Below are 57,671 nucleotides of genomic sequence, written 5' to 3' on the forward strand. Positions count from 1 at the left end.
CGTGGACTACCAGGGTATCTAATCCTGTTCGCTCCCCACGCTTTCGCGCCTCAGCGTCAGTTACAGACCAGAGAGTCGCCTTCGCCACTGGTGTTCCTCCACATCTCTACGCATTTCACCGCTACACGTGGAATTCCACTCTCCTCTTCTGCACTCAAGTTCCCCAGTTTCCAATGACCCTCCACGGTTGAGCCGTGGGCAGCCGTGGCTTTCTGGTTAGGTACCGTCAAGGTACCGCCCTATTCGAACGGTACTTGTTCTTCCCTAACAACAGAGCTTTACGACCCGAAGGCCTTCTTCGCTCACGCGGCGTTGCTCCGTCAGACTTTCGTCCATTGCGGAAGATTCCCTACTGCTGCCTCCCGTAGGAGTCTGGGCCGTGTCTCAGTCCCAGTGTGGCCGATCACCCTCTCAGGTCGGCTACGCATCGTTGCCTTGGTGAGCCGTTACCTCACCAACTAGCTAATGCGCCGCGGGTCCATCTGTAAGTGGTAGCAAAAGCCACCTTTCAACTTCGAACCATGCGGTTCGAAATATTATCCGGTATTAGCTCCGGTTTCCCGGAGTTATCCCAATCTTACAGGCAGGTTACCCACGTGTTACTCACCCGTCCGCCGCTAATCTTCAGGAGCAAGCTCCCTCAGATTCGCTCGACTTGCATGTATTAGGCACGCCGCCAGCGTTCGTCCTGAGCCAGGATCAAACTCTCCAATAAAGAGTTGATATAGCTCATAAAATGTACTAGTTTAGTACGTTGTTTTGTTAATCAAAATTAACGTTGGCACGCTTGGTTTTGTTTAGTTTTCAAAGATCATTTAGTTTGTCGTTTCGTCTAGAAGCGACTTTCTTAATATATCATTACCACTTCTTCGTGTCAACAACTTTTTCCAAAAACTTTTTGATGAAAATTGAGACAGAAGCCGCTGTGTACATTATTCTGTAACAGCGACGTTTAATAATATATCACCTCAAATAAACTAAGTCAACACTTTTTCTCAACAAAATATGCACGATGAAAAACATCCTTGCCTTTTGTCTCAACTCGTTTAATGGAAACATAATTTTTTTCAACTAAATACTCTAATAGAACACTAAGATCTACAGAATAATACGTTAATTCTGGATGATGGTGCAACTCATTATAAAACCAATATTCTTTTTCTGACATAACCGCGAGTATATGAGCTGCTCCAACCTCAGTTTTCGAATGAATCAGGAAGTCGCTTGCTAGAAATAATAGTTCCAGCCTTTTTTCTAATGACTCATCACTTTCAACTAATTCCTTATATAGCTTATAGATTTGCGGTTCAATTTTTTTTACCTGGTTCCAAACAGTTACCTCAGGGTAAAAGCCTTGATCAATTACTTCAAGTCTTGCCAAATGATGAAGTGCATGAACAATATGGTTATAGGCATCCAATAGCTGCCTTGATTCAAAGAAAACCTTTCCTTCCAGATATCTTCGTATCAGCTTGCCGTATTCAATGCCAATTTTTAATTTGCGTTCTGAAAATGGAAATGTGCGCAAACGTTCAATGAGCCCAATTATGTATTCATTACGATCAAAAAGAATTTTCCCGTTTAACACCCAATCAACAATTCTCCTATTTGTTCCTAACAGAATCGCTTCATTTAATTCGTCCTCTGACATAACCGTTAATGATGCTCTTTTGTTTTCATATTCATAATGCTTCACAAATAATGAATGGTCTGAATCTTTTATGATAACTAATAAAGCAACATCTAAATTATCTGTTAATGGTGAAGTTTCATTTCGTTTTTCAATCATTATGATTGCTAATGTATTTGAGTGACTAGCCCTTTCTTGATAGATCGGACGGAGAATATTTTCCATCATTATTCCTCCAATATATGGACTTTATTAATGTTTTCTACATATAAAAGCAAAATCCCTTTTCAAAATCGAACGATAAGGGTAAGTTTTGAGGGATTACTAAACTCAAAAATGAACCTCTGATAGTATAAAGGACGATCAGCCTTTAAAACAAACATTAATTTCTGATGAACATGATAAAAGTTAGATGAGTAAACGATTTATCTGCTGTACAAGCTGTGCTATAGTAAACAAAGGAGGTTTAATTATGGCTCGTAAATATTCTAGTAAAATAAATAAAATAAGAACTTTTGCTCTTAGCTTAATTTTTGTAGGCTTCATTATTATGTATGTTGGCGTTTTCTTTAGAACAAACATGTGGGTCATGACGATTTTTATGATGCTGGGAATGCTTTCGATCATCGCAAGCACCGTTGTTTACTTTTGGATTGGAATGCTCTCTACCAAAGCTGTGCAGGTTATTTGTCCATCCTGTGAGAAACCGACGAAAATCCTTGGCCGAGTGGATATGTGCATGTATTGTAAAGAACCATTAACATTGGATAAGGATTTAGAAGGTAAAGAGTTTAATGAGGATTATAATCGTAAAAAAATGAAGACTGAATAAGAGCAGCGCATCACTTAAGAGTACTGCTAAACATAAGAACGGCTGAATTTCAGCCGTTCTTTTTCTTTATAAGCTTCTTAATCGCTTTAAAATTCATCAAAAGAATGCTGAAGATAAAGGGATAAGCAATGGCGGAATACCAGATCTTCCACCCGGTATATTGAAAAAGGGCTGTTTCTTTAGCCAGACATTCAAAACCAACTGAAAAAACTGTCTACACCTAAAATGTAAAGGCATTTGAATGCTATGCTTTTGTGTAGGGGATAGAAATTTAAAAACAATAAGTTAATAGGGATAAAATAAAAATATTGTCTAAGAAACGCCTTAAGCTCAAGGCCTTCTCCAAAATAACCATAAAGGGAGTAGTATTTTCCTAGAAGCAAATCAATATTTGTTCCAAAAAACAACGCGAACAACGTCGTCGAATACATTTCTATACCGCTTAGCCTTTTCGGCATAAACACGACGATCACATTGAGGATAATAAAGAAAAGATAGAAAAACATCCACATAAAAGGTATCTCCCTCATTCTTTTCATTCTCAAGATTCATTATCTCTTATGAATGAAAAAATTATCACACGAGAGAGAATTTAGCCTTATCGGATTAGTAATAACCTATATATATCCTTCTTAAGCTTGAATCTTTAAGCAGAGGGTATTAATGCCGTTAAGTTGGCATAAAAAAACAAGCTCAGCATTTAAACCGAGCTTGCATTAATGAGTTTCTTTCTTTTCACAATCCTTGCAAACACCATATATCTCCATACGATGATGGCTAACATTAAATCCTGTTACATGTGCTGCAAGCGCCTCAACCTCATCAAGTCCTGGGTAATGGAAATCGACAATTTTACCACAGCTTTCACAAATACAGTGATAGTGATCAGACGTTACAAAATCAAATCGACTTGATGCATCGCCATACGTTAATTCCTTTACAAGTCCAACTTCACGAAATACCCTTAAGTTGTTGTAGACTGTCGCAACACTCATATTAGGGAATTTTCCTTCTAACGCTTTATATATATCATCTGCAGTCGGGTGTGTCATGGAATCGACTAAGAATTCTAGTATAGCATGACGTTGAGGTGTTATTCGAACTCCAGTTTGCTTTAATGTTTCTAACGCATCTTTTAATTGATGTTCTGACATCCGCCATGCACCTCACTTTAATAAATATTCTTACTTTATAATGTTTATAATTAGTGTACATTGTGACTAAGACTTTTGTCAATTATTCTTTATATATGCAATATAATCTGAAATCATATCCTTCTTCAAGCCTAAACTTCCCGTACCAAAAGGTAAATATATCCTTTCAATTTACAGATGCTATCCCTATTGTTTACTTTCAAAAAGGAATCATACGATTAATATCGTTTTTGTAAAGAAATGATGTTTTCCATACTTGAAATTTGACCATCTAAATAATCTCTTAGATTTTTTTCAAATATTTGCATCGCTCTAGGTAAATAATTTTTCGTAATACCAGATAAGTGCGGAGTAACTGTTACATTTTCCATATCCCAAAATGGGTGATCTTCATTCAGTGGTTCTTTTTCAAATACGTCAAGAACGACGTGTTTAATTTCTTTTTCATTTAATGCTTGGATAAGATCTTTTTCAATGACAGCGTCACCTCTGCCGATATTAATAAAGACCGCATCCTCCTTCATTCGCTTAAATGCCTCATATGTTAAAAGGCCTTTTGTTTGCTCAGTGCTAGGCAGAACGGAAATAATAAAGTCAGCCTTCTCCATTGGAAGAAGCATATCTTTAAATGAATATGTTTTATGAAAGGAATCGACCTCTCTTCCATCTCGGTTCATACCAAGAACCTGCATTCCGAAAGCATCTGACAGTTTAGCTATTGCTGTACCGATCGCCCCCGCTCCTAAAATATAGACGGTGTTCCCGTAGAGCTCCTCCATTCGTACACGACGGTCCCATTTATGCTCTTTTTGGTTTTCCAAAAGCGTGCTGGCCTGGCGGGAAATCTGCAGCATCATCGCGATACAATACTCTGCCATCGGAATGGCATGAACTCCTTTAGAATTTGTAACATGGACCTTTTGCTTTTCAAGCTGTTCAAATGGCATTTTCTCAATACCCGCCGAGGCAACCATGATCTATTTTAAGTTTGTTGCAGCCTTTATATGCTCGTCCGTTAAATCCTCACCATAGGTTAAGATAATTTCCGCCTTAGGTAAGATGTCTTTTGCTTCATTTATTTTTTGATCATGATAAAACGTTATATTTTTAAAATTGCTTTCTAACTGCTCTTTCATGTGATTAGGCAGTTTTACTGTTGATAGGACAATCACGTGAAAAATTCCCTTCTCTATGTATTCAAAATAAAAGCGCAAGCCCTTCTTCTGCATAAGGCAAAAGACGTTTTGGAATAGAATACGTTCTTTTCTTCATTCCGACGATGTCTGACCTGCGGGACCAGGCGCTGGCATTACAATAACGCGACGTCAATATCCATGCCTCCACTTGCATATCCTGTGCTTCGGAACCGGATGGCGAAACGCTTTCCATATCCCGAATTTCATCGTTAAGACACAAAAAAGAGTGCGGATCATTGTCCGCACTTAGTCCGGCGCTAACATTTGAGGAGGTAATGCCTTCTGTATAGAATACGCATTTTCCTGCAAATTGGCTGGACGTTTGCCTTATCTGTGAAAAAATAGGCATTATTATTTTAGTATCCTTCTTACTTAGGATTGCTGTTCTTTTATGTACTCTAAGGCTTCCTGAACATGATCTTTCACTTTTACCTTTCTCCATTCCTTGATCAAATTTCCCTCTGGATCAATAATAAAAGTGGAACGTTCAATTCCCATATATTCTTTTCCAAAATTCTTTTTCAGCTTCCAGACTCCGTAAGCCTCAGCAAGTTTATGTTCATCATCGACCAATAGCTTAAACGGAAGATCGTACTTATCCTTAAACTTTTGGTGTTTTTCTTGAGGGTCTGGGCTAACACCGATAATGACTGCATTTACATCAGCAAAGCTTTGATGCTGATCCCTAAAATCACATGCTTCTGTTGTACATCCAGGTGTCATATCCTTTGGATAAAAATATAAAACAATATATTTCCCTCTGTAATCAGCAAGCTTCGTTTGTTCACCATTATCAGCGACTAATTCCACATCCGGAGCAATGCTGCCAATTTCAACTGTCATATCTATCCCTCCAATAAATCGTTCTACTTTAAGCGTAACCAACTTTTGCTTTTCGTACAACTATTTACTATTATCAATGCCTATTACAGTACGAGCAAGGAAAACTGCTGGAAGGATATAGCCAATTAATGCTTCAATAACAGCTAGCAACCTGCCAATGCCGATTGGCACAATATCGCCATAGCCTACTGAAAACAACGTAACTGCACTAAAATAAAGCGAAGTGAAGAGCTTGTCAAAATAATCCCCGGTTAAAGAATTGCCTGCTTCACTTAAAACGTCCAAGTTACTTTCCATGCAAATAAGATAAATCATCCCAAAACCAATTAACAGCGACAAATAAAGATAGGTAATGATAATGATAGTATCAAAGGACAGAAAATTTTTCTGAAAGCAAGCAACGACCACATTCTTAAAATTCATGAAAATACAGACGGCAATAAACACGCAAAATAAAAGCTCCACATAGACCACACCCTAATCATCTTGCGCTTTTTACACTATATGACAAGCATAGGGGTGGTTATTCAACTGAGTTCGTTTTTAGGATTATAAAAAGCGGATTTAAGTCTACAGGCTTCTCTGCTTTATAAAGGACATTCCCTTTTGCCTTCTTAATCTAGCTTTGCCAAACCTATTGGCCTATTCTTTGTTTGTCTAGGTTTCATTTACTTTGATGCCTTCTACGGGACTTTCTTTCGCTCTCTTTCTTGGTTTTGTCCCTTTGATGCTTTCTACAGGACTTTTCTTTCGCTTTCTGTCTTGGTTTTGTCCCTTTGATGCCCTCTACGAGACTTTTCATTGGCTCTTTGTCTTCAATTTGTCCCTTTAATACCTTCTTCGAGACTTTTCTTTCGCTCTTTGACCTCGATTTGTCCCTTTGATGCCTTCTCTACTAGACTTTTCTTTCACTCTCTGTCTTCAATTGGTCCCTTTGATGCTTTCTACAGGACTTTTCATCCTCTGAATGTATAAATTTTGTCCCATAACTCCCTTATGAAAAATATTTCTTTTGCCTCAACTTCTAACTTTGTTCCTTATCCCCATTAAGATGAACATTAAGAAGGCGTGAATCCCTATAAGAATTCACGCCTAAACATCATGTGTTTTACCTTTTTGACACCTTATCAAAACCTGCCCGGTATTAATTCTTCTCCTTGGGATAATACAGAGTCAAATCTAATTCCCCGCACCGCGATATCTTTTTACACCTGCATTCCATAAAAACACAGAGATTGCAAAAAATCCGACTCCCATTACTGGAGTTAAGTACGAGTACATATACCATTCTTCTTTTTCCAGAAAAAATGCTGCTGGATAAACACCAACAAAAGCAAATGGCAGGATCCATGTCAGAACAAAGCGGATTACTGAATTATAAATATCAACCGGATATCGTCCATAGTTCCCGATATTGTACATCATTGGCATAAGCGATGTCCGCGCATCAGACCAAAAGCCAATGCTTGCCAAGGAAACGAAAATTCCGGCATAGACAAGCGCCCCGCTAATAACAAAGACAAGAAAGAAAAGAACATCATACCATTGAAAGCTTAAGCCCAGCTGAACGGAGGCGTACCCCATGATCACAATGCCGGTAATCGCGCCGAATAAGGATTCGAGCTCCATCCGCTCCAAAATAACCTGAAACAGACTATGGATTGGTCTTGTTAAAATCCGGTCCATTTCTCCTTTTACAATATAGCGCTCATTAAAATCCCAGATATTAAAGAATGCGCCAAAAACAGCATATGGAACAAGGAAAAAGCCATAAATAAAAATAATTTCATCACGTGTCCAGCCGCTTAAAAACTGAGTATGTCCAAAGACGACAAGGATAAAAACGAGGTTTGTCGCTTGAAACAGCATATCAGATAATAGTTCGACCACCATGTCCGCCCGATACTGCATTCTTGTTTTCATATACTGACCGATATACTGTGTAAGCATGGATAAATAAAACATGGCCTCACCCCCCTTGGATAATCATTCGTTTTTTCGCTAGTGACCAAAGCAGCTGAATGGGAATGATTAATACCAATGCCCAAAAAGCCTGCAACAGTATGGCTTGAAGAACTTCATTTCCAGTTATCCCCTCTGTAAAAATCATACTTGGGATATAGCTTATCGCCTGGAACGGAAAATACGTCATAACCTCTTGTGCCCATAAAGGATAAAAGCTGATTGGCAAAAGCAAACCGGAAAATAAATCGATAATTACTCGTTTGGCTCTCATTAGACCATCATTATTAAATAAGAAAAAGGTGAGCATCCCGGTAACTAGATTAATTTGAGTATTAATAATAAAACTAAATAATAGCGAACTTGCAAAAAGCAGCCATGTTTCTCCATTAGATGAGAAATTCATCGGAAACACCAGCCCGACAATGACCATACCTGGCACCGAGAAAAAGACTAAACGAAAGATGCCTTCTCCAAATGCCTGCATCGTCTTCATTCCCAAATAGTTATATGGCCTGATCAATTCAACAGCCACTTTTCCTTCTTTTATTTCCAATGCTATTTCTCGATCAATATTATTAAAATAAAAGGCCCTTGCCATCCATGAAACGGCCACATATGTCGTCATTTGCACAGCGGATAAGCCCTCAATTGATTCCTTGCCGCCATAAATGGCAGTCCATAAAAAGTAGTAAGCTCCTATGTTAATACTGTATATCAGGATTCCGCTATAATAGTTCGTTCGGTATGCAAGCATCATTAAAAAGCGGATCCTGATCATTTCAATATATTTATCCATCATCCACCTCAGCTTGTTAATGCCTCTCCCTTTTCATAGATTTTTCGAATAACCTCTTCCGTAGAAATTTCCATCACACTTAAATCTTTAATTTGATGGGCACCCACTATCCGGCCAATAAGCTCAGACATTTGCGCTTCCTTGTCACTAACAAGTGCTGTCCACACGTTTAACTTATCACCCTTTTGCCAAATGACATCTAAATCAGCCGTTAAAAAGGACAATTGCTGCTCGATTACTTTATCAGCAAACTGGAATTGTATCTGTTTGCCCTCTCCCCAATGAGACCGTAATTCCTCCAGCTGTCCGTCATAAATAACTCTTCCTTCATCGAGCATAACAACCCGTTCACATAGCGCTTCAATATCGGAAAGGTCGTGTGTCGTTAAAAGAATCGTTGTTTTGTATTTTTCATTCATCTCTTTTAAAAATTCACGAATCTTTAATTTAACCAGTACATCTAATCCAATCGTCGGTTCATCAAGGAACAAGAGCGGCGGATTATGAATAAGTGCTGCAGCAAGCTCACATCTCATTCGTTGTCCTAAAGACAGCTTGCGAACCGGCTTATCCAGTAACGGACCAATATCAAGCGTTTTGATCACATGGTCCATATGCTCGTTATAATCAGCATCTGAAACCTTATAAACCTTTTTTAATAGCCGGAACGATTCCTGGACCGCAATATCCCACCATAATTGTGATCTTTGACCAAAGACAACACCTATTGTCCGGACAAAACGTTCCCTCTCTTTATGCGGGTTCATCCCATTAACACGAATCTCCCCTGAGGTTGGTGTCAAAATCCCTGTCAGCATTTTAATGGAAGTAGATTTCCCAGCACCATTTTCTCCGATATAGCCAACCATTTCCCCTTGCTTTACTGTAAAAGACACATCATTTACAGCCGGGATAATTTTATATTGACGATTTAATAAATCGCGAAATGCACCCTTTAATCCTTGCCGGCTTGAATACGACTTAAACTCTTTACGCAGATTATTGACTTCTATAATATTATTTGTCATTCTAGTCCCTCCTTACTTCACCACAACGAATAGTTTAACGAATCTTTTCAAATACAACAATTGCTAAGTCTTTATTTTTTGGATTGAACGTCTGAAGCTGAATAAACAACCAATTTAACAGAGCCTAATAGTAAAAGAGAGTATTACATTTTTTAAGGCTAATCATTTCATGATAAAATAGTAAAAGATTTTTACATATTAGGAGGCAATCATGGATTTTACAAGATCAAATGAATTACATGAAGAAGCGTTACAGCATATCGTTGGAGGAGTAAACTCCCCTTCACGTTCGTATAAAGCAGTTGGCGGCGGTTCACCTGTTGTTATGGAAAAAGCAAACGGAGCATACTTCTGGGATGTTGACGGCAATAAATACATTGACTATTTAGCAGCATACGGTCCAATCATCACCGGACACGCTCATCCTCATATTACAAAAGCGATTCAAATGGCTGCAGAAAATGGCGTTCTGTACGGTACTCCGACCCCTCATGAAGTAACATTCGCAAAAATGCTTAAGGAAGCCATGCCTGCTCTTGATAAGGTTCGTTTCGTCAATTCCGGTACTGAGGCTGTAATGACAACGATTCGTGTGGCAAGAGCATACACAGGCCGGGACAAGATCATCAAATTTGCAGGCTGCTATCACGGCCATTCTGACCTGGTTCTTGTAGCAGCTGGCTCAGGCCCTTCTACATTGGGAACTCCAGATTCAGCTGGTGTCCCAAAAAGCATTGCTCAAGAGGTCATCACTGTTCCTTTTAATGAAATTGAACCATTGAAAGAAGCATTAGATAAGTGGGGAGATCAAGTAGCTGCTGTACTTGTTGAGCCGATCGTCGGAAATTTTGGCATTGTTGAACCAAAACCAGGCTTCTTAGAAAAGGTTAATGAATTAGTCCACGAAGCAGGTGCCTTGGTTATATATGATGAAGTCATCACTGCTTTTCGATTCATGTACGGCGGAGCCCAAGACCTTTTAGGGGTATACCCTGATTTAACCGCCTTAGGGAAAATTATCGGCGGGGGTCTTCCGATTGGAGCTTACGGCGGCAAAAAAGAAATCATGGAGCAAGTTGCCCCGCTGGGACCAGCGTATCAGGCAGGGACAATGGCAGGCAATCCTGCATCGATTTTATCTGGAATCGCCTGCTTAGAGGTTTTACAGCAGGAGAATGTATACGAAAAACTTGATCAATTAGGCTCACTCCTTGAGGAAGGTATACTAGCACATGCTCGTACATATACTATTCCGATCACGATCAATCGCCTAAAAGGAGCCTTAACCATTTATTTTACAGATGAAAAAATAACCAACTATGAACAAGCAGAAAACACAGACGGCGAAATGTTCGCCAAATTCTTTAAGCTCATGCTTCACCAAGGAATTAACCTGGCACCATCTAAATATGAAGCATGGTTCTTAACCACAGCTCATACAGAAGAAGATATTACCAAAACCCTACAAGCTGTCGAATACGCATTTAGCAAACTAAAATCATAAAATACACATAAGGGCTGTCTCAAAACTAAAGAGTCAGATTCCCACACAAAATATATAGGAGTTGAATTCGTTTCAAAATCCATATATCAGGGAATCCGACCTTTCCGGGACAGCCCTTCAATTTTCCTTATTTTCAGAATTAATTTACGTTTTAATTTTTTATTAAAAAGGGAAATTGTATCTTGTATAAAGTAGCTAAAGGTTGTATAGTACGTAAATGGTTTGCTTAGTCATGAACCAGATGTCTTTATGAAAGGAATGTCATTAACATACATGAAATTAGGTGCACGCATCCTAAAAACAGGGATTGCCATTACACTAGCTTTAATTTTAGCTACAGCTTTTCAGCTTCCTTCTGTTGCATTTGCTGGAATTTCAGCCATTTTTGCGATTCAGCCGACCATTTATCGCTCCTATGTATCAATTATCGAACAAGTACAGGCAAATATTATTGGAGCTGCATTAGCCATTGGAGTTGGACTCCTATTTGGTGCACATCCTGTGATGATTGGGATTACGGCTATCGTTGTCATTGGGATCAATTTAAAGCTAAAGGCCGAGAGCACAATTCCTGTTGCGCTTGTCACTGTTATTGCCATATTAGAAAGTCCGGGTGATGATTTTTTTGAAGTCGCACTCATCCGCTTTTTCACCATTTTACTAGGGGTATTAGCTGCGTTTATCGTAAATTTAGTGTTTCTTCCCCCTAAATATGAAACTAAACTTTACAGACGAATTACAGAAAATACCGAGGAAATCATTAAGTGGATTCGCGTAGATCTCAGACAGGGACTGGAGCATCATGTGCTGAAGGAAGAAATCGAAAAGCTTAAGGAGCAAATGATCAAACTTGATCAGCTTTACCTGAACTATAAAGAAGAACGGAATTATTTTAAAAGAGAATCTTATGCTAAATCGAGAAAGCTTGTCCTTTTCAGACAAATGATCAACGTGACAAATCGTGCGTTTGACACCTTAAAAAAGCTTCATCGTCTAGAAAATGAATTAAATCAATTGCCAGATAACATTCAAAAAGTGCTAGTAGATGAACTGGATTATATGCTTTATGTTCACGAGGAGTCTCTTTTACGCTTTATCGGCAAAATTAAGGCTCCATCCGCAAACGAGCCAATAAGGGAGAATAAATTTAATAAGCATCAGCTAACAGAAGCAATTATGGACTATTATAAAGACCAAGACCCTGCTTGTTTCTATCAAATCATCCCTCTCATATCGGCGGTCCTGGATTATAGTGAACAACTTGAGCACTTAGATACATTGATTAGCAGCTTCCAAAGCTTCCATAAAAAAGACAATGAAATTAAAATTTCACAAGAATGAGGCTGGTCCAACACCATCCTCATTCTTCTTTACCTTAATCCAATTGCTGGATCTGAAAGAGCTTATAATACTGCCCCTGTTTCTCTATTAACTCTGGATGTGTTCCTTGTTCAACAACCTTGCCATCCTCTATTAAAACAATTTTATCAGCATGGGTAATAGTTGAAAGACGATGTGCAACAATAAACGTTGTCCGGTCCTTCGCAAGTGTTTCAAGCGCCTCCTGGATTAAATGCTCACTCTCTAAATCCAATGCTGAGGTCGCTTCGTCCAAAATAAGTATCGGCGGATTTTTCAAGAAGACCCTTGCTATAGAAACCCTTTGCTTCTGTCCACCTGAAAGCTTTACTCCTCGTTCGCCAACTCTTGTTTCATAGCCATTCGGTAACTTCAAAATAAAATCATGTGCATTTGCTGCTTTAGCAGCTTGGATGATTTCTTCCTCCGTTGCATCCGGCTTCCCAATAAGGATATTTTCACGTACGGTATTACTAAATAAAAACGTATCCTGTAGCACCATGCCAATTTGTCCGCGCAAGCTTTGGGCTTGATAATCTCTAATGTCAATACCATCTAGTAAAATACGACCGTCTGTTACATCATAAAAACGCGGAAGCAGGCTCACCAGCGTTGACTTTCCACCACCGCTCATTCCGACAAGCGCCACAGTTTCTCCTCTTTTTACTTGGAGTGATAAATTCTCAATAATAAGCGGCTCGCTTTCTTGATAGCGGAACGAAATATGTTCAAATTCAACATCGCCCCTAATATTTTTTGCCTCTATCGCATTCGGCTTATCGACAACTTCATAAGGTACATCAATAAACTCAAAAACCCGATCCATTGAAGCGAAGGCCTGGGTTAATGTTGTGGAGGAATTAATTAATCGGCGCAGCGGGTTATACAACTGCTCGATATAGGAAATAAACGCAACCATCGTTCCAATTGATAGGTTGCCATGGATCACATGATAGCCGGCATAGCTGATTACAACAAGCGGCGCGATATCTGTTAACGTGTTAACGACCGCAAAGGTCCGTGCATTCCAGCTTGTATGATCCAATGCCTTGTTAAGAAAATTCAAATTTTCCTTAGCAAACTGCCTCTGTTCAAATTCCTCTGTTGCAAAGCTCCGAATTACCGGCATTCCCTGTACACGCTCATGTAAATGCCCTTGAACTTCGGCAAGCGCCTGGGAACGGACCCTTGTTAACTGACGAAGCTTCCCATAAAAGTACTTTACCGAAAAGCCATAGAATGGAAAAAGGATAATTGATACAAGTGTCAGCTTAATATCCATTGTCATCATAATACCGATGGCTATAATGATCGTAACTACATCAAGCCACACATTCATTAACCCGGTGATAACAAAATTCTTGGTTTGCTCAACATCATTTATTACACGCGATATGATTTCTCCGCCACGTGTGTTTGCATAATAACGCAGGCTCAGCTTTTGCAAATGGGTAAACAATTGGTCGCGAATATCATAAAGAATTTTACTTCCAACCCATTGCGCATAATATTGACGAAAATATTCAATTGGCGGACGAACAACCACAAATAAAACAAACATACCGCCCATAATCATAAGCAAGGTTTTTGTTTTCTCATCAGCCGTCCCATTCCCGCCAATGATATCATCTAACACATATTTAATAAGCAAAGGCAGCAGCAGAGGAATCGAAAATTTGATAATCCCAATTAAAATTGTCCCTGCTATTTGAAGCCGATAAGGCTTAACAAAAGTCATATACCTTTTAACAGACCCCAAGAAAATCCCCCTTTATAAGAAAGGCGTAAGCACCTTGCTGGAGCGCAGAAGAAAAAAGCACTCCCCATGAGAGCTAAACACCAAAACTAAGTAAAAAAGCTTATCTATAAAAACTCAAGTATGTAGGTTAACCGTCATTCTTTTCATACGAAAAAGGCTGACTCTTTTATCGCTTTTAAAACACAGCTTGAGCCACCCTTATTTTCTTTAAATTATTTTATATATGTGAGGTACCTTTCGTACCATTCATCAATAAACTCAGGCGCAAATGGCCCCTTCTTTTGGCGGATCCATCGCAGCAAGGTTTCTAAATTTCTTTTTAAAATAAGATCAATAACCTCTGGATAATTCATGAGCTTGCTATGCTGCTCATACTCATCCTCATCTAAAATCGTATAGGTCATATCCGGATACACTTTTACATCGAGATCATAGTCGATGTATTTTAATGCTTCATCATCCCAAACGAATGGCGAACTTATATTACAATAATAAGTTACACCATCATCTCTAAGCATGCCGATAATATTAAACCAATGTCTTGCATGGAAATAGCAAATGGCCGGCTCTCTGGTTACCCACGTTCTTCCGTCCGATTCCGTAACCATTGTACGATCATTTCCGCCAATAATACAATGCTGTGAACCTTTTAAAACGGTTGATTCTTCCCACACTCTATGGATAAAACCATTATGCTTATAACTATGAATTTGGATTTTGTCTCCTTCCTTGGGAAAGCCCACATTTCTCCCCTTCTTTCGAATAGCCGCTTCGTGAAAGCTTATGTCTCACAAACATCGTCTCCTAATTTATTTATAGTTATTATAACGTTTGTGAATAAAAAAAGAAAACAAAAGAGTCATTCCAAAAGAAATGACCCCGGTCTACACTTAAGATACAGTTTCAAATTTCTGATTTTCGTAAGAACGAATAACCTCTTCTGTTTGTTTTTCAAATACTTGTTGTATTCTATTTAATTCCAGCTTCATTTCTTCAATCTCATCTTGAATAGATTGAATTTTGGCCTCATCTTGCAGCGCATTCAGCTGTTTCATGATATCCTGGCACCGTTCGATTTCTGATTGCAAATATAATAATTTATCCATTGTCTTTAACTGCTCACCTACCAGTTGATCAAAATTCATCTTTTCCTCCCCTTTCTGTAAAGAGAAACAATCAGGTAAATATGTGATAGTGTTTAATTCTCCGCTTGCCCATACTTTCCTTTGACTACTTATGTAGAGGAAACAGAAGTTTTGTCGTTTGAGATTTTCAGAAGGAATATTGCTTTATCAGCTCATTACATGCTCTGCCGTCATTCAAAGTATTTCACTTTTATTCTAGCTTAAACCCCAAATTGGTTATTTTCACTCAAAAAAAGACACCGCTCCATAAAAGGAGGGTGTCTCTCGCATTAGCTATTAAGAGTTTTGGTTCTTTCTAGCTTCAGCTTGTTGGTTTTGTTGTCTAACTTGTTGTGCGTTAGTTTCACTAGCGAATTCAGTTCCGAATTGACCTGCACCCGCTGCACCTTGTGATGATTGAGCGTTTTGTTGTCTTACTTCTTGGATGTTAGTACCAGCTGCAGTTTTACCAGCTTGTTTATTGTTTTGTGCCATTTTATATCACCTCCACGACAATTAGATTGTCCCAGAGGTGAGGATTATATCCAAAAAAAATAAAAAAATTTTTCAGCAATTAAACGAGCAATGAACGGCCTCCGTCTACGATTAGAGTTTGCCCTCTAACCATCGATGCTTTTTCCGACAAAAGAAACTCAATAGCATTTACCATATCTTCGATCTCTACCATTCTTCCGGCTGGCGTATTCTTTTTTGCGTCCTCAAGAAGCTCTTCACGATTAGGGAAATGCTTAAGTGCATCGGTGTCAACTGCTCCGCCTGATACAGCGTTAACGATAATATTTTTCGGTGCTAATTCAACAGCTAAATATCTCGTAAGTGCTTCAAGAGCGGCCTTGGACACTCCGACCGTAGTGTAATTTTCCAGGTATCTGATCGATCCAAGCGAACTTGTGCTGACGATATATCCGCCACCTTTTCTCTCCATAAGCTTAGCCGCTTCCTGCGCGCAGAATAGCAGCGCTTTGCTGTTGATGTTCATCGTCCAATCCCAATGGCTTTCCTCAAGTTCCATGGCCGGTTTTTGCACACCTGAAGCAGCATTATTAACAAACACATCCAGACTCCCAAACTGCTCATCAATTTGTGTAAAAAGCTCTTTTATTTTTTCTACCTTCCCAACGTTGGCTTTAATCGCAATAGCCTTTACACCAAGTTGTTCAATTTCTTCTACTACCTCTAATGCAGCCGTTTTACTGCGGGCATAGTTTACAACAATGTTATAGCCTTTCTCCGCTAAGCGAATCGCAACCGCCTTGCCTATTCCGCGGCTGCTTCCTGTTACAAGTGCTACTTTATTTTCTTGGCTCATTTTGTCAGCTCCTTATATGTAAACAAAAGAATAGATGAATTTATTGTATCAGATACTATAGGAAAAGTACTATTGATCCTTAACTACTTATCCCTAGAGAGGAGGATACCTATGTACGTTGGTCGTGATATGACTGAATTATCGATGATGTCAAAGAAGGAGTGGAAGGATGAAGAGCTTGCCTATTTCCACCACTCGCTTCAACAAGTTGTCCCATATCTAAATGCTGAAGGACAAACTATTCATCGAGAAATTGTTCAAGAAATTGAATCCCGCGGCGGTCTAAACCGAAATGAAGCTACTTATACGCAAGGCACGAGAATTCAATATGATTGATTGAGTCAGTCTCCGTTTTTTCGCTTATAAACTTGTAAGATTTTCTGATGGGAGACTGGAAAAGCGTATTTATTCAGTTCTTCTGCTGAAACAGCAACCAGGTTGTCATTTGGAGTATTTTTGACTTCCCCAATAAAAATAGAGATATTCCAAATGATATGGGAAAATATATGCTCTACCGAGCCAGCTAACTCCGAGAGCTCAGCCATCGCATGGTATTCATTCATTAAATAATCAGCAAGCTGTTCACGATAAGATTTTCCTAATGAAGCATCAATCTCAGTATTCGGATATTCCCACAAATTTGCAAGCAATCCTGTTCCCGGACGTTTATGGATATAAAGCTTACCTTGCGAATCATATAACACAGCCGCAGCCATCTGCTTTGGTTTCGGCTTTTTTTTCTTACTTTTAACGGGCAAGTCAGCTTGAACACCCTCTTCAAAAGCAGAGCAATGCTCTCGCACCGGACATAAGAGACACGATGGCGAGGTCGGTGTACAAATTAATGCCCCAAGTTCCATAAGGGCTTGATTAAAAGAAGATGGATCATCCTTTGAAATAAGCTCATATGTTGCATCTTCAAAGATTTTTCTTGTTTTTGGCTTTGCGATATCTTCCCATATTGATAAAATCCGCGAGAGGACCCTCATAACATTTCCATCCACAGCAGGCTCAGGAATATTATAAGCAATACTTAAGATTGCCCCTTTTGTATATGGACCTACCCCTTTTAGCTTTGATATTTCAGTTGGAGAATTCGGGACCACACCACCATAGCTCTCCTTTACCTCTTTTACCGCAGCTTGGAGATTTCGCACTCTTGAATAATAACCTAGCCCTTCCCACGCTTTTAATACTTCTTCTTCATCCGCATCAGCCAGTGCTTCTACGGAAGGAAATTTTTCAATGAATGAAGTAAAATAAGGGATAACCGTATCAACTCTTGTTTGCTGCAGCATAATTTCCGAAACCCACACTTTATACGGATCTTGGTCTTTACGCCATGGCAAATCCCTTTTTTCTGCTAAATACCAGGAAATCAGATCCTGTTGAAATTCAAGTTTCGGGAAACATTCCAGCTTATTTTTCAACTCGTTTACCATGTAGATTTTCCTCCGGATGTTAATTTTCCTGCAATTTGGGAAAATAAATAATAAATCACTTTATTTAAGATAGTACATGAGCAATGATTAATAAAGACTTAACGATTAAAATGAAAGAGAATTGCACACATTGGACAATATGGTTACATATAAATTTCATTGGAATCACTTACTCCTAAAAAAACAAGGAGGTTCATTTTATTGGATACTGGAACACATGTCGTGATGGGAATTGCATTAGGTGGATTGGCAACACTTGACCCAGTTGTAGGTGTTGATAATCCTACAGCCCATGCCGTAATGCTGGGCGCGCTAATTGGTTCTCAGGCACCTGACCTAGATACGATTTTAAAGCTCAGAAACAATGCAAAATATATACGAAACCACAGGGGAATTACTCATTCCATACCGGCTATTTTTATTTGGTCGTTTTTAATAACCGGAATGATTACCATTTTTATTCCTGAAAGCAATTTGCTGCATTTATGGCTCTGGACATTGTTGGCGATAGTCATTCATGTATTTGTTGACATTTTTAATGCCTATGGCACCCAAGCATTAAGACCCTTTACAAAGAAATGGATCGCTTTAGGATTAATTAATACATTCGACCCTTTTATCTTCGTGTCCCATTTAGCAGCTATTGCCATTTGGTTAATCGGTGCCCATCCTGGTTTTACATTTTTAACCTTGTATATTATCCTTATTGGCTATTACCTCATTCGGTATTTCATGCAAAAGGATATTATACACCGTCTGCACAAGCTTGTCCCAGATATTGAACAAGTCATCATCTCACCAACGATGAAATTCCGTCAGTGGCATATCGCCATTATGACGAAGACAAGATTTTATGTGGCAAGGTCTGTTGATGGAGAAATCATATTCCTTGATGAATTTGAAAGGGTACCTGTCCCGCAGACAGATGTCATCCGTGCTGCAGAAAAAGATGACAACATTTCCGCATTCTTGTCATTTTCACCAGTTTATCGCTGGGAAGTAGAGGAATATTCCGATCATTATGAGGTACGATTTATTGACCTGCGATACCGCAGCAAAGGGTACTATCCTTTTGTAGCGATCGTTCAGCTGGATCTGGATTTAAACATTGTCAGTTCTTATACGGGTTGGATCTTCAGCGAGGAAAAACTTCGTAAAAAACTTGATCTAATACCTGAATAAAATGAGGCTGTCTCACCCCCGAGACAGCCTCATGACTGTTAAACAAACGTTTAATTAATGCTTTAAATAGTCGTCATTATTTAGTAAATGACGATACTTTGGGTTTGTTGCCATAAATTCATGAAGCTTATCCCCATAATTCGTTATTAACTGCCTAACAACTTGCTCAGTCATTTCTTTCCCGTGATATTCCCTTCCCGCTTTTGCTTGCGTTGATTCAAAATCCTCCCACAACAATTCTACCCAGGTTCTTGCCTGTGCATAGGAAAGGCTGTTATTTTTACTTAATAATTCATTTGTTAATCGTTCAAAGTACATTTCCATTTTTCTCACCTCTAGGAAGGAATCGTTACTAATATTCTTTACAATTGCACCCATACTATTAATACGCTTCTTTTTTAAGAAGCAAAATGAATGATGACTTGGAGGGGATTGTGTTGCGCAACAAAGAAGCAGGCTTTCCTAATATGAGCAACAACAAGTTTGAAGGAGAACCTAGAGCAAAAGCTGAATATGCTTCGAAAAGAGCAGATGGGACAATTAATACTCATCCACAAGAACGGATGAGAGCTTCTGGAAGACGGGAAAACCCTTACTCTTAATACGCAATCACAAAAACTTGTGGAGGTGCCTAAAAATGGGTACAAAGAAAAGATTTTATGACAATATCTATTCTAATCCATTTCATCAGCCATGGGCCAACCCTAAACATGCCCACTCTCAGGTTAATGGTGAAACCCAGCAATCTCAAGACCTCATCATTCTAAAAAGACAAACAAGAAAACAATCTTAACACAGGCGGACTGGCAGCTCCTACAGCTTGTCAGTCCTAATCAGCATAGAAATCGGCAATGCTTCCTCAACATTCGGAGTAGATAAACGATAACCCCAAGCAAAAATACCATTCATATAATTAATTTTAAATGATTCTCCTGGTGCTCCCTCAATCTCGTAAACCTCTTCTGGCTTATAATCGCGAGGATCTAATAAATAAGACTTCGCCATCGTAATTTTCCGCTCTAACACAGCAAACTCATTAACAATACCAAGCTGTTCTGCCTTTCTTGCCTTCTCCTTTAATGCGGCTATTTCACTCTTTAATTCATATTCAGTCATTTCACTATAACGCTTATTATTCACAGTCAATGTCATTTACCCCTTCTTCATCAAGATACTTTTCAATTAATTCAACCGAAAACCCTTTTCGATATAAAAATTGCTTCATCTTCATTTTATATTGATAAGGATCTTCCTTTTGATATTTCCTCTTACCCTTTTCAGCATGCTTCTCAAGAGCAGCCCATTCTTCTGATTCATCCTGCTCAAACTGAACTTCATCTAATGCAATTGAAATAATACCATAAGAAAAGCCCTTCCTTAGCAAAAGCTGCTCCAATTTTTGCTTCAACTGCACCGTAGAAAGCTGATTATTTTTCTTCAATAGCTTTTCAGCATGGTTTATCGCTTCTTCAATCTGTGATGACTGATCATATTGTGCCATCGCTTGGTTAATAATTCCTTGGTCGACCCCTTTGCCGGCAAGCTCGCGTTTTACCACACTAGGCCCTTTTCCATTCGTTTGCCACTGGGTTCTAACAAAGGCCGTTGCAAATTCTAAATCATCAACATATTTATTGTCCTTTAACTTTTGAATGACCTCTTCAATAACTGGATCTTGAATATCCTTTTTCCGCAGATGATCCTCAACTTCTTTAACAGAACGCATTCGATAGCTCAAAAATTCGAGCGCCTTATGATAAGCCTTTTTGACCTCATCTCCGTATTGGATCTCAACGATATCAAACTCATCGAGCTCCTTTCCCTTTTTTAGATTGAATCTGATAAGTACATCCTGATCTACACTAAATGCAAATTTTTCATCTAAGAATATATTGAACCGATTATCGGTTTGTTTTTGAGAAGAGATTTTTGTAATGATTGGCATTTTTACACCTCTTTGCCGTTGATTTACTTTTTTATAGTTACATTTTATCATGAATGGCTGGAGTGGGGTTTATAGTGGGTTTTGCTTTTGGCGGTGAATTTATCGGCAATCTCCGATAAATAACTAACCTCTTTTGATTTTTCCAATTGACTATTAAGCACTGAAATGTTCAGTTTATACGTTCTCCCTTTTGTGATTCCAGTAGACTCCAAATTCATTGATTGAAGAATTCTTTTCATCACATCGTGAGAAGAAACATTTAAAAATTCTCTAGCTTCTCGATTACTTATCGTCAAATTGATTAAGAAAAATAATCTTTAAAGGCATTTAAATGAGCATGAACAAAACGCTTTCCACATTTCTCACAAAGCCACTTTTGATAATTCTCTTCATGGATACAGCAAAACAAATGGGACATTAAACCCCATTAAGCAGCACAGAACGGTCGATTTTAAATCGTTTCAGCACATCTTGTTGGAGAGGTACATCCATATCAACTAATAATTGCTTGATTAAATTAAGATCATTGAACTTTTGAGAAGGATATTTTCTTTCAAACTCATTTACTTTCTTAGGAATCATAAAGCCGGGAATAATTTGTTTGGGAAGCTTGTTATTGTTTGATGTTTTAATAACTGATCGATCATTTGAAATAACAACTAACGTTTCGATCGGTATAGGAGGGAAATGATAAAACTCAAGCCACTTTTCAAGCTGAAGACGATGTCGCAACACTTGATTGACAGGATCAGGGAATGCCTCTTCCTTCTCCTCTGCGGTACGAACTAACTGGTTAAAATCCGAATTAAAGATAAGTGTTCCAGCTATATTCTTCACCTCGATAATAAGGAAAAAATAGGATGAAATGATTAACGTATCAATCTGAATAAAATGAGTTCCATCAAATAGCCTAACATCGTGGAAAATTAAGTATCGATCCTTTTGGAGAAAGCTTAAAGGGTGATTTAAAGCAAGCTTTCCTTTATATCCTCTCATGTTCTTATTGAAGTCCTCAAGTAATAAATAGAGCTCGTTTCCTGTGTTCATTTGATGTACGCACTAATAGCGCGTGAAGGCTATCAATCAAAACAGGCCGCTGGCGGGCTTTAACAATCATAGCAACACTCCTTTACATATTCTCTTTAATTATTCGTCCCGCTCTTAACTTTCCTCTAAGAATTATAGTAAAAGGTGAAAATTGAAATTTACGGTTTACTGTCTTTTTTAGTTTTTTAACTTTTTTTAGTGATCACCTCCTTTTTTTCAGCGACTTTCCGACTTTTTTCAGCGTATCTCATCATCTTTTCAGCGACTTTTTATCTCTTTTCAGCACTCTTCCTTTTTATCAGCTCTCAACCTCCTTTTCCGGCTTCCTTCCATTTATAATGACCTTACTTCTCAACACGCCCCAATACAATCATTTCTCCACTCGACTCATTCCAAATTATTTCTACCGCCAAAAACATAATCCAAAGAAACGAGTATAATGTAATAAAGGGGAATCCTCCCCACTTTAAAATAAAACGTTTACATTGTTGATGAATGGAGAAACCTTTATGAATTCAATACTTTTTAAACAGGCTACGGTTTATCCGGTTACTTCTGCTGTTTTGTATGAGACGGATGTTCTTGTGAGGGATGGGAAGATTGCGGCAATTGGCAGGAATCTAGCTGCTCCCGCGGATACTGAAATAATAAATTGCAAGGACATGTTTTTATTTCCAGGCTTTATTGATGTTCATACTCATTTGGGGTTATATGATGAGGGAACTGGATGGGCAGGGAATGATGCGAATGAAACGATTGAGCCGCTGACTCCTCATATTCGGGCGCTGGATGGTGTCCATCCTCTTGATCCAGCGTTTATGGATGCCATTAAGTATGGAATCACGACAGTTCACATTATGCCAGGAAGTGCGAATGTCATTGGCGGGACTACATCGGTTATTAAAACATTTGGTACCAATATTTCAAACATGATTATTCAAGAAGTGGCTGCCTTGAAGATTGCATTAGGAGAAAATCCGAAACGGATCCACAGTAATGGAAATAATGAGTCAATTACAAGAATGGGGATCATGGGCATGCTTAGGGAAGCCTTTTATAAGGCAAAGTACGGGGATGAAACTGAGGATTTTCGCATTATCCCAATTAAAAAGGCGCTGCGCCGGGAAATTCCTGTTCGTATTCATGCCCATCGTGCTGATGATATTATAAGTGCGATCCGCTTTGCTGAAGAATTTGACCTTGATTATCGGATTGAACATTGTACGGAAGGACACTTAATTGCTGATGAATTTATCGGCAAGAAAGCAAAAGTTTGCATTGGACCGACATTAACACGAAGATCTAAAGTTGAATTAAAAAATAAAAGCTGGTTGACCTATCAAGCCTTATCGGAAAGAGGTGTAGAAGTGTCGATTACAACGGATCATCCATACACCCCCATTCAATACTTAAACGTATGTGCCTCCATTGCGGTGAGAGAAGGCTTTGATGCACAAAAAGCGCTAGAAGGCATTACGATCACTGCCGCTCGTAACTTGAGAATCGCTGACCGCCTTGGGAGTATTGAGGTTGGGAAAGATGCTGATTTGGTTGTTTGGAATTATCATCCCTTCCATTATCTCGCAAAACCACAATTAACGATGATTGACGGAAGAATCGTTCATAAGACCTAGGAAAATACTCTCAAAAAGATATATTACAATTATTTTACCTCTCCTCTTTCGCATACCGTATAAAAGGTAAATTAAATCATATGCTATAGCTATTCAACGCGTTAAATCAATTACTACTTCCAGTGTTAAATCTACCAAAATGATAGGAATACAAGAAAATATATAATTATTCTAAGATAAATAACTTTTTTTTGAAATTCGACAAAAAAGTAGTATCTTTTTTTCGAAAATTAACGTATTATACTTCATGGAGAGCATAATTAAAATTAAATCTAGTAATGGGAAGGCAAATGGTGCGCCACCAGCTTTACTGGTTCTAGTGGGTTCGATTCCCACCCCGAAATTTTTTGTTGTTTTATTATAAAAAAATTTCGAGGGTGGAGATGGCCATATCACGTGGAGTCTGCCCTCATAATGGAGGGATCCCAATGCTAAAAAAACGTGATATTCATGACAGCCATGCACTTTACGAACACATGGTTCACCCTGATGTCTTCCCATTTGTGCGTCAAAAGGCAAGTTCGTTTGAGGAATATCTATTTTTAACAAAACAAACAATTGAAGCTGAAGAACGAGGTGAATTGATTTCACGTACCATTTTAGATGAATGGGGTTCTCCAATCGGCACCATTAGTTTGTTTGATATTCAAGAAAAAGCTGGCTTTTTAGGCACGTGGTTAGGTAAGCCATATCATGGAAAAGGCTATAATAAGCTTGCTAAAGATGCTTTTTTTCATGAATTATTTTATGAATTAGATATTGAAACCATCTTTTTACGAATTCGCAAACAAAATGTTCGTTCAACAAAAGCGGCACAGAAGCTCCCTTATGTTGTGAACGCAAATGAAACAAGAGCAGGTCTTCTTGAACAAATCAATAATGGCGAAGATTTATTTAATTTATTCGAAATTACAAAAGATTTATATACATTCTACACATACCATCAATCTTCAGAAGCAGATGAACATCAGCTTAAGGAAGCTTGATTAAAAAACAGGTGGGTCCTTGGATCTTACCTGTTTTTTTGTGGGAAGAGGAATGGTTCTTCCTTCCTTTGTCAAAACTAGTTTTGATACTATAATTTGGAAGGGATGATTTACAGTGGCATCTGATAAAAAGAAGCGAGAAAAAACAAAAAACACACTTTCAAGCATGCAGGAAGTAGCCTATTCAAGAGAGTTTAAAATGGCTGACCGTGCAGGTGGATACATAAGTAAATCGAGACACTAACTTCCAACATGAAATTTATAAAAAAAGCCATCCTAATCTTGAACAACATGTTCAAAGAAAAAGGAGGGCTTTTTTTATGGGTCGTGGACATAAACATAAACATCAAGCTCGTGATAAAAATTCGTCATCCCTTCCACAAACTCCGAAAAATCTTAAAAGAGATGGTGTTGATGAGGAATTTTCTCGTGAATTAGCTGACCAAGCTGATTTAGAAGCACAAGCGAGAGCAAATGCTGCAAATCAACGTCAACAGAAAAAATAGAAAACAGAAATAATGTTATAAGGAGTGGCTATCCACTCCTTTTTAAACATTTGTGGATAAACAATTTATCTGTTGTGGATAAAAGGTTTGTAAAATTGTGAATAATGTTAATAACCTGTTTATATCTCAATAAGGCACCATATAGTTATCCACATAGTTATCCGGTTCATACATACTTTTCCTCTACAATATTGTGGATAATGTGTATAATCATTCTCCTTCACAGCTTTGCCCCTTCGTTCATATACTGAATACGTATTGAATTATATTCAATAAATGACAGGGGTGTTTATAGTTGGCGTACGAGATAACACGAGATTATATCCGAACTGGTAATTCCCGCTCTGGACAAAGTATTGGAAAAGTACGTTTTATTGTTAGTCATGATACTGGCAATCCAGGGTCCACAGCTTATGGTAACCGCAACTATTTCGATACTCAGCAACCTTCTGCTTCTGCTCACACCTTTATTGATGATAAATATATTCTTGAGATAATACCGCTAAACGAGAAGGCATGGCATGTTCGCTCAAATGTGACAGGTGACAATAAACGATATGGAGCTAATGCTAACGATGCAGCGATTGGGGTAGAGTTATGCCACGGCGGTAAAATCAATTTTCAACAAGCTTATAATCGTTATGTTTGGTATCATGCTTATTTATGTGACCGATTTAACCTCAATCCTAACTCTGATATTATCGCACATGCAACACTTGATCCCGCAAGACGCACAGATCCAATTAACATATTAAGAACGAATGGAATTTCATGGTCAATGTTTATTGATGATGTTGAAGAAGCGCTTCGTAATTTTAACGGATCTGCCCCTTCACCTCCAGCACCTTCTCAGCCACAAAAATCAAAGCCTCCAGCTTCTGCAGTAAAATCTGTGAGAGTATCCTTGCCTATTGGAGAAGGAGATTCTGGCCCATTTGTACGTGATATTCAGCAAGAATTAATAAAAGCAGGCTACAGACTTCTGCGATTTGGGGCTGATGGAGTGTTCGGAGAAGAAACGGAGAATGCCGTGATGAAATTTCAGAGAGATCATAACCTTTCAGTGGATGGCTTAGTTGGACCGGTTACGTTAAATAAGCTGCAAGAGGTTAACCATCAAAGAGTATCTTCCACAGATTTTCCTCTGCCTACAGGAACTTATCGCCGGGGAGATCAAGGAAATGCTGTTAAGCAAATACAGAGAGCCTTAAAACAAATCAATTTTAATCCTGGAGCCATAGACGGGATTTACGGCTCTAAAACGGAGGATGCGGTTAGACGATTTCAATCAATGTACAGGGCTCTGGCTGATGATGGCATTTATGGTCCAAATACACGTAAGTATATCAGAATGGAATTGGATGATTAGTTCTTTTCCAAATTATGAATAACTACGGAGAAAGCAACATAAAGTATTAGTACAACTTAGATCCGACATCAAAGAGAAAGCACGCTGCTCGGTTAAGAGCGGCGTGCTTTATTGTGACCATATGATCTATGCTTCAATTAACTCACCTTTATATAATCTATTCTTTTTCAAAGTAATATCTAATTCTTTTGCTATTTTCTTCAATTCTCTTTCTTCCCGTTCTGTTACAAGGGAGACAACTGTTCCTGAAGCACCTTGTCTGCCTGTTCTTCCTGAACGATGAACATATTGAGAAGCGCTAATCGGGAGATCATAATGAATGACATGAGTAAGATTAGCGATGTCCAGTCCTCTGGCAGCTACATCTGTAGCAAGGAGCAGCCCTTGGTGATCAGATCTTAAACCTTTTAGTGCCGCTTCTCTCTCTTCCTTTTTTGTATCACTATGCAATAAATAGAAGTCAACACCTTCGTACTCTAATTTATCTGCCAGCACATCAAGATTGCCAATATCTTTGACAAATCCTAAAGCCTTCATTTTAACCGTTTTGGCCATTCTTTCAAGCAACTTTGCTTTTTCTCTTTGCTCACAGACAAGATACACATGCTGAACATCACCTGTAGGGACCTCATTTAAAGCAACCTTGATAAGCTCTGCATTTTTTTTCATTAAGTCTCTTGCACTGGATTCCGTGCTTTCATTTAATGTTGCTGAAAACAGAACAACTTGGCGTTCATTTAACGTTGATTTAACGATCTCTTTGATCGTATTTTTATGCTCTGGCGTTAAAAGCTGATCTCCTTCATCTAAGACAATGGATTTAACTTCATGCATTTTTAACTTTTTCATTTTAATCAATTCTTGAACTCTTCCTGGAGTTCCGACAATGACTTGGGGGCTCTTTTTTAGCTTTTCAACCTGGCGTTTAATATTTGCCCCGCCAATAAAGGAAGCACTTGTTATTCCGCTCCCCTCTGACCACTTTTTAATTTCATCAAAGATTTGCATCACAAGCTCTCTTGATGGAGCAAGGATCACAACTTGCGCATTTTTCTTTTGCGAATCAATCTTATTTAGCATCGGCAAAACATATGCAAGAGTTTTACCTGTTCCTGTTGGTGACTCTGCTATAACATCCTTCCCTTCTCCTATTGCAGGAATCGCTTTAACTTGGATGGCAGTTGGTTCTTGAAAATTTGTCTTTTCCCAATTCGACTGGATAAATGACTTTACATCCTTTAAAAAACTCGTTTGTGTCATAAAGTGCTATCTCCTTTACCTAACAAAAATTCCATCAATATTTAAATGACTTAAACCAATTTGAAAATTCTTATGTAATTAAAACGAGACTTTCATCAGCAGGGGTTTTCTTCATCCCACAATGATGGTTGCTCTCAGGACTTATCATGCTTAAACAACCGCTTCCCTTTCTTCGCCTGACTTAGCTAACAATCCTTCGTCATACTTTTACGGGCAAGTTATCACCAGCTTAATCTATTTGCTTCTCTTGAACCTTGAAAAGCGGTTCTAATGCCCTTAAGATTGGGATAAAAGTCAACCATTATACTACAGCTAAATTGAGAGAAAAGCAAAAAAATTCTTTTCACATGCTATTTTTCAAAAAGATAAAGAAACCATTTTTGGGTCTCGTTTATTCTAGGACTATTAAAACCATTTTTAATAAGACATTTCTGAATATAGAACATTAGTGCTCCATGGCTTGCAATTAGGATATTCTCACAATTATGTTTCATCACCTGCTTTATGACATAGTCGATCCGCCTTTGGACATCTCCTTTTGTTTCAACCTGAGATTTATGATTCATCATCCATGCTATTCTCAACAATATCATCCATAAAGCAAATGGCATTTTCACATCATCTTTAAATAATGGGTGAACTGGAACTTCCCTTAATTCCTTCATTAATACATATTCCCGTTAAAGATTTTCTGAGCTGTTTATCCACCTCTTATCATGTCACTTGAATAACATCTGTCCCACTTGATTTGCCCTAAGTTGATTTCTTTGTCTTCAACATCTGATGAATCATATTCCTGCAGCCATTGAAACAACAATTCTTGGGTTAGTATCGATTTCGGATATGACTTTTTAACCTTTAAATGACGAATTAATCCTATTTTCAATTCCATTCCTCTTTTCTGCATATTTCCCCAGAAATAATCATCCTTCTCCAAATAAATATAAGCAACGACAATTTATTTTGCATTCATCTCTCTTAATCAAACGTTTGTTTAAAGCCACAAATATAAAAACCTCTTCCCAAGAGAAGAGGCTTTTAGAAAGCTTATACCCACCACATTTGTGACGGAGATTCATTAATTAATACAGTTTTTAGATTTGTTACAGCTCGTTCAAATCCTTCATCAATCGACATGATTGGATCTTCGTGCTCAATGCTCACTACGTAATCATAGTTATATGTACGTAATGCACTCATGATATCATTCCACTCAGTTATGCTATGGCCGCAACCAACAGATCTAAATGTCCACGCTCTTGTTTGTACTTCTCCATATGGCTGCATGTCTGTTAAACCATACATATTCACATTGTCTTGATCAATATATGTGTCTTTAGCATGGAAGTGGTGAATGGCATTAGCTTTACCTAAGATTTTGATTGCTCCTACTGGGTCAATGCCTTGCCACCAAAGGTGACTTGGATCAAGGTTTGCACCAATTGCATCACATGTTGCTTCACGCAATTTTAGCAATGTGTAAGGCGTGTGAACTAAAAAGCCGCCATGTAATTCTAAACCAATTTTCACATTATGTTCTTGAGCATATTGGCCAACTTCTTTCCAATATGGAATTAATTTTTCTTCCCATTGCCACTTTAACACATCACCATATTCATTTGGCCAAGGTGTAACAGGCCAGTTTGGATATTTTCCATCTTCATGATCACCAGGTGTACCTGAGAATGTATTGACTACAGGGACATTTAATAAAGAAGCAAGTTTAATCGTTTTTAATAATGTTTCATGATGGTCTTGAGCCATTTCTTTATCCGGTGAAATTGGGTTTCCGTGGCAGCTAAACGCACTAATGATTAAGTCGCGCTCTTTAATTGCAGCAACAAATTCATTACGCTTTTCTTCACTCTCTAATAAGGTATCTAAATCACAATGTTTATTTCCAGGATACCCGCCCGTACCGATTTCAACTGCATGAAGTCCAGAAGCTTTTACTCGATCTAGCATTTCTTCAAAAGATTTATCATTAAAAAGAACTGTAAATACGCCTAATTTCATGAGAACTCCTCCTCTTATTTTCCTGCTTCATCTGAATAATAGATTTCATCAATGATTTGTGAGACCTGCAATGCTTCCTCTGGTTTAACGACAAGTTCAGCATTTCCCTGGCAGGCATCAATAAAGTTTTTCGCTTGTGCAACACCCGGATCGTCCTCACCGGATACCCAAGCTGCTTGCGTGTTAAGAAGCATTCCATTTTTTGCAGTATAGAGCTCTAGCGGAAATACACTGATCCCGCCTTCTGTACCGGAAATACTGACATGCTCTTTGTCATCTAAAATATTGGCTGCCCATGATGCTTCCAGTAAAAGCGATGCGCCATTTTCAAATTTAATATAAGCTGTTACATGATCATCTACATCAAATGTTTCGTGATCAAATGTTCCCCATTGATTCACACTGTTTGGTGTTTTACTCAGGGCATTATATGCACTGCCGTTTACAGAAATATGCTTTGGACTTCCCATCAGCCAAATCGCTAAGTCAAGCAAATGGCAGCCATAGTCTATTAAACTTCCGCCGCCTTGAAGGGATTTATTTGTAAATACACCCCAGCCAGGCACTTTTCTTCTTCGTAATGCTTGTACTCTTGTAACAAGCGGAGTTCCGACCTCTTGCATGAATTGCTTTGCTGCTTGAGAGGCTTTCATAAAACGATAGTGGTAGGCTATGGCCAGTACTTTATTCGTTCGTTTTGAGGCTTCAAGCATTTGCTGACATTCATCCGAAGATAAGGCCATCGGTTTTTCACATAAAACATGTACACCTGCCTCTAATGCGGCAATCGTAATCTCAGCATGAAACTTATTTGGTGTACAAATACAAACCGCATCTACTTTATCAAACATGTCTAGGTAGTTTTCATATACATTGTCTATTTGATACTTAGCAGCTACTTCCTGTGCTCTTTCGCTATTTACATCACTAACTGCCGTGATTACACAGCTGTCCTTAAGAGATTGAAAGGCTGGGAGATGGCGTCCTTGCGCAATTCCTCCCACACCAATCAATCCGATTCGCAATTTTTTCATGGTGAATTATTCAAATACCTTTGCGATGGTTTTAGTATCGTTTGACTTGATAGCTGCTAGAATAACAGCTAATGATTTCATTCCTTCTTCACCACAGATTAACGGCTTAGTATTGTTAGCAATAGACGATACGAAATGATTAATGACATGTGTTGTGTTTTGGCCGCCTTCTTCATTTGATTGAATTTTGCCAAGTTGATAGTTTACTACTTCACCATTAGTATATTGAGCCACTAAAGAATAAGTAGGATTATCTTCTAGACGAAGGATTCCCTTTTCACCATAGATGATCGTGGAATTGTCTTCTTTTGCTGTATAAGACCAGCTTGCTGCAAGAGTACCAATGATTCCGCTTTCTGTTTTCAGTGCACAAACAGCTGTATCATCGACATCTGCAAATTCCTTCGCTGATGTTTCGATAAAGGCACCTACTTCAACAATTTCTTCTCCAAGTAAATAGCGAAGTAAATCAGTTTTATGAACACCTAAGTCACCCATTGCACCGATATATGCTTTTTCCTTTTCAAAGAACCAGCTTTCTTTGCCGTCAATGCTCCAGCCTTCAGGACCAGGGTGACCGAATGCTGTTCTAAAGCTGTAGATCTTACCAATTTCACCGCTTTCAATTAATTGGCGGGCAATTTGATGTGAGCGCACAAAACGTTGGTTATGGCCAATCATTAATGTTTTGCCGCTTTTGTTTGCCGCTTCGATCATAGCATCTGCTTCCTCTTGAGAAGTAGCCATTGGTTTTTCGCATAAAACATGTAAACCGTTATTTAACCCTTCAATTGAAATTGGAGCGTGTAAATAGTTTGGTGTACACACACTAATCGCATCCACTTGACCGCTTTGGATTAGTTCTTTGTAATCTGTGTAGGCCTTAGCATTGTATTTTTCCGCAATTTCCTTTACGCGATCTTCAACAATATCACATACTGCCACAATCTCTACCTCTTTGTTTGCAGCATATTCTGGAAGATGGCGGTATTGCGCAATACTTCCACATCCAATAACACCGATTCGTAATTTAGCCATTTTAAATATCCTCCCGTTTTATGTAGCGGCTGTCTCTTGATGGTGAGGACAGCCTCTTCATGTTTTATGTTATAAATTTATTTAACTGCAATTGCTTCAAGCGGCTTCGCATTTCCATATACAGGACGTTTACGATCCACTGGTTTCACATATTTCACTGCATTTTTGATAACTTGTTGTACTTGCTCGTTATGATATGTTGGGTATGTTTCATGTCCTGGACGGAAGTAGAAGATTTTTCCGTTTCCGCGTTTGAATACACAGCCGCTGCGGAAAATTTCTCCACCCTCAAACCAGCTTGTAAAAACCAACTCATCTGGAGCCGGGATATCAAAGTGTTCACCATACATTTCTTCTTTTTCAATCTCAATGTATTCCCCGATTCCTTCTGCAATTGGATGGCTTGGATCTACTACCCAAATACGTTCCTTATCATCAGCTTCACGCCATTTTAAATCACAGCTTGTACCCATTAATGTTTTAAAGATTTTTGAAAAATGACCAGAATGAAGAACGATCATTCCCATTCCGTCAAGCACACGCTGCTGTACTCTTTCCACAACTTCATCAGAAACCTCATGATGTGCTAAATGGCCCCACCAAACTAACACATCTGTATTATTTAATACCTCTTCTGTTAGGCCATGTTCTGGCTCATCAAGTGTTGCTGTTTTTACTTCATAGTGATCCGCTTGTAAAAATTCGGCAATCGCTCCGTGAATTCCTGCTGGATAAATATCTCTAACTACTTGATTTTTTTGTTCATGTCTATTTTCATTCCATACCGTTACTTTTGTCATAGTTATCCACCCTAATCTATTATTTTTGTTTCATATAATCCAGTTAAAAACTGTGCAATGTGATTAGATGAACTCACCTCCTTAAATGGTTCCCGTAGAGCTACGAATAACAAGTTCAACAGGAAGCATAATTTGTTCCGGCTCCAGTCCTTTATTTTCAATAACGTTAATTGCCGTTTCTGCTGAAACAGCTCCTTTGCGAAAAACATCTTGACGAATTGTTGTTAAGCTTGGTGATGAATAGCGACTAATCATTAAATCATCAAAACCTACGATTGAAATATCTTCAGGGACTCTTTTTCCATGATCGTAAAGCGATTTCATTATCCCTAACGCTGTAATATCAGATGAAGTAAAAAGCGCCGTCATCTGCTGATTTTTTGCAATTTCTTTTCCAATTTGATAACCCTTTTCAAAAGAATTGGCTCTTCCTTCAATGACCATATCTGAATGAAAAGGGATATTCGCCTCAGATAATGCCCGTTTAAAGCCAAGGAACCTTTGCCCATCTACACTACAGTCTACTTTTCCATTAGGAATAAAACAGATTTTTTCATGTCCTAATTCGATTAGATGCTTCGTTCCTAAATATCCTCCATGTTCATCATTAATGAGGATATTATGGTAAAACTTCGCATAATCCTCGAATGAATCGACAAAAACCAATGGTGTGGATAGCGTTTTCATTTCTTCCAATACTTTAAGTTGAAACTTACCTAAAACGATAAGTGCATCTAAATTACGTTTCATGACCCAGTTTTTGCACTCTTCAGCCTTTGAGATTCCAGATATTAGAAAATCGTAGCCATTTTTACGGCATACATATTCTACTCCGCTAAGAAGCTCACTGAAGTAATGATTTTCCTTAAAAATTGGTGAAAGAGAATCGTTTACTAACGGCATGATAATACCGATCATGTTTGATTTTCTCTTAGAAAGGCTGATTGCAGTAAAATCAGGCTGATAATTCAGCTCTTCAATCGCTTGCAATACTCTCTCCTTCGTTTCTTCTGATACCTTATTTACTCCATTGAGCACATAGGATACCGTTGCAGAAGAAACACCAGCGTGTTTTGCTACCTCTCGAATTGTTATTTTCTGTTTCATAGCGCCTCCGGTTAAGCGGTTAACTTACTTTAACAATATTATATAATAGAGAAACCTGGAAGTTCAATAATTTTTTTATTGTAAATTTAAAAAAGCTAAAAAATCATATCCACTACCATTTCCATATCCAGACGGCTGCAATTTTATCAATCTATCATTAATATCAGCAGGGGCTGCGCCCCCGCTGTTTGAAACATTATGAATCTTCCCGAAGCTGACAGCTATCACGAATGACCAGCTCTGTTCCCAGAATTGCTTTCATCGGGATGGTTCTGCCTTTTATCCGATCATACAAAAGCTTTGCTGCTGTTTTTCCCATTTCATCTGCATGTATTTTTACAGTAGAAAGCGGAGGATTTAAAAATTTTGCCGCCTCTATGTCATTAAAGGCAATGATCGATATATCCTGCGGTACCTTTATTCTGGCTTCATAAAGTGCTCTCATCGCTCCTATTGCCATTGGATCACTTGAAATGACAAAAGCGGTTGGCAGATTTCCTTTGTCAATCGCTTGTTTCATCAACAGATAGCCGCCGTGGGCTCCCCAGTCGCCAATATAAATATTGTCAGGGTTGTAAAGACTTCTTTTTCTCATAAAGCTTTCGAAGGCAACTTTTCTAATATCCTCTATATCGCGGACAACTTGTTTATCCTGCAGACTAGAAAAGTAATCCTTTCCGCCAAGAAAGCCGATTTCTTTATGGTGAAGATTCATTAAATATTCCAGCGCCTCTTCTGTTGCCCAATCATAACCAGATGCGACGATATCATAATTTCCTTTAATGGCTAAATTGTTAACATAAACAATATGATTATTATGATGATAAAGTTCGCTTAGGGATTTCGGGTCAATACCGCCAATAACAATCACGCCATCTAATTCTTTCATCACATCAAAGGAGGCTTCATTCCCTGGTCTTATGATACTTTTGATGGTTAAAGGAAGGTTCTCACAACCCATTTCTACTCCTAAGCGTATCGACATGAAATAGGGATCAAGTACCTCCTCCTCCTGTGTAACTGATGAAACAATCCCAATATGATATGTTTCAACTTCTATCTTTTTTGTATTTCTCTTTCTTGTCGGTTTATAGTTTAATAATTGTGCAACTTCCAGCACTCTTTTCCGCGTATCATCGCCGACAGATAAGGTTGCATCATTATTTAATATTCTTGATACTGTTGCAGTTGACACCCCTGCTTCATTCGCTATGTCTTTAATAGTCGCCATCCTATCACCATGCTTTTTAGTAAAGTTTACTTATGTCTCACTTATACTATACCAGAGAGAATGCGCTTACAAAAGCGTTTTTTTCATCTTTTCTTACATAAAGCAAGAAAAGTAACGTTTACTAAATCATCTCTTAGACACTAGAAAAGGAAGCAACCGTCACAAGACAGTATACTTCCTTTTCTAGTTTAATTTCCATTAGAGCTCTTTATCGCAGTTGAATTTTTATCAAGGCCGCTTATTGCCATCCCAACACATCCCCCAACTAGTGCCGGCACAATCCATTCTAATCCAGCTGATGAGAAGGGAAGGATTTCCCGTAAACTTTGAACAGCACCTAAATCTAAGCCAAATGTGTTTAATCCGCTGATTACCGCAAAAATTGATGTAAATAGGACCGCACTTCCATAAACTCTTTTCGTATTCTTAAAAAAACGATTAAAGAAGGTAAGGGTAATTAACACGATTGTTAACGGATAGGCTGTCACAAGGAATGGCACCGAAAATTTTAATATTTGATTTAGTCCTAGATTTGAGAGAGTGAAACCTATAAGCGTAATAATCAAAACAACCGTTTTGTAGCTTACTTTTGGCAGCAGTTTTGAAAAATATTGTCCGCAAGCTGTTGTAAGTCCGACAACAGTTGTGAAGCAGGCAAGTGTAAAAATGAACCCCAATAGAATATTCCCGCTTTGTCCAAATAAATGGGTTGCTGTAGCTGTAAGAATATCAGTCCCATTTTCATATTGTCCAATTCCAGCCATCTTTCCACCAATTAATCCCAGACTAATATATACTAATGACAGCAATCCTCCTGCGATTAGACCGGCCTTAAGGGTATAGTTTGTTAATTGCTTTCGTTCCGTTACCCCTCTTTGCTGAATGGAAGTCAGAATGACAATTCCAAATGCTAAAGCAGCAAGGGCATCCATCGTGTTGTAACCTTCTATGAACCCTTTTGAAAAGGCGCCTGCTTCATATTGTTCGGTTGGCATTTGCAATGGTGCATCTAATTTAATAAAACCTATAACACATAATATCACCATTGCAAGCAAGAGGATTGGTGTGATCCAGCGACTCATATATTTTTCCATTTTGGTTGGATTTAGGCTAACGGCATATCCGAGCAGGAAAAATACTACAGTAAAAAGAAATAAAACCAGAGATGAACTAATTGACTCATTTAAAAACGGCTTGACCCCCATCTCAAATGCCACATTGGCATTACGCGGTATTGCCAAAAAAGGACCAATACTTAAATAAATCACAACCATAAAAACAACGCTAAAAATAGGATGAACACGATTTCCAATCGTTTGCACCCCTCCAGGTACTAAAGAAACGGCAAGCAAAACCGCAAAGGGCAGACCAACTCCTGTAATAATAAACCCTATGATGGCAGACCAAAAGGATGTCCCTGATTCGGCTCCCAAAAAGGGAGGAAAGATTAAATTGCCTGCACCAAAGAACATTGAAAATAACATAAGTCCAATTAATAAAGTATCCAGCTTCCTCATATATACCCTCTCCTCTTCATATTTTTGCATAATAAAAAGCCCGCCCCCTCTCTGCAGGGACGAGCTTGTACTCGCGATACCACCCTAATTCCGCAGCAACGTAAAAAGGCTGCGGCTCTCCATCAGCGTACGAACATACGCATTCCGTTATAACGGCGGAAAACCCGTCAAAACTTACTCATTTCAGTCTTGCATCTCAGAGATGATTTTCAGAAAGCTTCTTAAACACCAACTCTCACCAATTGTTGGTTTCTCTTTAGTTCAGGGCTGCGATCTTACTCTTCTCTTCATTGATTTTATTATTATAAAATAATTTATCAAAGAGGAAAAGTACTGTCAATCTTTTTTGAAAATTAACAAAAACAGGCTGTCTCAATTGGGTCTGTCCTCTGCAACAAACACTACTTTCCGAGACTTCTTACTTTATGATTCTCCGAATATAATGTGTTTTGAGAAATCCGACACTCAGGTTTTGAGACAGCCTGCTTCTATTTATAGTAAAACTTATAAACGTATAAGATCGATTTTTACCGTTCACTTAGTAAGTAAATGCAATTTTTACTGTTAAAATAATAAATGTAAGGAAACCTACCTCGGATTTTTTCATTTCGACAGCCCCTTTACTTTTGATACGTTAACAATACAGGATGAAAAAACCTTTGTAAGCATTTCAGGAAGATTATCTAACGTACTTTTTTTATTTTCCTCTTACACTCATTACCCATGTAATAAAATCTAACATATACATTTTAAACACTTATTTTTGACATTGACTGCAATAAAATGATTTTCGTGAAGAGATTTCATCCCTAATAATCACAGCCCCGCATCGCTTGCATGATTCACCTTCCCGGTCATACACATAACAATGATCCCGATACCGTCCTGTTAACTGATCACCATTATAGATAGGGACATCCATATAACCGCCAAGTTCAATACCTCTCTTTAAAATGGTTTGAATCGCTTGATAAAGAGCCGTGGTTTCCTCCTGATTAAGCTCATTTGCCTGTCTTGTAGGCAATAAGCCCGCCTCAAAACAAATTTCGTCCGAGTACAGGTTTCCGATCCCAGATAAAAACTTTTGATTTACCAAGGCGGTTTTTAATACGCCTCTTCTTTTTTCAATTAGTTCAATAAATCTGTCCAATGTAAATTCTGGTGATAAAGGCTCAAGGCCAAGATCAATTAATTCTTCTTGAATTCGTTCGTTTGTTAGCAAATGCAAATAGCCTAAACGTAAACCAATGAAAAACAATAATAAATGATCGAATGATAGGGTTACTTGTTTTGTGCGGTCCAGATCATTTTCAGCGGTTCCTACATACATCAATCCGCCTAACATAAGGTGCAATAACAGGTTTTTACCTGAATCAAGCTTAAAAATCAGATGCTTTGCTCTTCGTTCTATAGAAATGATTGTCCTCCCTTGAACCTCTTTAATAAATTCCTCAACAGGAACATTAATTGATTTTTCTCTTGTAACTGTAACGGCATGAATCCTTTTTCCAGCAATTTTCTCACTTAAAATGCGCCTATACGTTTCCATTTCCGGAAGCTCAGGCATACTCTTCATCCTTTCTGTCACTAGATGAATGTAGTATTTGTCGGAGGAATAATAAAAATGAGAACCAACTTGCTTTTTCTCGGATTTTTGAAGTTGTTGTTATCTTATTGGAGGTTCAATCCTTTTAAAGAATACTATCTTAAAATGTTAGCTAAAAAGTAAAATTCTTTGTACAAAAATTCCCCTGATTGTTGAAGAGCAAAAATGCTATTATTAAAACAGCTTTCTCGCATATACAACTTTATAAATTAACCCATATTCTATTAACTTCAATAAGCTTCGATCTATCAAAGGTTAATTTATATATATCCGGCATTTTAAGCTCCTTCCAAAATTCAAACCCAAACTTTTCATCAAAATAATTCATAATGAAAACCATAATATTACCATGAGTACCTATAACAATATTCTTACCCTCATACCTTTCTAAAAGCTGTTTGGTTACATTAACTCCTCTTTCCTGAGCAGATATATTGGACTCTCCGCCTTTCCTAGAAAAGTTATAATCCTCCCATACTTTTGTAACAGCTTGATAAAAGTCTTCAACAGGTTTTTCAGACAATTTTCGTTCTCGAAATCCATCCTCAATCAATACTTCTTTACCAATACGTTTGGCTACACCCTCAACTGTTTGAATGGCTCTTTTATAAGGACTGGAAATGACGATATCAATATCTTCTTTTTTAAGTATTTCAGTCATTTTTTCTGCATCATGAAAACCTCTTTCAGATAAAGGTCTTCCTTATTCATCCATTGTATATGCAGAATGAGCATGCCGTACAAAATATAAATTGGTTAACAAGATGGTTCTCTCCCAACAAGAATCTTCTCATTCTTATTTTATCTTTTTCTCAGTTTATGGAAGAATTATTTCATTAGCTGATTTAGCTAATCATTATTTTTTAAAACGGTTGATTGAAAACTGAGAAATATCTATGTCGTTCTTACCTGAAATAATCAAGTTACTTAAGGCTTGTCCAACTGCACTGCTAAACTTGAATCCATGTCCTGAGAACCCTGCTGCAATTACAACATTGGAATACTTAGGATGTTGATCAATAATAAATTTTTCATCAGGGGTAAGTGTATACATACAGTTTTTTCCATACTTCAATTGCTGAATATCAGGAATGAATTTATTCAAAAATTGTAGCAAATCCCCTTCATCCTCTGCTATTTCACCAAATGGTATCATCGTTTTATCAGGATTTATTTGATCTCCGCCATCATGTCGACCTACTTTTAAACCGGAACCATCAATACTTGGAAAGCCGTAATAAATTCCTTGAGGTGTCTCAAACGCAAAGGCTGGAAAACGGTTATGATTATAGAGATTCTCATTAGCATTAAACCATGCAAATGTCTTTCTCACTGGTTTAAGAGGAAGATCTAAATCCAACATTGATAGGAGAGAACCTGACCATGCTCCTGCCGACACAACCAATGAATCCGAGCAAAAGGTGTTTTCGTCTGTCTTGATTGTTACTCGATCATTTTGAATGGAAATTTCCCTTACCCTACTATTTGATAGGATAGCAGCACCGTTCAATTCGGCAAGCTCTTGGTATGCCTTAATACTTTCCTCACATTTCAGCACACCTGATGTTGGTTCAAAGCAGCCAATAAAATCGTTAGGTAATGTAATTTCTGACCAACGCTTGTGTACTTCATTTGAATCAATTACATCAAGTGGCAACGAATATTTTTTAGCACTTGAAATGATGTTTTGGATAAAATCGGACTTTCCATCACCAACACTGAGAACTCCTGTTGGGATAAATAATTGCTTTCCAGCAGCCCTTTCTAAATCATTCCATAATTCCTGCGCTTTTATAATCAATGGAACATATTCCTCACCTTCAGCATAAGCATAGCGAATAATTCTCGTTTCCCCGTGATGACTCCCTTTATTATGCGGTGGGTTAAAGGTGTCTAATAGCAACGTTTTTTTCCCATTCTTGGATAAAAAATAACCTGCTGCCATTCCCATTGAACCTGCACCAATTATGATTACATCATAGTTCATATTAACCTCCATTAATGATCTCAATTTCTAATTAATTTTTTAACTTGTTTGAATTATTTTAACAGAAAACAAAGAGTACTAAGAATGGTCACCATCAATTTGCCTCTTTAGCGCAAAAGAGGCGCAATCCTTATTACAGGAAAGCGCCTGATACAGTATAAAACAATATTCTTATTAGCCTATTTTCATAAAGTAACAAATCAGCAAAAGAGATTAGGTGATGAAAGAGAAGAAATTAAAAGCAGATAGAATAACTAGAACTAAGCAACAAATCATGATTCTTTGTCCTTTTGTTTTTTTCTTAAACCAACCCCATCTTTTTTTCTCCTGATCAAATATTAAGTAATCTAAAGACGTAAAAAGAATAATACCAAATGTAAAAATGACTAATTCCAATATACGTACCTCCAAGCTTATTTAATTAAGCTTACAGCTAACAAAATTTCCCTATTCTAAATACGTTTAAACTATTTAATAAGTTTCAATCACTATATATATTTTTCTAATTATAGATGTTAAAGGTATTCAAAAAGGATCTTCGTTAAAAGACCCTCAGATTGTTGTCCCCCTATTTTAAAATGAGATTTTGAAAATGGGGGTTTTGATGTTTTACTTGTCTTTTTATCATAACATATGAGTATTAACACATTAATCTATTGGCACCTTAATTGATTTTTAAAAACGCATAACATTTTTTCGAGTCATTCGTTTTTTCAATAAAGCGTAAAGTATTCTTACCGCCAAAAGTTCGTATATTCTGCTTTATTCTTAATATTAAATTCAATCATTTTCTCAAGCAATTCGTAATTTACCGGCTCATTCCATGGAATTCGAAACAAGCCTTTGGTAGAACTGTAGCCAGCTTTTGCAATGTCATCAGTAAAGTGCGTAATGCCTGCTTCTTCAGGTGAAACGCTCAAATGATGCTTCGCTGTGGAAAAACCGATGATAAATGTGCCGTGATCAGAAAACATTGGCGTATTCCACTTGATTTGCGGTTCCAAATTTGGGAATTTATTCGCAATCCATACCAAAATTTCCTCTGTTCGATCACGATGGTCGGGATTATCGATACCTGCTAAATATTTCGCAAAAACTTCCATGTCTTCCTCCTTCGATATTTTGCTATTCCGCCAAAAATTCAACTTCTCAGCCTTTTCCTTGATAGTAAATAAAATGATTTTTTCAAGAAATTCGTAATTAACTGGTTTTGTCCATTGAATTCGGAACAAGAGTGAACAAAGGGCTATAGTCAGTTTAGGCGATTTCATCGGCAAAATGCACCATAACGAGGGGACTTTATAGTCCATCAAGATTCTATATGATATTTTTTCTTTGAATAAAATAACCTATATGTTTTTTTGATCTGTCCTGCCTTTTCTTCAAGATTAAGTTAATTCAAAGTGTGATAATTCATATCCGTCAAAATTGCATTTACTTTATCAAGACGTTTTTTTGTTTGTTCGGGATAATTAATGGCAAGAGCACTGATTATATAATCTGCAACAAACATCGATGAAACAGCCGAATTATGAAAAGCGATACTGCTTGAGTTACATGGCAATACTAAGTCTGAATGTGATGCAAGTGGCGATGAATAACTGTCCGTAATGGAAATAATTTTTACCCCATTTCGTTTCGCTGTCCGGGCAAGATCAATAATTCTCCGTGCATAACGCGGGAAGCTGATAGCAATCACTAAATCATTTTCATCCATATTGACAACACTATCTACCCAATCACTTACATCAGCCACAACAAGACTAGTATTGCCAAAGAGTCGGTTTAGTCCATGTGTTAAGTATTGTGCAACTGGAAGCCCACTTCTGACACTCGTACAAATAATCTGGTTAGCAGACAAAATCATTTTTTGCGTTTGTTCTAGAGTCTCATGTGAAATCATTTCAATTGTGTTTTGAATATTGCTAATTTGTTTTTCTGCATGTCGACCCCAAAGATCGTTCTCATCAATTCCTTTTATATTTGCTTCAAGTCTTGTCTGAGGAGCAGCTTGGTTCCTCAAATTTTCTTGTAGTCCTTTTTGAAATTCAGTATAACCTGAATAGCCAAGGTTAAATGTTAGCCGCATGATCGTGGTTGTACTTGTTTTTACTACACCTGCAAGTTGATCTACCGTCAAAAAGGCTACATCAAGTGGATGTTTAATAATATAGTCGGCCACTTTTCGTTGCGTTTCTGTTAATTCGCCAATCTTTTGCTGTAATTTCACGATTGGATTTCCCATATCATCTCTCCAGACAGGTGGTTATTGTGGTAAATTTCCCACCTTGTTTAATCTGAGAAAATATTATCACGATTTCTCTTTCTTGTAAAAAAGAAACTTGTCCGGATGAAAAGAACCCATCAAAATAATAACTCCGCATGCATAAAAGATACCCGACATCCCAAATACAGATGATAACGATCCTAATGAAAGCGGACCGATAATCTGAGTCAATTTATTAAATGTTAAACGAAGCCCCAGCCCTTCTGCTACACGCTCTTTAGGCAAAGCAATAATCGTTGCAAAGATAGAAAGGGGCTGACAAATCCCCGTACAAAAACCGAGAATGATGGATAAAATGCTCAGCCAGACTACATGATCGGTCAGCGGATTCAACATATAAACGGCCCCGGAAACGAGAATTGAAATGGTAATGACTACATTCCGCTTTAAATGCTTGGAAACCCATGGTAAAAAACTCCGAATAAACATCCCTGCTCCCGCATTGAGTGCAATAATCACGCCAATCGCTGAAGCAGATAAACCACTTTCTGCTGCAAGCAAAGGAAAAAAGGCAATATACATATCTTTTGCCAACAGTCCTACGGAACTGGCCAATACTGCTTTTCGTAAATCAGGAATGCGCAGCAATTGAAATGAATTACCTTCGTCCTTTTTATCCTGGATCGACATCGTTTTTTCCACTGAAAAGAAGAAAGATATTGGCAGCATTCCCACTAACACGAAACTTAATGTTAAAAAAGCGGAACTATAACCGATCGAATCTGTTAAGAAACCTGAAAATAGCGGTCCGGCAAAACTACCCGCCGCAACAGCAATACTGAAAACCGTAATATAATATTCACGCAGTTTACTTTTCAGAAATTGACCTGAATAAGCCTGCATTGACAAGACAAACACGAGTTGAGCGAGACCGGCGAAGATTTGTGAAATGTACACCCCTATTAAATTATGAAAAATGCTTAGAATGACCATAGATAAAATGCCGAACAAAATACTTACAATTAGTGGTCCTTTAACACCGATCAAGTCAATCATTTTCCCGGTTTGAATCGATAAAAACAGCGGGAAAAAAGAAAATAACGCGACAATAACGCCAATTTCAGCATGACTTGCCCCAAGTTCATCTGCATAAAGCGGGATAAGCGGTCTGCTTCCGGCAATACTCACCATAAACAACGCCGTGCATATAAAAACAATATGTTTAGTTATTGTTTTTCCTTTTGTCACATAATCCCCCCCTTTCCCTTTTATCACACATGAAAAAGGAAAAACAGACGGATCCATTTGGATTCGTCTGCCTTCTTTATTTTATCGAACATGTTCTAATTCTTCACTGAATTCATCTGAAGAATATACATCCTCTTCAGCCACTTTTTCTTTTGGGAAATAGCCGAGAATGAAGCCGAAAATACCGGCAATCGCACTGATTATGAATGTTGGATTCGCAAACACTTCCCAAGATTTCACAATCAATTCACCTTTTTGGAACAAGACACCAGCCAGCTGACCTAAGACAAGACACGTCCCGCCGATTAAAAATAACAAAAGACACATTTTAAATAAAAAGGCGATAATCTTTCTCATTTTTTCCACTCTCCTTTACATTAGGACTGGTAAGAAACCCATTGCAATCAAATAACCGATCAATAAAATAGGAACCACATAATAGACAACTAACGGAACGAATGTCTTTTCAGGACTTGCACCTGCAAGCGAGGCTGCAATAAAGATTGATCCGGAAGCCGGAGGCGACGCACCTTCTGTGGATGCAAATACGAGAATTGCGACTACTGCAAGCAATGGATCAACCCCAGCTGACACCATTGCCGCAAAAGCAACCATTCCAATGGCAGTTAAAGTGGCTGTTGATGACAATGGACCGGCAACGAGTGCAACAAGGAGCGAAATAAACAGTACCATTAGCCACTTAGAAATGGAGATTGACTCCATTACAGCTGTTAAATCTTCAGGAAGACCGAGATCTGTCAGCACTTGGCTGGACGCATAAGCGAAGACAAGCAATGCGCCAATCGTTGAAAAGCGAGGAATTGCTTTATTTAAAAAATCAGACCAACCAGCTGCTGTTTTAGGTAACCTTGTCCATCCGACCATCATGCTGATCAAAATGATTAAAATTGGAATCCAAGTGATAAGTGAAATACTATCCATTGCGTCTTCCCCGATATTTGGATTTTCCATAAAACGTTCAGCAATGGGACCAATCGTGACGACAATCGGAATTAAGGCTCCAAAGAAAATCAATGTTGACTTCCAACCTGTCCTAAGCGCTTCTTTCAGCGGCTGAATAAACTCAGGTGAAATCGCTTTAATATTATCACGTTTAACAAAATACATGATGAGGAACACACGGTAAATAACTTGATAAATTCCTGAAATAAACAGGGCTACATATAAGTCACCCTCTGATACCACAGCTGCAATGGGCGCGAACCCAAGCATGATGAACATCGACGCACTAGGTGGTAATGCTGCACCGAGACCGCCATTGCCGGCTACAATGGTAGCTGCTCGTTCCCGGGTGAAATCGGACTGCACCATCCACGGTGCTGTAATAGAACCTGTCGTAGCCGTATTTCCCGAGTTTGATCCTGCAAGCGTTCCCATTACTGCAGATGCAATTGTATCAACGTATGCAGCTCCACCAGGAAGCCGCCCAAGCAAAGAGTTCAATATTTTCACCAGACTGGCAATAATTGCAGTATGATCAATAACATACGCCATAAACACAAACGCCACAGACGCGTACAAAACATCATTTGTACCAGCAAAGAGGAGACCACTCCATATTAAATCAAAAAATTGTGTACCTCCAAACATAGAAGTTGCAAGAAAACCTGCAAGCATTGCCTCTGCAATATTACGTTTTAATACCAGGTTCCAAAAAATTATGATGCCAATAAATACTAATAATGCCCAGATTCCAATCCCCATATCTACACCTTCTTTCTCAATTTTTAAGATGACTGACCCCCAACAATAGTCATGTATTTTTATGTTGTCACCTTAAACGCCTCAATCACCTGCCGCCAGTGATCCGGCTGTTCACCATGATACTTCTCTTTTAAATTTAATAAAGCAAGTTTTTCTATTTTGGCTTTTGCTGCTATGGACATCGATGAATCAATTTTGGCTGATTCTAGCATATCAATTGTGCCGCCAAGTTCTATTGAACGTCGAGTTGCATGAAGTGCCGTTCCCGTCACGAGCCGATTCATTGTTTCCTCAAATGTTCTGCCATTAATCGTTTCACTCAATGAATCTATGACAAGGTTTTCGACATTAAAATGATGAGCAGCTTCTAACAATTCAATATAAAGCCCAACAATTCCTTTCATATAAATGCTTCGTATTAATTTTGCAGCAGTTGCTTCACCAGGTATTTCGCTAACCTTCTCGATATTCATACCATACACAGTCATCATTTCAATAAAAACATCCGTTCCATCACCACTTGCGAGAATCGGCACTCTATGTTTATAAACAGGCAATGGTCCCATCATCGCAGCATCTACAAATTTTCCTCCAGAATTACTTATATTTGACGATATCTGCTTTTTGACATTCGGGTTAGCTGCTGAAACATCAATATAAACGCTTTTATTATTAACATGTGACATTAGTTGTTCACTTACTTCAAGCGCCTTGTGTGCAGGTACTGCAACAATGACAGCTTCCACTTCTTTCATGACCTCTTCTAATGATTCCACCATTGTAACATTTGACACTTTAGCCCGTTTTCGAATCAATTTGCTATATTCCGGCACATTCCAGAGCGGATCATATGCCTTCATTTTTCCTATTCCTTGCTCGTTTAGACCGGACGCTAATTCAAAGGCTGCCTCCCCAAATCCAATGAATCCCAAATACATATTCTCTTACTCTCCTTTAAAATCCAAATTCTTTTATTTTTTCAGCCAGCCATTCCGGGACGATACTGTTCTTATCGGCATTTCCTTGTTTTCGGTTCTCTTCATAGCTAACAATAGTCTGCATCCGTTTTTCCTCATATTTAAGCTTTGCTTCTGCTTTTACGAGCACGTTCTCAATTTTTTCTTTCGGGACAACAACAACGCCATCATCATCTCCGACAATTAAATCACCCGGATGAACGGTAACCCCAGCGCAGGATATTGGTATATTAATTGCACCAGGGCCATCCTTAAATGGCCCATTAGGAATAAAGCCTTTCGCAAAAATTGGCAGCCCAATTCCACAAAGCATTTCTTTATCACGGACAAGCCCATCAATCACGATTCCTTCAAGACCTATTGCTTTTGCTGCTCCAGCCATTAACTCACCCAGATAAGCATTTTCTGTATGCCCTTTTCCATCTGCGACAAGCACATATCCCTCGCCTCCACAGTAAATTCCCTGATGTAAGAAAAGATTATCTCCTGCTCTCATCTCAACTGTTAAAGCAGTTCCAGCTACTTTCATCCCAGGTGAAACCGGCTTCACTTTGTAATCCATTGAACCGGTACAACCTAGTGCATCTGAAATAAGTGTTGTATTTAGTCTTTTGGCCCTTTCAATAATTTCTTGAGACAAAAGCTGTGCTGTATAAATCAATTGCATCCACTCCTCTATTAAAATATTGTTTAATTTCTCAACCCTAGTTTTCTTCTAAAACCAATTGATAACGGTTTCAAAATCAGCTAAAAAAATATTATTTAATGTGTAGTAAAAATAACAACTTAATTTATTTATGTAATATTTATTACTACTTTAATGACATATTAACATCGTTATTTAACGATGTAAACAGTTTTTTTAAACGTTCAAACTGTATAAAATAAAAAATGGACTGAGCAATCAGACCATTTTTTAACTTTAAGTTTTTGATAATATGGTGTTTTCCGCTCAATGAATCAGAGCTCGTCGGCAGCAAAGTCCCCCACCTCAAAAACACTGTTTTGTACACCTCAATGACTGAAATTTTCATTTTTTCAAGATAGACCGTTATTTTATGATAGGCATAGAAAACGCTTTCCTATAAAACCAATCTTTCCGAATCAAGGGGTGATATCATGGGATGAAGAAGAAGCTTTTGTTAGGCTTAAATGATTTTGTTTTTATAAGAAGCTTGAAGCTTTCTATCGACCTTTTCACTGTTTCTTTTACCTGGTTTTGACCTTGAACAAAAAGCACTTACAAAAGGGGGTAATAGGATGAAATTCAACAAGACAATCATCTGGTTGTTGGCTCTTTCTTTTTTAACTTCATCGTTATTATTAGGGGAAATTCAAGTTACAACTGCGGCAGTTATTGATTCTATCCCAAACACATCAAGACATATTAAGGATTACGACAATAGTTTTTGTCAGTAACAGGTTTTGCATCATTAGGGGTTAATGACCGAAGCGAGTATTTAGAAACCGCTTATTATCGTAAGGTTAAAACGGAAAGAGAGTTTTTGCAGGCAATCTTGGATGCTAGAAATGGCAGTGTAAAAGTCATTGAAGCCACAAGAGATTTAAGCTTAGGCCTTTTATATGATCGCATTTTGATTACCTGCTGTTTAGTCAAATAACCTTGCCGAAAAGGCTTGGAATAAGGTTAATTTGTTCTCCATTCATACTCTCCTTTAACTTGAATCCAAAAAATTTTCCATTCTTGCACTTTTTAATTAATAAATATTTAGTGACTACTGAGATGTTCATGTATTAACTTCCAAGATATTTGATGCCCTTCCAGTCCCTGAAACAAATTTACTATAGTTAATATTCTTCATTTCATGTTGTCCATTCACCCTAACTGACTTGTAAAAGGCCGCCTTTTTACGGCAATCTCCTTTATGAACATTACTAGCTAGCATTTCTTCAGTTTCTATTTTACTTGTATTAATTCTTCTGTAATCGCAGCATAAAGGTTCACTGAATATTTTTTAAAAGCTAAATATCCTCACATTTATATCATTTTAGACTTTGAGATTACTTGCATTTGTTTTGAAGCTTTTGCCCAAAAAATCAAAGAATTAATGTTTATTAAACAATTATTTTCATTCCTAATTTTTGGTGAGTTTTTGTAGTTTTTAGTAGGATTCTGTAGTTCTTATTATAAATTAACATTATCACTTCTATGAAAGCGCTTAAAATCTCTTCATTGCGGTACAGGAAGTATGAAACGATGAATGTGTATCACTTTTATTTTTGCCAATCACCATTATCTGGAGGTATTTCTAATGAAAAAACTAACTACAAAGAAAAAAGTTACTCTCGCCTCACTAGCAGTAATGACAACCGGGGTTATCACCATCTATTCAAGTTATACTGATGCATCACATCCTGTTGAGGCTAAACAGATTAAAATTTCTGATACAACCAATGTTGCGGAGAAAAAATTACCTAACATTAAAATTCTAGCAACTGGCGGCACTATCGCAGGAACTGGTTCTACTTCTACCCAAACAACCGGCTATCAAGCTGGCGTCCTAACTCCAGATCAATTAATAGAAGCAATTCCTGAAATTAAAGATATTGCCAATATTGCCACTGAGCAGGTCTCACGCATTGATTCTGGTACTTCTAATACGAATGCCGTAATGGTCCAACTTGCAAAGGAGGTCCAAAAGGAATTGGATAATCCAGAGTGTGACGGTGTTGTGATCACGCACGGTACGGATACAATGGAGGAAACGGCTTACTTTCTCAACCTGACTGTTCATTCTGACAAACCGATCGTCATGGTTGGCTCAATGCGCCCCTCTACGTCAATTTCAGCTGACGGTCCGTTAAATCTGTACAACGCTGTAGCACTTGCTGGTTCCAAAGATGCTAAAGGCAAGGGTGTCATGATCTCCATGAATGACAAGATTGGAAGCGCTCGTGATACATATAAGACTAATACCACTAACGTGGATGCCTTTAATAATCCAGAACTCGGCTCCCTCGGCATTATACAAGGAGGTAAAGCTTATTTCTATAGCATGCCAATTAAAAAGCACACCACTGAGTCCGAGTTTGACATTCGCAAGATCACTGAAGACAATCTGCATCGTGTTGATATTGTTTATTCACATGCCAATGATGACCGTGTAATGGTTGACGCTGCGGTTGCTACCGGTGCAAAGGGAATTATCCATGCTGGTACAGGTAATGGTTCTATCCATGAAAAAACACTTCCAGGTCTACAGGATGCTGTAAAAAATGGTGTTGTCGTTGTTCGTGACACCCGTGTTCCAGAAGGCATGGTTACACACGAACAAATTGACATTGACAACCGCTTCGTCAATTCTGGCAACATTAACCCTCAAAAAGCCCGTATCCTGTTAATGTTGGCACTCACTAAAACCGAAGACTCTAACAAGATCCAAAAATACTTCAATGAATACTAAGCCTTTATTCAGCTTAGCTATTCTTAGAAATGTCCAGTTTAATAGATTCTCTTACACTAGCGCCAATGAACTATTTATCATCAATAAGCTTATGTTATTCTTTTAAAAATAAAAATGTACTCAAGATGAATGCCCTGTTATAATAATAAAATTTCTAAATAATAGCTTAAACATATAAAAATAAGCGTTATCCTTGTTCAAGGATAGCGCTTTAGAATCGATCTGTAACAGATTATTTTTAGACGACTAATACACGCCATTCACAAACTTCTATCATCCCTAAATTTTTATATACATTGCGAGCAACTGGATTACTATAAAATAAATAAGAGTATTTTCCTTCTTTTAGCAGCATTTCAAATAAACCAATTAATACTTCTGTTCCAAATCCCTTTCCACGAAAATTTGGATTTGTAAAAACCCCTATTATGATAGCACTTTTTTCACCCTCCTTAATAGTCGCAGCCGATGATACTATCTCATTATCTATACTTAAATAAACTGTACGGTCATTTGTTTTTTTTAATCTTTCACTTTCCATTTTAATATAATCATTTTTATTATTAGGGAGACTTCCTTGAAATTCCTTAGTTAATAAAAATAAATCATATTGCATTTCAATTTCCTTTTCAGATTGCACAATCTTTATTTTCATTTCTGGGTATCTTCTTTTAGCAGATATGTTCTTAACAAATCCCATATGTGATAAAGCATCTTCTTTTACATTAATGTAGGGTATAAATTTCTCTATTAATTTACTAGGTCCCGATAATTTACTATATGTTAAGGTGTCCAGGATCTCTTTATAAATATCTACATTTCGCTCTGTATTAGAATAATAAGAAACATTATTAAAATTATTTAGTAAAATCGATACTAATTCTCCATTTTCATATTCTCCGAAAACTTTAAAATGCTTCCCTTGATAATTATTCGTAACTAAATCATTAATAAAAAAGTAGTAGTTTTCTATTTCCCTGCCAAATAATGTAACTACCTCTTTATGATTTGCAATTGATAACTGAGCTATGCTCATAAATTCACCTCCATTTGAAAGAACATAAATTTCATTTACCTTTTAAGTTTCCTTCATTCATAGATCCTTATTTAGAAGAAAAGGAGATGTACTTTTAATAAAGAAAAGCAAGATCCCCTAAAAGGAACTCTCTTGTACGTTGTTAAAACGTTAATAGTTAGAAATTTCTATTAGATTACCATCTGGATCCCTTATATAAATAGAAGTTATCGATCCTAATGCTCCTGTTCTTTTTACTGGACCTTCTTCAATATGTGCTCCGTACCTACCTAAATGCTCGATTACCTCTATCATAGGAACATCTGTGATAAAACATAAATCAGCTGTACCAGACATGGGTGTTTTTGCTTTTGGTTCGAATTCTTTGCCTGCTTCATGTAGGTTTATTTTCTGCTTTCCAAAGTGTAGTGCCTTTCTGCCCTCTCCAAATGTGATAACCTCCATCCCAAAACCTCGCTATAGTATTCACATGTTTTATAAATACTCTTTACAGTCAAAACCAAATGATCTAATTTTGAGATTTTCATTGAACCACCCCTTTTTATTCTTTATAGGAAATAATACAACTTTCTATTAGAAAACCAGCTCTTTAATTTTATTTCAAACCTCCACTATTACATCATTATTTTTAAACAACTATCCGATGTTAGGAGTTGTTTAATATATGTCCTTTTACATTCCATTAGTAATATATGTTTATCAAGATAGTAAAAAAATATGAATCTCCATTATGTTTAAACTCTAAAAATATGGCAATACTGTTCTTATACTTAAGAGATTGTGAGGTTAATAAAAATGAAAAATGTGTTGCCTGCTACTTTTTTAGTATTTTTTACGTTTGTTGCTTTTGGTTTATACTTCCTTTATCAATTAGGGGTTTTTACAATTAAGGTTATGGTGTTCACTTTATAGAGGATTGGAACGGTCAGTGACAGAGTCTTGCTTATAAAAGAAAGCAGCGAGTTCACTGCTTTCTTTTATTTATTTGATGCTCTCACTTACCTGAACAGGAATCTGTTTTCTCTCCGTAGCGATCCAGGCAAGGCCAAAAATAATGACAATCCCGCCAATTATTTGTGTAATTAAAATAGGTTCATTGAAAAAGAACGAACCTGTTACTGTTGCAGACGCAGGGACAAAATATCTATAGAAATTCGATTTTGCTGCCCCTACTTTATTCATGGAAACGTTCCATATCACAAAAGCCGCAACCGTACAGAGAAGAACATTGTAGGCGATGGCTCCCCAAACACCGATAGTAAACTCATTCCATTGTATTTCCTGCCACCCGCCAATTGTTACGGGCATTAAAAAGATGGAACCAAATAGGATACACCATGCGGAAACACGCAATGGAGAATATTTCGCCATTAAAGGCATACAGGAAAGATTATACAAAGCACCGATAAAGCTAATCGCAAGGGCAAGCATATTCCCCAGCATATATTGTGAGCTAAAATCGAAGCCATCTTCTCCGCCTAAAATAATCAGCACAACTCCTACTAATGCAACCAATCCGCCAATGACCAGCCTAGGTGTCATGACCTCCTTTGTAAAGAACGAGGCAAAGAGCGCTGCAAAAATCGGCCATGGTGCCACATTCAATAGTGAAGCGTTTGCAAGAGTTGTATATTTAATAGAATACATAACTAGAATTTCTAATAGGGTTACACCAAAAAAACCAATGATTGCAAGCTTAATAAGGTCTCGTTTTTCCACCTTCACGCTTCCTTCTGTCCATTTTAAAATTCCAAATAAAATCGGTAATGCTAAACCAAATCTAAGAAATACAAATATTTCTGGGGAAAAAACCTCCATTGCAAATCGTGAAATGCCAAAATTAACACCCCAGATGACAGCAACAAGGATTAGTCCTATGTAATACACTTGAGTTGACTTCATATTTTATTCCATCCTATTCTTTACAGCTGATTTTTTTTATGACTAGATAAGATCAGAGCCAGACAAGTTACCGCCTGGCACTATTCACCAATCGCTCCTTTGATTTCATAGAGGGATAGATCAAGTTCCAGTTGTTTTCCTATTGCCAGTTTCGCCAGTTCAGCACCTAGATACGGTCCGCTCGTTAACCCTGACGCTCCCAAACCATTTGCAAGCAAGACTCCTTTGACATTTGGGAGCTCACCAATCACAGGTAAAAAACCTGGTGTAAACGGCCTAAACCCTACTCTTGTTTCAAGCATCGTACTTTCAGCTAAACCTGGGGCCACCGTTAATGCCTTTTGAAAGATCTCGTTCATACCTCCTGCTGTTACTCGGTAATCCAGACCCGCCTCATCCTCATGTGTCGCACCTACCACCACTCGGCCAGCTTCAAATGCGAGGATATACTGGTTATTTGGCGGCATCACAACCGGCCAGCTGCTTGTGTCAGTATCAGGCATTTCGAGGTGGACGATTTGAGCCTTTTGAGGGGTGACTAAAAAATCAATCCCTATAGATTGAAGAAGATCTTTAGACCAAACACCACCAGTAATAATCACCTTATCCGCTTCTATGCTTTTGCCTTCCACCGTAATCCCCAGAACACGATCCTTTTTATGAATGAGGCTTGCATCCCCATTTATAACATTGACACCACGCTTCTTCGCGCCATTAATAAGTGCATCACGAAGAGCCCTGCCATTTACTCGTGCACCTCCGCTAACAAAAACAGAACCATATTCCTCTGCGATCGGAGGAAACAGCTTCCTTGTTTCAGATGGTGACAAGATCGAAATTTCACCAATTTCAGGCGCCTCTTCCCGTCTCTTTCGTGCACGTTCTGCCATTCTTTCTAACTTCTCTGCATCTGTATGTAAACTAATGGCTCCTACTCGCTTATAGCCCGTTTCCGTTTCACCGTCTGTTTCTAATTGTTTAATCAATTCAGGATAGTATCTTGCTCCACCTTTAACCAGCTTATACCATGCTTTGTTGCGGCGCTGTGTTAACCATGGGCAAACAATCCCCGCTGCTGCATCTGTCGCTTGTCCCTTGTCAAAACGATCGACTAATGTAACCTCGGCTCCTGATAAACCAAGGTGATATGCGGTTGATGCGCCAAGAATACCTGATCCAATGACAATTATTTTCATCTACAACACCTTTTTCGTTTTATCTCACCGCTAAATCCAATCTTAACGGCAGTAATACCTTCCTTCAATATTAAAGTCAGCTTAGAAGTAAAGTAGGGGTAACTGCCCGTAAAGATCTGACGAAGGACAGGATGTCCAAGTCAGGCGCCAGCCACAGGACGTGGCGATGATTTATGCGTGATAAGTCTCAGCACAACCATCAGTGGGAAATTGGTCGATTAACATAGTCACGTCCCTAGCAAAGTCTGTACACGTACATCTACTACTTAGATAACTCCCCACGATAGAAGTCTCGCTTTATTATATAAAATTTTTAAAGCGCACTCCATTTTCATTGGCAAAATAAAATCCCTGCTGCCGAGCAAGGAAAGCAAATCGTGAGCATTTAATTGAGAGTACCTAGAACAATACAATTGTTTTATTTTAAGATCTTATTTAAAAACTCCTGCCGTTCCTTTGCATTCTCCTTAATAATGATGTCTACTCCACTATCTACTGTTTTTTCAACTTTCTCTCCTTTTACCACCCTCATTGCCGTTTCTACACTTAAGTAGCCCATATCATAAGGATTTTGTGCAACCGTTCCAGGGATGGTTTCATCTTCAATTAACTTGAGCATTTCGGTAATTGCATCAGCACCAGTCACAGGCATTTTAATTCCATGCTGCTTTAACACCTCTAACGCATCCAACGCTGTTATGTCATTTGAAGCAATCACACCTTTTACCGTAGGATGGTTCTTTAAAATGGTTTTCATTGCTTCTTTGTTTTGCGCTGAACCGTTTAATTCTGTTATTTGTGCGGCAATTTCAATCCCTGCCGCTTCCAAACTCTTTTTCGCACCTTTTAATCTGTCACCTGAGACAGGACTGCTCATATCTCCGCCAATTAAGGCCACTTCATCCCCCGGCTGAAGCTGGGACGCTAATAATGCTCCTGCCTTTTTGCCTAAATCAAAGTTATCGGTACCAATATAGGCTGTTTTTCCCGTCCAAGGATCATCTGTATCTAACAGCATAACAGGAATACCTGCTGTCACAAACTTCTCCAACGTAGGAATAATATCTCTTGGAACGATTGGCGAGACAATTAGTACTTCCGGCTTTTCTTTAAGAACCTGTTCCAATATCGTAATTTGTTCTTCAATTGTTCCCTTACGAGGCGCAAGCACTTTCCCGTCTATGTCAAAATCCTTAAAGCCCTTCTCTATGCCGGCTTTTAGAATTTCCCAATACTCGGTATTTAAATCCTTAAAAACAACAACTACTTTTGGCTTTTCATCAGCAAATGATTTCGTTATAAAACCAATAATAATAGCAGAAAAAATAATCGTTATAAGAAAAAGTAATTTGCGGTTTTTAATCATTACACCCTCCCCTCTCATGAGGAAATACCTTCACTTTCACTTGATTGATTAAAACGAACGGAAAAAACTGTCCCCTGACTTCCTGTTTCTATATCAATTTCAGCATCGTGACGTTCAGCCACACTGTAGCAAATTGCTAATCCCAGCCCTGTTCCTGTCTCCTTTGTCGTAAAGAAAGGAGTACCGATTTTCTCCAACACTTCAGGGCTAATGCCTGTTCCTTGATCCTTTATTTGCAGAATGACAAAGTCACTTTCTGTAAATGTTTTTATCGTAAGCTTACCTCCCGGTGACATCGCATCAAGCCCATTTAAGGCAATATTTAAGATAAGCTGGCGAATTTCTTTTTGATCTAAAAAAATCTCATGACATTTACCTAAATCAAGAAAAATATGCTTACTTGATCTTAATGCCTCTGCTTGAATCAGCGGTGATAACGCTTCAATAATCGCATTGAGGTTTTGCTTCCTCTTAACACTGACTTTGTTTTTCGCCAAATTAAGAAATTCTGTTATGATCGAATTTGCTCGATTTAACTCTTCCAGCATCAAATCTACGATCTCATCAGGTAACTTCCTGCAGTCATTCCTTGTTACTTGTAAAAATCCGTGAACAGTTGTCATCGGGTTCCGGATTTCATGGGCAATTCCTGCAGCCATTTCGCCGATTAAATTCAAGCGATCTAATCGATACATCTCCTTCTCCAAGTGAACCCTTTCCGTAATATCCGTTAAAGCAATAAGCGCGCAGCGTTCCTGATGGATGTCAATCATTTCAGTAGACAACAGTCCGACACGAATCTCCCCTCGCTTTGTTTTGTAGTTAATTTTTTTGTTGCGAATCACTTGCTCAAAATCAATCATTTCATCTGTTTTTTCGACAAACTTCTCGATATCAATCTTTTTATTGACCAATTCCTCATAGCTATAGCCAGTGAAATTTACCCAGCTTGCATTTACATCAATAAAAACTTCCTGTTTCAGAGAAAAAATCCCCATTAAACTAGGACTGCATTCAAAAATCTTTTTAAATCTTTCTTGTGAATAATAAAGGTGCTCTGCAATCTTATTTCGTTCCTCAATCTCTTTTTGCAGCTTTTCATTCGCCTTTAAAAGTTCCAATGTTCGTTCCTCCACGATATGTTCCATATCATGAAGCCTTTGTTTTTTTACTTCCTCGATTTGCTTTCGTTCTGTCACATCTCGTATTGTGCAAACAAAAATTTGTTGATCTTCAACTGTTGCTTCACCAATTTGAATATCTGCAGGAAAATAACTCCCGTCCTTTCGTATAACATACGATTCAATAATCCTGCCTGAGGCTTGTTTGATGGAAGAAAAAATCGAAAATGTTGATTCATCTTCATAATCACTCATCACCTTAAGAAACAGCATCACAACATGTTTTCCAATCAACTCGTCAGCTTCATAACCAAGCATGCCTTTTACTGCCGGGTTCACCGAGATGATATACCCTTGGTCATCAAAGGTGACGATTGTATCGATAATGGTCTCGCCAATGACCTTTGCTAATGCCTCAGTACGACGTAAATTCAATTTAGTTCGATCAAGTTTTTTATTTACTTCCATTAATTCGTCCGTACGTACTTGATCGGTTTGAATGATCGTTTCTTCGTGCTTTTGATGAATTTTAACGAATTGTTCTATTTTTTGTTTAAGAGTTTCCGGATGAAAGGGTTTAAATATATAATCAATAGCTCCGACAGAATACCCTTGTTGTACATGCTCGATATCTTGACTAATAGCCGTAATAAAAATAATTGGGATATGCCGTGTTTTTTCCCGCGCCTTAATAAGCTTTGCGGTTTCAAAGCCGTTTAATCCCGGCATTTGAACATCAAGCAAAATAACTGCAAAATCATGTTTAAGCATACATTTCAATGCTTCTTTTCCTGAATTTGCACTTACCAGGTTATAGTTTGGAGATATAAGAACAGCTTCCAATGCGAGCAGATTTTCAGGATGGTCATCCACCATTAAAATATTAACCTTTTTTGCAGGTAAACTATTTAATTTTTCGATAGATTTTTTCTGTTGCATCAAATTCTCCGTAACAGTTTTCATAGCTAGTAAACTTTATCCCCTCTCTTTTACCCAGTCCAAGAAAACCAGATAAGCTTAAGCTATTGTAAAATAGCTTATGAACATCATTTTGAAGACTCTTATTAAAATAGATTAAGACATTTCGACAAATAATAATGTCGAATTCGTTAAAGGAATGATCTGTTACTAAATTATGCTGGGCAAACACGACGTTTTTTTGAAGAAAGGGATGAAAAAACACCTGATCGTCCACTGCCTTATAATACTCTGAAAAGGCTC

General features: G+C 38.0%; 62 protein-coding genes, 1 rRNA gene, 2 pseudogenes and 1 other annotated feature (1 of these 66 running past the window's edge). Of the genes and pseudogenes, 16 read left to right on the top strand and 49 right to left on the bottom strand.

Annotation, left to right across the window (positions count from 1 at the left end):
- A 16S ribosomal RNA gene (locus WQ54_RS27435) occupies positions 1 to 715 on the bottom strand; the annotation flags it as partial.
- A gap of 267 nt (positions 716 to 982) precedes the next feature.
- Positions 983 to 1,855: a nucleotidyltransferase-like protein gene (locus WQ54_RS27440; protein ID WP_046589375.1), complete on the bottom strand. Its 873-nt coding sequence runs from the start codon at positions 1,853 to 1,855 to the stop codon at positions 983 to 985.
- A 247-nt stretch (positions 1,856 to 2,102) separates the two neighbouring features.
- Between WQ54_RS27440 and WQ54_RS27445 the strand changes: the two genes are divergently transcribed.
- On the top strand, positions 2,103 to 2,462 hold the full coding sequence (locus tag WQ54_RS27445) for a YgzB family protein (protein WP_046589378.1): 360 nt from the start codon (positions 2,103 to 2,105) through the stop codon (positions 2,460 to 2,462).
- Positions 2,463 to 3,178: 716 nt separating this feature from the next.
- Here the strand turns inward: WQ54_RS27445 and perR are convergent.
- The 9 genes from perR to WQ54_RS27490 all read right to left on the bottom strand — a co-directional run bounded on the left by perR (position 3,179) and on the right by WQ54_RS27490 (position 9,444).
- Positions 3,179 to 3,616, bottom strand: a complete 438-nt coding sequence (gene perR / locus WQ54_RS27455; protein ID WP_046589380.1) for a peroxide-responsive transcriptional repressor PerR — start codon at positions 3,614 to 3,616, stop codon at positions 3,179 to 3,181.
- Positions 3,617 to 3,834: 218 nt separating this feature from the next.
- Complete coding sequence (locus WQ54_RS27460) at positions 3,835 to 4,590, bottom strand: D-2-hydroxyacid dehydrogenase (RefSeq protein ID WP_084822356.1); 756 nt, start codon at positions 4,588 to 4,590, stop codon at positions 3,835 to 3,837.
- 3 nt (positions 4,591 to 4,593) lie between these two features.
- The gene (locus tag WQ54_RS32250) at positions 4,594 to 4,788 is read right to left on the bottom strand and encodes a hypothetical protein (RefSeq protein ID WP_156178202.1); all 195 of its coding nucleotides are present in this window, start codon (positions 4,786 to 4,788) and stop codon (positions 4,594 to 4,596) included.
- A gap of 25 nt (positions 4,789 to 4,813) precedes the next feature.
- Positions 4,814 to 4,945: a hypothetical protein gene (locus WQ54_RS35370; protein ID WP_269431598.1), complete on the bottom strand. Its 132-nt coding sequence runs from the start codon at positions 4,943 to 4,945 to the stop codon at positions 4,814 to 4,816.
- Positions 4,946 to 5,184: 239 nt separating this feature from the next.
- A complete protein-coding gene (gene bcp, locus WQ54_RS27470; protein ID WP_046589384.1) occupies positions 5,185 to 5,655 on the bottom strand; it encodes a thioredoxin-dependent thiol peroxidase in 471 nt (156 codons plus the stop codon).
- Positions 5,656 to 5,715: 60 nt separating this feature from the next.
- Positions 5,716 to 6,120: a potassium channel family protein gene (locus WQ54_RS27475; RefSeq protein WP_084822357.1), complete on the bottom strand. Its 405-nt coding sequence runs from the start codon at positions 6,118 to 6,120 to the stop codon at positions 5,716 to 5,718.
- 714 nt (positions 6,121 to 6,834) lie between these two features.
- Complete coding sequence (locus WQ54_RS27480; RefSeq protein ID WP_046589386.1) at positions 6,835 to 7,620, bottom strand: ABC transporter permease; 786 nt, start codon at positions 7,618 to 7,620, stop codon at positions 6,835 to 6,837.
- 4 nt (positions 7,621 to 7,624) lie between these two features.
- Positions 7,625 to 8,416 carry an ABC-2 family transporter protein gene (locus tag WQ54_RS27485; RefSeq protein ID WP_046589388.1) on the bottom strand — a complete coding sequence of 264 codons (792 nt, stop codon included), beginning with the start codon at positions 8,414 to 8,416 and terminating at the stop codon, positions 7,625 to 7,627.
- 8 nt (positions 8,417 to 8,424) lie between these two features.
- The gene (locus WQ54_RS27490; RefSeq protein ID WP_046589390.1) at positions 8,425 to 9,444 is read right to left on the bottom strand and encodes an ATP-binding cassette domain-containing protein; all 1,020 of its coding nucleotides are present in this window, start codon (positions 9,442 to 9,444) and stop codon (positions 8,425 to 8,427) included.
- Positions 9,445 to 9,655: 211 nt separating this feature from the next.
- Here WQ54_RS27490 and WQ54_RS27495 point away from each other — a divergent pair, with 211 nt between their 5' ends.
- Both WQ54_RS27495 and WQ54_RS27500 read left to right on the top strand, forming a co-directional pair.
- Positions 9,656 to 10,948, top strand: coding sequence for a glutamate-1-semialdehyde 2,1-aminomutase (locus tag WQ54_RS27495; protein ID WP_046589392.1), 1,293 nt, complete (start codon positions 9,656 to 9,658; stop codon positions 10,946 to 10,948).
- 273 nt (positions 10,949 to 11,221) lie between these two features.
- Complete coding sequence (locus WQ54_RS27500; protein ID WP_046589394.1) at positions 11,222 to 12,289, top strand: aromatic acid exporter family protein; 1,068 nt, start codon at positions 11,222 to 11,224, stop codon at positions 12,287 to 12,289.
- A 34-nt stretch (positions 12,290 to 12,323) separates the two neighbouring features.
- Here WQ54_RS27500 and WQ54_RS27505 read toward each other — a convergent pair whose 3' ends face one another.
- From WQ54_RS27505 to fabL, 5 genes are all read right to left on the bottom strand, one after another.
- Positions 12,324 to 14,066 (bottom strand): ABC transporter ATP-binding protein, encoded by a 1,743-nt coding sequence (locus tag WQ54_RS27505; RefSeq protein WP_046589395.1) that lies wholly within the window; start codon positions 14,064 to 14,066, stop codon positions 12,324 to 12,326.
- A gap of 212 nt (positions 14,067 to 14,278) precedes the next feature.
- Positions 14,279 to 14,809: a DUF402 domain-containing protein gene (locus tag WQ54_RS27510; protein WP_046589398.1), complete on the bottom strand. Its 531-nt coding sequence runs from the start codon at positions 14,807 to 14,809 to the stop codon at positions 14,279 to 14,281.
- A gap of 147 nt (positions 14,810 to 14,956) precedes the next feature.
- A complete protein-coding gene (locus tag WQ54_RS27515; RefSeq protein ID WP_046589400.1) occupies positions 14,957 to 15,211 on the bottom strand; it encodes a YgaB family protein in 255 nt (84 codons plus the stop codon).
- A gap of 276 nt (positions 15,212 to 15,487) precedes the next feature.
- The gene (locus tag WQ54_RS27520; protein WP_046589402.1) at positions 15,488 to 15,685 is read right to left on the bottom strand and encodes a gamma-type small acid-soluble spore protein; all 198 of its coding nucleotides are present in this window, start codon (positions 15,683 to 15,685) and stop codon (positions 15,488 to 15,490) included.
- A 79-nt stretch (positions 15,686 to 15,764) separates the two neighbouring features.
- Positions 15,765 to 16,520 (bottom strand): enoyl-[acyl-carrier-protein] reductase FabL, encoded by a 756-nt coding sequence (gene fabL / locus WQ54_RS27525; protein WP_046589404.1) that lies wholly within the window; start codon positions 16,518 to 16,520, stop codon positions 15,765 to 15,767.
- Between the two features lie 111 nt (positions 16,521 to 16,631).
- On the opposite strand from fabL, the gene WQ54_RS27530 reads away from it, so the two are divergent.
- The gene (locus WQ54_RS27530; protein WP_046589405.1) at positions 16,632 to 16,856 is read left to right on the top strand and encodes a hypothetical protein; all 225 of its coding nucleotides are present in this window, start codon (positions 16,632 to 16,634) and stop codon (positions 16,854 to 16,856) included.
- A 5-nt stretch (positions 16,857 to 16,861) separates the two neighbouring features.
- On the opposite strand, the gene mutY is transcribed toward WQ54_RS27530, so the two are convergent.
- On the bottom strand, positions 16,862 to 17,962 hold the full coding sequence (gene mutY, locus WQ54_RS27535; RefSeq protein ID WP_046589407.1) for an A/G-specific adenine glycosylase: 1,101 nt from the start codon (positions 17,960 to 17,962) through the stop codon (positions 16,862 to 16,864).
- Positions 17,963 to 18,163: 201 nt separating this feature from the next.
- Here mutY and WQ54_RS27540 point away from each other — a divergent pair, with 201 nt between their 5' ends.
- On the top strand, positions 18,164 to 19,144 hold the full coding sequence (locus tag WQ54_RS27540) for a metal-dependent hydrolase (protein ID WP_046589408.1): 981 nt from the start codon (positions 18,164 to 18,166) through the stop codon (positions 19,142 to 19,144).
- Positions 19,145 to 19,198: 54 nt separating this feature from the next.
- Here the strand turns inward: WQ54_RS27540 and WQ54_RS27545 are convergent, their stop codons facing one another.
- On the bottom strand, positions 19,199 to 19,468 hold the full coding sequence (locus WQ54_RS27545; RefSeq protein WP_046589411.1) for a YfhJ family protein: 270 nt from the start codon (positions 19,466 to 19,468) through the stop codon (positions 19,199 to 19,201).
- 113 nt (positions 19,469 to 19,581) lie between these two features.
- Here WQ54_RS27545 and WQ54_RS27550 point away from each other — a divergent pair, with 113 nt between their 5' ends.
- Together WQ54_RS27550 and WQ54_RS33105 are read left to right on the top strand one after the other, a co-directional pair.
- Positions 19,582 to 19,746 carry a small, acid-soluble spore protein K gene (locus WQ54_RS27550; RefSeq protein WP_046589413.1) on the top strand — a complete coding sequence of 55 codons (165 nt, stop codon included), beginning with the start codon at positions 19,582 to 19,584 and terminating at the stop codon, positions 19,744 to 19,746.
- A 35-nt stretch (positions 19,747 to 19,781) separates the two neighbouring features.
- Positions 19,782 to 19,937: a YpzG family protein gene (locus WQ54_RS33105; RefSeq protein WP_084822358.1), complete on the top strand. Its 156-nt coding sequence runs from the start codon at positions 19,782 to 19,784 to the stop codon at positions 19,935 to 19,937.
- 20 nt (positions 19,938 to 19,957) lie between these two features.
- Here WQ54_RS33105 and WQ54_RS27555 read toward each other — a convergent pair whose 3' ends face one another.
- The 3 genes from WQ54_RS27555 to WQ54_RS27565 all read right to left on the bottom strand — a co-directional run bounded on the left by WQ54_RS27555 (position 19,958) and on the right by WQ54_RS27565 (position 22,136).
- Complete coding sequence (locus WQ54_RS27555) at positions 19,958 to 20,284, bottom strand: YfhH family protein (protein ID WP_046589748.1); 327 nt, start codon at positions 20,282 to 20,284, stop codon at positions 19,958 to 19,960.
- Positions 20,277 to 21,089 (bottom strand): recombination regulator RecX, encoded by an 813-nt coding sequence (gene recX, locus WQ54_RS27560; RefSeq protein ID WP_046589415.1) that lies wholly within the window; start codon positions 21,087 to 21,089, stop codon positions 20,277 to 20,279. Before recX ends, WQ54_RS27555 begins: the two co-directional genes overlap by 8 nt.
- A 417-nt stretch (positions 21,090 to 21,506) precedes the next feature.
- Positions 21,507 to 22,136, bottom strand: coding sequence for a nuclease-related domain-containing protein (locus WQ54_RS27565; RefSeq protein ID WP_052738012.1), 630 nt, complete (start codon positions 22,134 to 22,136; stop codon positions 21,507 to 21,509).
- Between the two features lie 509 nt (positions 22,137 to 22,645).
- On the opposite strand from WQ54_RS27565, the gene WQ54_RS27570 reads away from it, so the two are divergent.
- The 6 genes and pseudogenes from WQ54_RS27570 to WQ54_RS35025 all read left to right on the top strand — a co-directional run bounded on the left by WQ54_RS27570 (position 22,646) and on the right by WQ54_RS35025 (position 26,631).
- A complete protein-coding gene (locus WQ54_RS27570) occupies positions 22,646 to 23,770 on the top strand; it encodes an amidohydrolase (protein WP_046589417.1) in 1,125 nt (374 codons plus the stop codon).
- Positions 23,771 to 24,198: 428 nt separating this feature from the next.
- Entirely contained in the window at positions 24,199 to 24,756 is a 558-nt protein-coding gene (locus WQ54_RS27575) for a GNAT family N-acetyltransferase (RefSeq protein WP_046589419.1), read from the top strand.
- Positions 24,757 to 24,871: 115 nt separating this feature from the next.
- On the top strand, positions 24,872 to 25,000 hold the full coding sequence (locus tag WQ54_RS33110) for a YfhE family protein (RefSeq protein ID WP_084822359.1): 129 nt from the start codon (positions 24,872 to 24,874) through the stop codon (positions 24,998 to 25,000).
- Positions 25,001 to 25,076: 76 nt separating this feature from the next.
- The gene (locus WQ54_RS27580) at positions 25,077 to 25,262 is read left to right on the top strand and encodes a YfhD family protein (RefSeq protein WP_046589421.1); all 186 of its coding nucleotides are present in this window, start codon (positions 25,077 to 25,079) and stop codon (positions 25,260 to 25,262) included.
- A gap of 295 nt (positions 25,263 to 25,557) precedes the next feature.
- Positions 25,558 to 26,058 (top strand): annotated as a pseudogene (locus tag WQ54_RS35020) (N-acetylmuramoyl-L-alanine amidase family protein); the annotation flags it as partial.
- A complete protein-coding gene (locus WQ54_RS35025; RefSeq protein ID WP_231597674.1) occupies positions 26,041 to 26,631 on the top strand; it encodes a peptidoglycan-binding protein in 591 nt (196 codons plus the stop codon). The pseudogene WQ54_RS35020 and the gene WQ54_RS35025, both read left to right, overlap by 18 nt.
- Positions 26,632 to 26,757: 126 nt before the next feature.
- Here the strand turns inward: WQ54_RS35025 and WQ54_RS27590 are convergent, their stop codons facing one another.
- The 20 genes and pseudogenes from WQ54_RS27590 to WQ54_RS27685 all read right to left on the bottom strand — a co-directional run bounded on the left by WQ54_RS27590 (position 26,758) and on the right by WQ54_RS27685 (position 47,065).
- Entirely contained in the window at positions 26,758 to 27,891 is a 1,134-nt protein-coding gene (locus WQ54_RS27590; protein ID WP_046589426.1) for a DEAD/DEAH box helicase, read from the bottom strand.
- Positions 27,892 to 28,241: 350 nt separating this feature from the next.
- Positions 28,242 to 28,556 (bottom strand): hypothetical protein, encoded by a 315-nt coding sequence (locus WQ54_RS32255; protein ID WP_052738013.1) that lies wholly within the window; start codon positions 28,554 to 28,556, stop codon positions 28,242 to 28,244.
- A gap of 35 nt (positions 28,557 to 28,591) precedes the next feature.
- Positions 28,592 to 28,777 (bottom strand): hypothetical protein, encoded by a 186-nt coding sequence (locus WQ54_RS32260; protein ID WP_052738014.1) that lies wholly within the window; start codon positions 28,775 to 28,777, stop codon positions 28,592 to 28,594.
- A gap of 161 nt (positions 28,778 to 28,938) precedes the next feature.
- Positions 28,939 to 29,907: a sugar phosphate isomerase/epimerase gene (locus WQ54_RS27600; RefSeq protein WP_046589427.1), complete on the bottom strand. Its 969-nt coding sequence runs from the start codon at positions 29,905 to 29,907 to the stop codon at positions 28,939 to 28,941.
- A gap of 14 nt (positions 29,908 to 29,921) precedes the next feature.
- On the bottom strand, positions 29,922 to 30,941 hold the full coding sequence (locus WQ54_RS27605) for a Gfo/Idh/MocA family protein (protein ID WP_197089682.1): 1,020 nt from the start codon (positions 30,939 to 30,941) through the stop codon (positions 29,922 to 29,924).
- A gap of 6 nt (positions 30,942 to 30,947) precedes the next feature.
- Positions 30,948 to 31,979, bottom strand: coding sequence for a Gfo/Idh/MocA family protein (locus WQ54_RS27610; protein ID WP_046589429.1), 1,032 nt, complete (start codon positions 31,977 to 31,979; stop codon positions 30,948 to 30,950).
- Positions 31,980 to 32,056: 77 nt separating this feature from the next.
- Positions 32,057 to 32,779 (bottom strand): ThuA domain-containing protein, encoded by a 723-nt coding sequence (locus tag WQ54_RS27615; protein ID WP_046589432.1) that lies wholly within the window; start codon positions 32,777 to 32,779, stop codon positions 32,057 to 32,059.
- An 81-nt stretch (positions 32,780 to 32,860) separates the two neighbouring features.
- Positions 32,861 to 33,886 (bottom strand): LacI family DNA-binding transcriptional regulator, encoded by a 1,026-nt coding sequence (locus WQ54_RS27620; protein ID WP_046589434.1) that lies wholly within the window; start codon positions 33,884 to 33,886, stop codon positions 32,861 to 32,863.
- 196 nt (positions 33,887 to 34,082) lie between these two features.
- Positions 34,083 to 35,117 carry a LacI family DNA-binding transcriptional regulator gene (locus WQ54_RS27625; protein ID WP_046589436.1) on the bottom strand — a complete coding sequence of 345 codons (1,035 nt, stop codon included), beginning with the start codon at positions 35,115 to 35,117 and terminating at the stop codon, positions 34,083 to 34,085.
- A gap of 188 nt (positions 35,118 to 35,305) precedes the next feature.
- Entirely contained in the window at positions 35,306 to 36,634 is a 1,329-nt protein-coding gene (gene brnQ, locus WQ54_RS27630) for a branched-chain amino acid transport system II carrier protein (protein ID WP_046589753.1), read from the bottom strand.
- Between the two features lie 52 nt (positions 36,635 to 36,686).
- Positions 36,687 to 36,934, bottom strand: a binding site (T-box leader).
- Positions 36,935 to 37,391: 457 nt separating this feature from the next.
- Complete coding sequence (gene mutM / locus WQ54_RS27635; RefSeq protein ID WP_046589439.1) at positions 37,392 to 38,201, bottom strand: bifunctional DNA-formamidopyrimidine glycosylase/DNA-(apurinic or apyrimidinic site) lyase; 810 nt, start codon at positions 38,199 to 38,201, stop codon at positions 37,392 to 37,394.
- A 241-nt stretch (positions 38,202 to 38,442) separates the two neighbouring features.
- A pseudogene (locus WQ54_RS27640) lies at positions 38,443 to 38,955 on the bottom strand (histidine phosphatase family protein).
- 141 nt (positions 38,956 to 39,096) lie between these two features.
- On the bottom strand, positions 39,097 to 40,227 hold the full coding sequence (gene solA / locus WQ54_RS27645) for an N-methyl-L-tryptophan oxidase (RefSeq protein ID WP_046589440.1): 1,131 nt from the start codon (positions 40,225 to 40,227) through the stop codon (positions 39,097 to 39,099).
- Positions 40,228 to 40,961: 734 nt separating this feature from the next.
- Positions 40,962 to 41,330, bottom strand: coding sequence for an iron chaperone (locus WQ54_RS27655; RefSeq protein ID WP_046589442.1), 369 nt, complete (start codon positions 41,328 to 41,330; stop codon positions 40,962 to 40,964).
- A 290-nt stretch (positions 41,331 to 41,620) separates the two neighbouring features.
- Positions 41,621 to 42,472 carry a MurR/RpiR family transcriptional regulator gene (locus WQ54_RS27660; RefSeq protein WP_046589445.1) on the bottom strand — a complete coding sequence of 284 codons (852 nt, stop codon included), beginning with the start codon at positions 42,470 to 42,472 and terminating at the stop codon, positions 41,621 to 41,623.
- 66 nt (positions 42,473 to 42,538) lie between these two features.
- Entirely contained in the window at positions 42,539 to 43,702 is a 1,164-nt protein-coding gene (locus WQ54_RS27665; RefSeq protein WP_046589447.1) for an MFS transporter, read from the bottom strand.
- A gap of 81 nt (positions 43,703 to 43,783) precedes the next feature.
- Complete coding sequence (locus WQ54_RS27670) at positions 43,784 to 44,059, bottom strand: hypothetical protein (protein WP_046589450.1); 276 nt, start codon at positions 44,057 to 44,059, stop codon at positions 43,784 to 43,786.
- Between the two features lie 15 nt (positions 44,060 to 44,074).
- The gene (locus WQ54_RS27675; RefSeq protein ID WP_046589452.1) at positions 44,075 to 45,427 is read right to left on the bottom strand and encodes a TRAP transporter large permease subunit; all 1,353 of its coding nucleotides are present in this window, start codon (positions 45,425 to 45,427) and stop codon (positions 44,075 to 44,077) included.
- Positions 45,428 to 45,486: 59 nt separating this feature from the next.
- Positions 45,487 to 46,365, bottom strand: coding sequence for a DUF1932 domain-containing protein (locus tag WQ54_RS27680; protein ID WP_046589453.1), 879 nt, complete (start codon positions 46,363 to 46,365; stop codon positions 45,487 to 45,489).
- A 16-nt stretch (positions 46,366 to 46,381) separates the two neighbouring features.
- A complete protein-coding gene (locus WQ54_RS27685; RefSeq protein WP_231597672.1) occupies positions 46,382 to 47,065 on the bottom strand; it encodes an RraA family protein in 684 nt (227 codons plus the stop codon).
- 599 nt (positions 47,066 to 47,664) lie between these two features.
- Here WQ54_RS27685 and WQ54_RS34020 point away from each other — a divergent pair.
- The 3 genes from WQ54_RS34020 (at position 47,665) to WQ54_RS27695 (ending at position 49,829) form a co-directional block, all read left to right on the top strand.
- Positions 47,665 to 47,823: a hypothetical protein gene (locus WQ54_RS34020; RefSeq protein ID WP_156178204.1), complete on the top strand. Its 159-nt coding sequence runs from the start codon at positions 47,665 to 47,667 to the stop codon at positions 47,821 to 47,823.
- Entirely contained in the window at positions 47,814 to 48,026 is a 213-nt protein-coding gene (locus tag WQ54_RS27690) for a hypothetical protein (protein ID WP_046589457.1), read from the top strand. Before WQ54_RS34020 ends, WQ54_RS27690 begins: the two co-directional genes overlap by 10 nt.
- 651 nt (positions 48,027 to 48,677) lie before the next feature.
- Positions 48,678 to 49,829: an asparaginase gene (locus tag WQ54_RS27695; RefSeq protein ID WP_046589460.1), complete on the top strand. Its 1,152-nt coding sequence runs from the start codon at positions 48,678 to 48,680 to the stop codon at positions 49,827 to 49,829.
- Between the two features lie 238 nt (positions 49,830 to 50,067).
- Here WQ54_RS27695 and WQ54_RS27700 read toward each other — a convergent pair whose 3' ends face one another.
- The 8 genes from WQ54_RS27700 to WQ54_RS27730 all read right to left on the bottom strand — a co-directional run.
- Positions 50,068 to 50,865, bottom strand: coding sequence for a GNAT family N-acetyltransferase (locus WQ54_RS27700; RefSeq protein ID WP_046589462.1), 798 nt, complete (start codon positions 50,863 to 50,865; stop codon positions 50,068 to 50,070).
- A 150-nt stretch (positions 50,866 to 51,015) separates the two neighbouring features.
- Positions 51,016 to 51,309, bottom strand: a complete 294-nt coding sequence (locus WQ54_RS27705) for a VOC family protein (protein ID WP_331435279.1) — start codon at positions 51,307 to 51,309, stop codon at positions 51,016 to 51,018.
- Positions 51,249 to 51,392, bottom strand: coding sequence for a VOC family protein (locus WQ54_RS35540; RefSeq protein ID WP_331435280.1), 144 nt, complete (start codon positions 51,390 to 51,392; stop codon positions 51,249 to 51,251). The genes WQ54_RS27705 and WQ54_RS35540 overlap by 61 nt, the downstream gene beginning before the upstream one ends.
- 454 nt (positions 51,393 to 51,846) lie before the next feature.
- Positions 51,847 to 52,767: a DMT family transporter gene (locus WQ54_RS27710; protein WP_046589463.1), complete on the bottom strand. Its 921-nt coding sequence runs from the start codon at positions 52,765 to 52,767 to the stop codon at positions 51,847 to 51,849.
- Between the two features lie 80 nt (positions 52,768 to 52,847).
- Complete coding sequence (locus tag WQ54_RS27715; protein WP_046589465.1) at positions 52,848 to 53,963, bottom strand: FAD-binding oxidoreductase; 1,116 nt, start codon at positions 53,961 to 53,963, stop codon at positions 52,848 to 52,850.
- 418 nt (positions 53,964 to 54,381) lie between these two features.
- A complete protein-coding gene (locus WQ54_RS27720; RefSeq protein ID WP_052738015.1) occupies positions 54,382 to 55,329 on the bottom strand; it encodes a sugar ABC transporter substrate-binding protein in 948 nt (315 codons plus the stop codon).
- A gap of 14 nt (positions 55,330 to 55,343) precedes the next feature.
- A complete protein-coding gene (locus WQ54_RS27725) occupies positions 55,344 to 57,389 on the bottom strand; it encodes a PAS domain S-box protein (RefSeq protein WP_046589467.1) in 2,046 nt (681 codons plus the stop codon).
- Positions 57,355 to 57,671: the end of a protein-glutamate O-methyltransferase CheR gene (locus WQ54_RS27730; RefSeq protein WP_046589470.1), read on the bottom strand. The gene runs 541 nt beyond the window's last position; 317 of the gene's 858 nt are visible here — the last part of the coding sequence; the start codon falls outside the window, past its right edge; it ends in the stop codon at positions 57,355 to 57,357. Before WQ54_RS27730 ends, WQ54_RS27725 begins: the two co-directional genes overlap by 35 nt.

Source organism: Bacillus sp. SA1-12, from assembly GCF_000981385.1.
Classification (GTDB): domain Bacteria; phylum Bacillota; class Bacilli; order Bacillales; family Bacillaceae; genus Metabacillus.

Bases quoted from the DNA above. Each gene is read 5' to 3' on its own strand.
- WQ54_RS27440 (WP_046589375.1), bottom strand. From the start codon at position 1,855: ATGGAAAATATTCTCCGTCCGATCTATCAAGAAAGGGCTAGTCACTCA.
- WQ54_RS27445 (WP_046589378.1), top strand. From the start codon at position 2,103: ATGGCTCGTAAATATTCTAGTAAAATAAATAAAATAAGAACTTTTGCT.
- perR (WP_046589380.1), bottom strand. From the start codon at position 3,616: ATGTCAGAACATCAATTAAAAGATGCGTTAGAAACATTAAAGCAAACT.
- WQ54_RS27460 (WP_084822356.1), bottom strand. From the start codon at position 4,590: ATGGTTGCCTCGGCGGGTATTGAGAAAATGCCATTTGAACAGCTTGAA.
- bcp (WP_046589384.1), bottom strand. From the start codon at position 5,655: ATGACAGTTGAAATTGGCAGCATTGCTCCGGATGTGGAATTAGTCGCT.
- WQ54_RS27480 (WP_046589386.1), bottom strand. From the start codon at position 7,620: ATGTTTTATTTATCCATGCTTACACAGTATATCGGTCAGTATATGAAA.
- WQ54_RS27485 (WP_046589388.1), bottom strand. From the start codon at position 8,416: ATGGATAAATATATTGAAATGATCAGGATCCGCTTTTTAATGATGCTT.
- WQ54_RS27490 (WP_046589390.1), bottom strand. From the start codon at position 9,444: ATGACAAATAATATTATAGAAGTCAATAATCTGCGTAAAGAGTTTAAG.
- WQ54_RS27495 (WP_046589392.1), top strand. From the start codon at position 9,656: ATGGATTTTACAAGATCAAATGAATTACATGAAGAAGCGTTACAGCAT.
- WQ54_RS27500 (WP_046589394.1), top strand. From the start codon at position 11,222: ATGAAATTAGGTGCACGCATCCTAAAAACAGGGATTGCCATTACACTA.
- WQ54_RS27515 (WP_046589400.1), bottom strand. From the start codon at position 15,211: ATGAATTTTGATCAACTGGTAGGTGAGCAGTTAAAGACAATGGATAAA.
- WQ54_RS27520 (WP_046589402.1), bottom strand. From the start codon at position 15,685: ATGGCACAAAACAATAAACAAGCTGGTAAAACTGCAGCTGGTACTAAC.
- fabL (WP_046589404.1), bottom strand. From the start codon at position 16,520: ATGAGCCAAGAAAATAAAGTAGCACTTGTAACAGGAAGCAGCCGCGGA.
- WQ54_RS27530 (WP_046589405.1), top strand. From the start codon at position 16,632: ATGTACGTTGGTCGTGATATGACTGAATTATCGATGATGTCAAAGAAG.
- mutY (WP_046589407.1), bottom strand. From the start codon at position 17,962: ATGGTAAACGAGTTGAAAAATAAGCTGGAATGTTTCCCGAAACTTGAA.
- WQ54_RS27545 (WP_046589411.1), bottom strand. From the start codon at position 19,468: ATGGAAATGTACTTTGAACGATTAACAAATGAATTATTAAGTAAAAAT.
- WQ54_RS33105 (WP_084822358.1), top strand. From the start codon at position 19,782: ATGGGTACAAAGAAAAGATTTTATGACAATATCTATTCTAATCCATTT.
- recX (WP_046589415.1), bottom strand. From the start codon at position 21,089: ATGCCAATCATTACAAAAATCTCTTCTCAAAAACAAACCGATAATCGG.
- WQ54_RS27565 (WP_052738012.1), bottom strand. From the start codon at position 22,136: ATGAACACAGGAAACGAGCTCTATTTATTACTTGAGGACTTCAATAAG.
- WQ54_RS27570 (WP_046589417.1), top strand. From the start codon at position 22,646: ATGAATTCAATACTTTTTAAACAGGCTACGGTTTATCCGGTTACTTCT.
- WQ54_RS27575 (WP_046589419.1), top strand. From the start codon at position 24,199: ATGCTAAAAAAACGTGATATTCATGACAGCCATGCACTTTACGAACAC.
- WQ54_RS27580 (WP_046589421.1), top strand. From the start codon at position 25,077: ATGGGTCGTGGACATAAACATAAACATCAAGCTCGTGATAAAAATTCG.
- WQ54_RS35025 (WP_231597674.1), top strand. From the start codon at position 26,041: ATGTTTATTGATGATGTTGAAGAAGCGCTTCGTAATTTTAACGGATCT.
- WQ54_RS27590 (WP_046589426.1), bottom strand. From the start codon at position 27,891: ATGACACAAACGAGTTTTTTAAAGGATGTAAAGTCATTTATCCAGTCG.
- WQ54_RS32255 (WP_052738013.1), bottom strand. From the start codon at position 28,556: ATGAAGGAATTAAGGGAAGTTCCAGTTCACCCATTATTTAAAGATGAT.
- WQ54_RS27600 (WP_046589427.1), bottom strand. From the start codon at position 29,907: ATGAAATTAGGCGTATTTACAGTTCTTTTTAATGATAAATCTTTTGAA.
- WQ54_RS27605 (WP_197089682.1), bottom strand. From the start codon at position 30,941: ATGAAAAAATTGCGAATCGGATTGATTGGTGTGGGAGGAATTGCGCAA.
- WQ54_RS27610 (WP_046589429.1), bottom strand. From the start codon at position 31,979: ATGGCTAAATTACGAATCGGTGTTATTGGATGTGGAAGTATTGCGCAA.
- WQ54_RS27615 (WP_046589432.1), bottom strand. From the start codon at position 32,779: ATGACAAAAGTAACGGTATGGAATGAAAATAGACATGAACAAAAAAAT.
- WQ54_RS27620 (WP_046589434.1), bottom strand. From the start codon at position 33,886: ATGAAACAGAAAATAACAATTCGAGAGGTAGCAAAACACGCTGGTGTT.
- WQ54_RS27625 (WP_046589436.1), bottom strand. From the start codon at position 35,117: ATGGCGACTATTAAAGACATAGCGAATGAAGCAGGGGTGTCAACTGCA.
- brnQ (WP_046589753.1), bottom strand. From the start codon at position 36,634: ATGAGGAAGCTGGATACTTTATTAATTGGACTTATGTTATTTTCAATG.
- mutM (WP_046589439.1), bottom strand. From the start codon at position 38,201: ATGCCTGAGCTTCCGGAAATGGAAACGTATAGGCGCATTTTAAGTGAG.
- solA (WP_046589440.1), bottom strand. From the start codon at position 40,227: ATGAACTATGATGTAATCATAATTGGTGCAGGTTCAATGGGAATGGCA.
- WQ54_RS27655 (WP_046589442.1), bottom strand. From the start codon at position 41,330: ATGGAAGTTTTTGCGAAATATTTAGCAGGTATCGATAATCCCGACCAT.
- WQ54_RS27660 (WP_046589445.1), bottom strand. From the start codon at position 42,472: ATGGGAAATCCAATCGTGAAATTACAGCAAAAGATTGGCGAATTAACA.
- WQ54_RS27670 (WP_046589450.1), bottom strand. From the start codon at position 44,059: ATGAGAAAGATTATCGCCTTTTTATTTAAAATGTGTCTTTTGTTATTT.
- WQ54_RS27675 (WP_046589452.1), bottom strand. From the start codon at position 45,427: ATGGGGATTGGAATCTGGGCATTATTAGTATTTATTGGCATCATAATT.
- WQ54_RS27680 (WP_046589453.1), bottom strand. From the start codon at position 46,365: ATGTATTTGGGATTCATTGGATTTGGGGAGGCAGCCTTTGAATTAGCG.
- WQ54_RS34020 (WP_156178204.1), top strand. From the start codon at position 47,665: ATGAAATTCAACAAGACAATCATCTGGTTGTTGGCTCTTTCTTTTTTA.
- WQ54_RS27695 (WP_046589460.1), top strand. From the start codon at position 48,678: ATGAAAAAACTAACTACAAAGAAAAAAGTTACTCTCGCCTCACTAGCA.
- WQ54_RS27700 (WP_046589462.1), bottom strand. From the start codon at position 50,865: ATGAGCATAGCTCAGTTATCAATTGCAAATCATAAAGAGGTAGTTACA.
- WQ54_RS27705 (WP_331435279.1), bottom strand. From the start codon at position 51,309: ATGGAGGTTATCACATTTGGAGAGGGCAGAAAGGCACTACACTTTGGA.
- WQ54_RS35540 (WP_331435280.1), bottom strand. From the start codon at position 51,392: ATGAAAATCTCAAAATTAGATCATTTGGTTTTGACTGTAAAGAGTATT.
- WQ54_RS27710 (WP_046589463.1), bottom strand. From the start codon at position 52,767: ATGAAGTCAACTCAAGTGTATTACATAGGACTAATCCTTGTTGCTGTC.
- WQ54_RS27715 (WP_046589465.1), bottom strand. From the start codon at position 53,963: ATGAAAATAATTGTCATTGGATCAGGTATTCTTGGCGCATCAACCGCA.
- WQ54_RS27720 (WP_052738015.1), bottom strand. From the start codon at position 55,329: ATGATTAAAAACCGCAAATTACTTTTTCTTATAACGATTATTTTTTCT.
- WQ54_RS27725 (WP_046589467.1), bottom strand. From the start codon at position 57,389: ATGCAACAGAAAAAATCTATCGAAAAATTAAATAGTTTACCTGCAAAA.